This is a genomic window from Kordiimonas aestuarii (genome assembly GCF_025574465.1).
Classification (GTDB): domain Bacteria; phylum Pseudomonadota; class Alphaproteobacteria; order Sphingomonadales; family Kordiimonadaceae; genus Kordiimonas; species Kordiimonas aestuarii.
Map to the genome: position 1 here is coordinate 521,234 of NZ_JAOBPP010000020.1, position 57,671 is coordinate 578,904.

56 protein-coding genes (2 of these 56 running past the window's edge) are annotated in these 57,671 nt (G+C 55.0%); 13 read left to right on the top strand and 43 right to left on the bottom strand.

Annotated features, from left to right (window positions below; translation table 11 throughout):
* From OEU85_RS11855 to OEU85_RS11890, 8 genes are all read right to left on the bottom strand, one after another.
* A protein-coding gene (locus OEU85_RS11855) for a TonB-dependent receptor (protein ID WP_262691689.1) crosses the window boundary here: on the bottom strand, positions 1-1,723 show its 5' portion. It extends 410 nt beyond the left edge of the window; the window shows 1,723 of its 2,133 coding nt (coding positions 1-1,723); its start codon is at positions 1,721-1,723; the stop codon falls past the left edge of the window.
* 153 nt (positions 1,724-1,876) lie between these two features.
* Entirely contained in the window at positions 1,877-2,464 is a 588-nt protein-coding gene (locus OEU85_RS11860) for a gamma carbonic anhydrase family protein (protein ID WP_262691690.1), read from the bottom strand.
* On the bottom strand, positions 2,461-3,588 hold the full coding sequence (gene argC / locus OEU85_RS11865; protein ID WP_262691691.1) for an N-acetyl-gamma-glutamyl-phosphate reductase: 1,128 nt from the start codon (positions 3,586-3,588) through the stop codon (positions 2,461-2,463). Before argC ends, OEU85_RS11860 begins: the two co-directional genes overlap by 4 nt.
* Before the next feature lie 99 nt (positions 3,589-3,687).
* The gene (gene motA, locus OEU85_RS11870; RefSeq protein WP_262691692.1) at positions 3,688-4,557 is read right to left on the bottom strand and encodes a flagellar motor stator protein MotA; all 870 of its coding nucleotides are present in this window, start codon (positions 4,555-4,557) and stop codon (positions 3,688-3,690) included.
* Positions 4,558-4,732: 175 nt separating this feature from the next.
* Positions 4,733-5,347 (bottom strand): redoxin domain-containing protein, encoded by a 615-nt coding sequence (locus tag OEU85_RS11875; protein ID WP_262691693.1) that lies wholly within the window; start codon positions 5,345-5,347, stop codon positions 4,733-4,735.
* Between the two features lies 1 nt (position 5,348).
* Positions 5,349-7,433: a protein-disulfide reductase DsbD family protein gene (locus tag OEU85_RS11880; RefSeq protein ID WP_262691694.1), complete on the bottom strand. Its 2,085-nt coding sequence runs from the start codon at positions 7,431-7,433 to the stop codon at positions 5,349-5,351.
* Between the two features lie 158 nt (positions 7,434-7,591).
* Positions 7,592-8,986 (bottom strand): M28 family peptidase, encoded by a 1,395-nt coding sequence (locus OEU85_RS11885; protein WP_262691695.1) that lies wholly within the window; start codon positions 8,984-8,986, stop codon positions 7,592-7,594.
* 22 nt (positions 8,987-9,008) lie between these two features.
* Entirely contained in the window at positions 9,009-9,356 is a 348-nt protein-coding gene (locus OEU85_RS11890; protein ID WP_262691696.1) for a 5-carboxymethyl-2-hydroxymuconate Delta-isomerase, read from the bottom strand.
* 176 nt (positions 9,357-9,532) lie between these two features.
* Between OEU85_RS11890 and OEU85_RS11895 the strand changes: the two genes are divergently transcribed.
* Positions 9,533-10,102, top strand: coding sequence for a hypothetical protein (locus OEU85_RS11895; protein WP_262691697.1), 570 nt, complete (start codon positions 9,533-9,535; stop codon positions 10,100-10,102).
* Positions 10,103-10,142: 40 nt separating this feature from the next.
* Here the strand turns inward: OEU85_RS11895 and OEU85_RS11900 are convergent, their stop codons facing one another.
* The 3 genes from OEU85_RS11900 to OEU85_RS11910 all read right to left on the bottom strand — a co-directional run bounded on the left by OEU85_RS11900 (position 10,143) and on the right by OEU85_RS11910 (position 11,640).
* Positions 10,143-10,568, bottom strand: coding sequence for a DUF4399 domain-containing protein (locus tag OEU85_RS11900; RefSeq protein ID WP_262691698.1), 426 nt, complete (start codon positions 10,566-10,568; stop codon positions 10,143-10,145).
* Between the two features lie 93 nt (positions 10,569-10,661).
* Positions 10,662-11,024, bottom strand: coding sequence for a cupin domain-containing protein (locus OEU85_RS11905; protein ID WP_262691699.1), 363 nt, complete (start codon positions 11,022-11,024; stop codon positions 10,662-10,664).
* A gap of 82 nt (positions 11,025-11,106) precedes the next feature.
* The gene (locus OEU85_RS11910) at positions 11,107-11,640 is read right to left on the bottom strand and encodes a PAS domain-containing protein (protein WP_262691700.1); all 534 of its coding nucleotides are present in this window, start codon (positions 11,638-11,640) and stop codon (positions 11,107-11,109) included.
* Positions 11,641-11,794: 154 nt separating this feature from the next.
* Here OEU85_RS11910 and def point away from each other — a divergent pair, with 154 nt between their 5' ends.
* Positions 11,795-12,388: a peptide deformylase gene (gene def / locus OEU85_RS11915; RefSeq protein WP_262691701.1), complete on the top strand. Its 594-nt coding sequence runs from the start codon at positions 11,795-11,797 to the stop codon at positions 12,386-12,388.
* Positions 12,389-12,396: 8 nt separating this feature from the next.
* Here def and OEU85_RS11920 read toward each other — a convergent pair whose 3' ends face one another.
* From OEU85_RS11920 to rplM, 4 genes are all read right to left on the bottom strand, one after another.
* On the bottom strand, positions 12,397-12,954 hold the full coding sequence (locus OEU85_RS11920) for an aspartyl/asparaginyl beta-hydroxylase domain-containing protein (RefSeq protein ID WP_262691702.1): 558 nt from the start codon (positions 12,952-12,954) through the stop codon (positions 12,397-12,399).
* A 149-nt stretch (positions 12,955-13,103) separates the two neighbouring features.
* Positions 13,104-13,766: an OmpA family protein gene (locus tag OEU85_RS11925; RefSeq protein ID WP_262691703.1), complete on the bottom strand. Its 663-nt coding sequence runs from the start codon at positions 13,764-13,766 to the stop codon at positions 13,104-13,106.
* Between the two features lie 211 nt (positions 13,767-13,977).
* Complete coding sequence (gene rpsI / locus OEU85_RS11930) at positions 13,978-14,457, bottom strand: 30S ribosomal protein S9 (RefSeq protein ID WP_262691704.1); 480 nt, start codon at positions 14,455-14,457, stop codon at positions 13,978-13,980.
* 5 nt (positions 14,458-14,462) lie between these two features.
* Positions 14,463-14,921: a 50S ribosomal protein L13 gene (gene rplM, locus OEU85_RS11935; RefSeq protein ID WP_262691705.1), complete on the bottom strand. Its 459-nt coding sequence runs from the start codon at positions 14,919-14,921 to the stop codon at positions 14,463-14,465.
* A gap of 291 nt (positions 14,922-15,212) precedes the next feature.
* Between rplM and OEU85_RS11940 the strand changes: the two genes are divergently transcribed.
* Positions 15,213-16,223, top strand: coding sequence for an NADP-dependent oxidoreductase (locus OEU85_RS11940; RefSeq protein ID WP_262691706.1), 1,011 nt, complete (start codon positions 15,213-15,215; stop codon positions 16,221-16,223).
* A complete protein-coding gene (locus OEU85_RS11945) occupies positions 16,223-17,359 on the top strand; it encodes a nitrilase-related carbon-nitrogen hydrolase (protein WP_262691707.1) in 1,137 nt (378 codons plus the stop codon). Before OEU85_RS11940 ends, OEU85_RS11945 begins: the two co-directional genes overlap by 1 nt.
* 2 nt (positions 17,360-17,361) lie before the next feature.
* Here OEU85_RS11945 and cutA read toward each other — a convergent pair whose 3' ends face one another.
* The 11 genes from cutA to aspS all read right to left on the bottom strand — a co-directional run bounded on the left by cutA (position 17,362) and on the right by aspS (position 29,481).
* Positions 17,362-17,694: a divalent-cation tolerance protein CutA gene (cutA, locus tag OEU85_RS11950; protein WP_262691708.1), complete on the bottom strand. Its 333-nt coding sequence runs from the start codon at positions 17,692-17,694 to the stop codon at positions 17,362-17,364.
* Positions 17,691-18,722 carry a COX15/CtaA family protein gene (locus OEU85_RS11955; protein ID WP_262691709.1) on the bottom strand — a complete coding sequence of 344 codons (1,032 nt, stop codon included), beginning with the start codon at positions 18,720-18,722 and terminating at the stop codon, positions 17,691-17,693. Before OEU85_RS11955 ends, cutA begins: the two co-directional genes overlap by 4 nt.
* Before the next feature lie 59 nt (positions 18,723-18,781).
* Positions 18,782-19,534, bottom strand: coding sequence for an ABC transporter permease (locus OEU85_RS11960; RefSeq protein ID WP_262691710.1), 753 nt, complete (start codon positions 19,532-19,534; stop codon positions 18,782-18,784).
* Positions 19,531-20,256 carry an ABC transporter ATP-binding protein gene (locus OEU85_RS11965; protein WP_262691711.1) on the bottom strand — a complete coding sequence of 242 codons (726 nt, stop codon included), beginning with the start codon at positions 20,254-20,256 and terminating at the stop codon, positions 19,531-19,533. The genes OEU85_RS11960 and OEU85_RS11965 overlap by 4 nt, the downstream gene beginning before the upstream one ends.
* A complete protein-coding gene (locus tag OEU85_RS11970) occupies positions 20,256-21,227 on the bottom strand; it encodes an ABC transporter substrate-binding protein (RefSeq protein ID WP_262691712.1) in 972 nt (323 codons plus the stop codon). Before OEU85_RS11970 ends, OEU85_RS11965 begins: the two co-directional genes overlap by 1 nt.
* A 54-nt stretch (positions 21,228-21,281) precedes the next feature.
* Positions 21,282-22,730 (bottom strand): ribosome biogenesis GTPase Der, encoded by a 1,449-nt coding sequence (gene der / locus OEU85_RS11975; protein ID WP_262691713.1) that lies wholly within the window; start codon positions 22,728-22,730, stop codon positions 21,282-21,284.
* Between the two features lie 48 nt (positions 22,731-22,778).
* Positions 22,779-24,125 (bottom strand): PQQ-like beta-propeller repeat protein, encoded by a 1,347-nt coding sequence (locus OEU85_RS11980; protein ID WP_262691714.1) that lies wholly within the window; start codon positions 24,123-24,125, stop codon positions 22,779-22,781.
* On the bottom strand, positions 24,122-24,889 hold the full coding sequence (locus tag OEU85_RS11985) for a tetratricopeptide repeat protein (protein WP_262691715.1): 768 nt from the start codon (positions 24,887-24,889) through the stop codon (positions 24,122-24,124). Before OEU85_RS11985 ends, OEU85_RS11980 begins: the two co-directional genes overlap by 4 nt.
* A gap of 179 nt (positions 24,890-25,068) precedes the next feature.
* Positions 25,069-25,920, bottom strand: a complete 852-nt coding sequence (gene panB / locus OEU85_RS11990) for a 3-methyl-2-oxobutanoate hydroxymethyltransferase (protein ID WP_262691716.1) — start codon at positions 25,918-25,920, stop codon at positions 25,069-25,071.
* A 134-nt stretch (positions 25,921-26,054) separates the two neighbouring features.
* Positions 26,055-27,602 (bottom strand): glutamine-hydrolyzing GMP synthase, encoded by a 1,548-nt coding sequence (guaA, locus tag OEU85_RS11995; protein ID WP_262691717.1) that lies wholly within the window; start codon positions 27,600-27,602, stop codon positions 26,055-26,057.
* 94 nt (positions 27,603-27,696) lie between these two features.
* Entirely contained in the window at positions 27,697-29,481 is a 1,785-nt protein-coding gene (gene aspS, locus OEU85_RS12000) for an aspartate--tRNA ligase (protein ID WP_262691718.1), read from the bottom strand.
* Between the two features lie 175 nt (positions 29,482-29,656).
* Between aspS and rnd the strand changes: the two genes are divergently transcribed.
* Positions 29,657-30,844, top strand: coding sequence for a ribonuclease D (gene rnd, locus OEU85_RS12005; RefSeq protein WP_262691719.1), 1,188 nt, complete (start codon positions 29,657-29,659; stop codon positions 30,842-30,844).
* On the opposite strand, the gene OEU85_RS12010 is transcribed toward rnd, so the two are convergent.
* The 5 genes from OEU85_RS12010 to OEU85_RS12030 are packed head-to-tail and all read right to left on the bottom strand — an operon-like array spanning position 30,841 to position 37,557.
* Positions 30,841-32,361 (bottom strand): Ppx/GppA family phosphatase, encoded by a 1,521-nt coding sequence (locus OEU85_RS12010; RefSeq protein WP_262691720.1) that lies wholly within the window; start codon positions 32,359-32,361, stop codon positions 30,841-30,843. The two genes, rnd and OEU85_RS12010, sit on opposite strands and share 4 nt — an antisense overlap.
* 5 nt (positions 32,362-32,366) lie before the next feature.
* Positions 32,367-34,583, bottom strand: coding sequence for an RNA degradosome polyphosphate kinase (locus OEU85_RS12015; protein ID WP_394805418.1), 2,217 nt, complete (start codon positions 34,581-34,583; stop codon positions 32,367-32,369).
* Positions 34,584-34,637: 54 nt separating this feature from the next.
* Complete coding sequence (locus tag OEU85_RS12020) at positions 34,638-35,306, bottom strand: HdaA/DnaA family protein (RefSeq protein ID WP_262691722.1); 669 nt, start codon at positions 35,304-35,306, stop codon at positions 34,638-34,640.
* Positions 35,299-36,405, bottom strand: a complete 1,107-nt coding sequence (locus OEU85_RS12025) for an AI-2E family transporter (RefSeq protein ID WP_262691723.1) — start codon at positions 36,403-36,405, stop codon at positions 35,299-35,301. Before OEU85_RS12025 ends, OEU85_RS12020 begins: the two co-directional genes overlap by 8 nt.
* Positions 36,406-36,414: 9 nt before the next feature.
* On the bottom strand, positions 36,415-37,557 hold the full coding sequence (locus OEU85_RS12030) for a DUF2066 domain-containing protein (RefSeq protein ID WP_262691724.1): 1,143 nt from the start codon (positions 37,555-37,557) through the stop codon (positions 36,415-36,417).
* A gap of 109 nt (positions 37,558-37,666) precedes the next feature.
* Between OEU85_RS12030 and purM the strand changes: the two genes are divergently transcribed.
* Positions 37,667-38,776, top strand: a complete 1,110-nt coding sequence (gene purM / locus OEU85_RS12035) for a phosphoribosylformylglycinamidine cyclo-ligase (protein WP_394805419.1) — start codon at positions 37,667-37,669, stop codon at positions 38,774-38,776.
* A gap of 4 nt (positions 38,777-38,780) precedes the next feature.
* Entirely contained in the window at positions 38,781-39,434 is a 654-nt protein-coding gene (purN, locus tag OEU85_RS12040; protein WP_262691726.1) for a phosphoribosylglycinamide formyltransferase, read from the top strand.
* A gap of 78 nt (positions 39,435-39,512) precedes the next feature.
* Here the strand turns inward: purN and ndk are convergent, their stop codons facing one another.
* Entirely contained in the window at positions 39,513-39,935 is a 423-nt protein-coding gene (gene ndk, locus OEU85_RS12045; RefSeq protein ID WP_262691727.1) for a nucleoside-diphosphate kinase, read from the bottom strand.
* A 148-nt stretch (positions 39,936-40,083) separates the two neighbouring features.
* Between ndk and OEU85_RS12050 the strand changes: the two genes are divergently transcribed.
* Both OEU85_RS12050 and OEU85_RS12055 read left to right on the top strand, forming a co-directional pair.
* Positions 40,084-41,982: an ABC-F family ATP-binding cassette domain-containing protein gene (locus OEU85_RS12050; RefSeq protein ID WP_262691728.1), complete on the top strand. Its 1,899-nt coding sequence runs from the start codon at positions 40,084-40,086 to the stop codon at positions 41,980-41,982.
* Between the two features lie 58 nt (positions 41,983-42,040).
* Positions 42,041-42,889, top strand: coding sequence for a YkgB family protein (locus tag OEU85_RS12055; protein ID WP_262691729.1), 849 nt, complete (start codon positions 42,041-42,043; stop codon positions 42,887-42,889).
* Here the strand turns inward: OEU85_RS12055 and OEU85_RS12060 are convergent.
* The 4 genes from OEU85_RS12060 to OEU85_RS12075 form a co-directional block, all read right to left on the bottom strand.
* Complete coding sequence (locus OEU85_RS12060; protein ID WP_262691730.1) at positions 42,819-43,646, bottom strand: alpha/beta hydrolase; 828 nt, start codon at positions 43,644-43,646, stop codon at positions 42,819-42,821. The two genes, OEU85_RS12055 and OEU85_RS12060, sit on opposite strands and share 71 nt — an antisense overlap.
* Positions 43,647-43,852: 206 nt before the next feature.
* Positions 43,853-44,314: a GNAT family N-acetyltransferase gene (locus tag OEU85_RS12065; protein WP_262691731.1), complete on the bottom strand. Its 462-nt coding sequence runs from the start codon at positions 44,312-44,314 to the stop codon at positions 43,853-43,855.
* A complete protein-coding gene (locus OEU85_RS12070) occupies positions 44,311-44,760 on the bottom strand; it encodes a DNA polymerase III subunit chi (protein ID WP_262691732.1) in 450 nt (149 codons plus the stop codon). Before OEU85_RS12070 ends, OEU85_RS12065 begins: the two co-directional genes overlap by 4 nt.
* Positions 44,761-44,765: 5 nt before the next feature.
* Positions 44,766-46,232 (bottom strand): leucyl aminopeptidase, encoded by a 1,467-nt coding sequence (locus tag OEU85_RS12075; RefSeq protein ID WP_262691733.1) that lies wholly within the window; start codon positions 46,230-46,232, stop codon positions 44,766-44,768.
* A gap of 251 nt (positions 46,233-46,483) precedes the next feature.
* Between OEU85_RS12075 and OEU85_RS12080 the strand changes: the two genes are divergently transcribed.
* The 4 genes from OEU85_RS12080 (at position 46,484) to rsmA (ending at position 51,971) form a co-directional block, all read left to right on the top strand.
* On the top strand, positions 46,484-48,718 hold the full coding sequence (locus tag OEU85_RS12080; protein ID WP_262691829.1) for an LPS-assembly protein LptD: 2,235 nt from the start codon (positions 46,484-46,486) through the stop codon (positions 48,716-48,718).
* A gap of 86 nt (positions 48,719-48,804) precedes the next feature.
* Positions 48,805-50,091 carry a peptidylprolyl isomerase gene (locus OEU85_RS12085; protein WP_262691734.1) on the top strand — a complete coding sequence of 429 codons (1,287 nt, stop codon included), beginning with the start codon at positions 48,805-48,807 and terminating at the stop codon, positions 50,089-50,091.
* A gap of 9 nt (positions 50,092-50,100) precedes the next feature.
* Positions 50,101-51,120, top strand: a complete 1,020-nt coding sequence (gene pdxA / locus OEU85_RS12090) for a 4-hydroxythreonine-4-phosphate dehydrogenase PdxA (RefSeq protein ID WP_262691735.1) — start codon at positions 50,101-50,103, stop codon at positions 51,118-51,120.
* Positions 51,117-51,971 (top strand): 16S rRNA (adenine(1518)-N(6)/adenine(1519)-N(6))-dimethyltransferase RsmA, encoded by an 855-nt coding sequence (gene rsmA, locus OEU85_RS12095; RefSeq protein WP_262691736.1) that lies wholly within the window; start codon positions 51,117-51,119, stop codon positions 51,969-51,971. The genes pdxA and rsmA overlap by 4 nt, the downstream gene beginning before the upstream one ends.
* Before the next feature lie 7 nt (positions 51,972-51,978).
* Here rsmA and gmk read toward each other — a convergent pair whose 3' ends face one another.
* The 7 genes from gmk to fabD form a co-directional block, all read right to left on the bottom strand.
* On the bottom strand, positions 51,979-52,626 hold the full coding sequence (gene gmk / locus OEU85_RS12100) for a guanylate kinase (protein ID WP_262691737.1): 648 nt from the start codon (positions 52,624-52,626) through the stop codon (positions 51,979-51,981).
* Between the two features lie 20 nt (positions 52,627-52,646).
* The gene (locus OEU85_RS12105) at positions 52,647-53,534 is read right to left on the bottom strand and encodes a YicC/YloC family endoribonuclease (RefSeq protein WP_262691738.1); all 888 of its coding nucleotides are present in this window, start codon (positions 53,532-53,534) and stop codon (positions 52,647-52,649) included.
* An 83-nt stretch (positions 53,535-53,617) separates the two neighbouring features.
* A complete protein-coding gene (gene mltG, locus OEU85_RS12110) occupies positions 53,618-54,604 on the bottom strand; it encodes an endolytic transglycosylase MltG (protein WP_262691739.1) in 987 nt (328 codons plus the stop codon).
* Between the two features lie 63 nt (positions 54,605-54,667).
* Positions 54,668-55,939, bottom strand: a complete 1,272-nt coding sequence (gene fabF / locus OEU85_RS12115; protein ID WP_262691740.1) for a beta-ketoacyl-ACP synthase II — start codon at positions 55,937-55,939, stop codon at positions 54,668-54,670.
* A 112-nt stretch (positions 55,940-56,051) separates the two neighbouring features.
* Complete coding sequence (locus tag OEU85_RS12120) at positions 56,052-56,285, bottom strand: acyl carrier protein (RefSeq protein ID WP_020399099.1); 234 nt, start codon at positions 56,283-56,285, stop codon at positions 56,052-56,054.
* A gap of 239 nt (positions 56,286-56,524) precedes the next feature.
* The gene (gene fabG, locus OEU85_RS12125; protein ID WP_262691741.1) at positions 56,525-57,262 is read right to left on the bottom strand and encodes a 3-oxoacyl-[acyl-carrier-protein] reductase; all 738 of its coding nucleotides are present in this window, start codon (positions 57,260-57,262) and stop codon (positions 56,525-56,527) included.
* A gap of 17 nt (positions 57,263-57,279) precedes the next feature.
* Positions 57,280-57,671: the 3' portion of an ACP S-malonyltransferase gene (fabD, locus tag OEU85_RS12130; RefSeq protein ID WP_262691742.1), read on the bottom strand. The gene runs 547 nt beyond the window's last position; only the last 392 of its 939 coding nucleotides appear in the window; the start codon falls outside the window, past its right edge; it ends in the stop codon at positions 57,280-57,282.

Consider the following 57,671-nt stretch of genomic DNA (forward strand, 5'->3'; position numbering starts at 1 on the left):
CGGTAACGCTGGCTTCCACCATGGCTTCAAAGCCGCGAATACGTGTCTTTTCCCGCTGAACACGAAGGAATCCATCACTGTCGGCGACGTAACGTGCACCCTCGGACGATTTGGACTGGAACACACTTGCCTGTGCCAGGATGCGGCCCATGGTCACGGTCGTACCCAATTCGATATTGTCGGCTTTAACAGGCTGAAGGTCGAAAATGCTGTCAACAGATGAGCCCGGAGTTGACACACCCCGGAGTACCCGGCCGACATCAGGCATCGTGAAGCCTTCGGCGTATGAACTATAGAATGTCAAACCCTCAACGGGTTCAAAGCGGATGCCGGCATTCATTAGCAGGTCATCAAACGAGGGGCTTCCCCCTTCAACCGTCAGTACGGCATAGTCAGTGGATGCGCGGTTGCCTGCCAGGGACTGGAAGTCATCGACCTTGAGCTTGGCGTTTTCATACCGCAGACCACCGGAGAGGGTCACGACATCGCCAAATGGGGCTTCAGCCTGTATGAACGGGGCAATATTCTCAAACTTCGTCTCCGGCACCCAGTTACGGTCCGTGAAGATCAGGCGCTGATAGGTTTTATCCTGCAGATAATCAACGCCTGTGAAGACATTCACGCCAGTGTCAGCCACATTCTGTTTGTCCCATGTCATTCGAGCGCCGAACTTCTCGGAATTATTTTCTGATTGATCAAACAGGGTTCCTACCGGCGCGATGGTCGGGTCCTGAAATGTACCAAAGGTGCCGCCACCGAAGCTGGCGCGGAAATCTTGTGAATACAACTGAAAGGTCAATGTGCCGCCAGCAATAGCCCCATGACGATAATCCAGCGACATGGTTGTCACATCGTTGGTGCCGGGCTCGCCTTGCAGCGCTCCCTCTAGGGCTGTTGCAGGGCGGCCGGTTGCCGGGTCCCCGGCTAGTGTGCCGTAGTCACCGTCACCCGCAAGTTTGAAGTCGTTGATAGTGAACTGGATACGCTGATCATCTGTCGGCTCGAACCCGACCTTGGCGAAAAAGTCGCGCTGCTCGCTGTCACCGAGGTCACCCTGTGTCTGATCGACGCCAATCGTGCGGCCCTGCCCATCGTACATCAGGCCACGCTTGTGATAGCTAACCGATGCGAGATAATCGAGCTTGCCTACCTTCTGCGTGGCATAGACACTGCCGCGATACTCGAAGCCGTCACTTTCAAAGTCGTCTGTGGTCGTGATCCCAGCTTGAACGCCAAGCTTCAGGTCACCACTGGTGTCCGGCTTTTTGGTGACAAAGTTGATAATGCCCCCTGTGGCACCAAGGCCCTGGATAGCGTTGGCACCGTGAATTACCTCAATACGCTCAATGACCGCCATATCAATGGTATAGCCATCGCGAGAACTATCGCGCAGCGGGTTGGACTGGGGTACTCCGTCAATGAGGTAAAGTGGGCTGCGGCCGCGGAAACTCTCGCCGAATCCACTCATTTTTTGACGGCTTGGCGAAAAACCGGGCACCAGATTAGCAAGAATACCGGCGGTGTCCGTTGCCAGTGTCAACTGCTCGTCGAGGTCTTTGGCGCTGATGATGGTCACCATATTCGGGATGGCACTCACAGGCTTTGGCGTGCGGGTAGCTGAAACGAGCACTTCTTCAACAGTTGATGCCTCATTGGCGGCAGCAAGTGACGAAAGACAGACACCTGAAAGCAGTGCCAAGACAGTATGGCGGCGGGATACCATGAGTAACGCTCCTCTGAACCGTTGTGCTGCGGATGGCAGCACCGTAATGATTATTGAAGCGTTAGATACTAAGAATGCGAATGCCTTGCAATAGCGAAACGCACAAGGCAACGGGAATGCGATATTATTGCAACACAGCAACCTGGAGGGTATTCAGGGATATGGCAGGTCTGAGGTAAGGCCGAGGCTATCCAAACGGTGTTGTTCAGCGAGCTTTCTATAGTGTTCGGCCATTGAGCGGTTTTTCTCCAGCTCAGCATCGGTCACATGCCGCATGAACTTTGCCGGGCTCCCGCCCCACAACTCGCCGCTGCGCACTGTTTTGTTCGGCGTAAGCATGGCGCCAGCGGCCAGCATGCCATCCCTCTCGACAACTGTATTATCCATCACAATGGCACCCATGCCAACAAAGGCATTGTCCTCAAGGGTGCAGCCATGCAGCATGGCCATATGTGCGATTAAAACATCATCTCCGACGAGGGTTGGAAAAGTCTTGGTGCTTACATGAATGACCGTGCCGTCCTGGATGTTAGTGCGGCGCCCAATGCGGATAGAGTTTACATCGCCGCGCAAGACACAATTATGCCAAATGCTGGCACCGTTGCCAATTTTGACATCACCAACCACTTGGGCGCCGTGGAAGATAAATGCGTCATCGGCCACAGTTGGCCAAATGCCCTTGAACGGGGTTAGCCGACCGCCGAGGCTCGTCTCTTTATAAAGCGGTTTAGCGTCACTCATGGGAACATTGCGACCTGTTCAAGTCCTGTCTTTTCGTCAAGGCCCAGCATCAGGTTCATATTCTGGATAGCTTGGCCCGAAGAGCCTTTTACGAGGTTATCAATGGCGGCGATAACGATCGCCCTGCCCTCGAGCCTGTCTTCGAAGACATTGATCACGCAGCCATTGGACCCGCGAACCATGCGGGTCGCCGGCATAACCTTCTCGGGCAGGATGGTCACAAAGGGCTCGTTGGCATAGAAACCCTCAAGGTGGGATTTGAGATCTGCCGCAGTCTGCCCGTCGGTCAGCTTCACATAAATTGTCTCCAGTTCGCCTCTGTTCATGGGCACAAGGTGCGGTGTGAAGCTGATGGACACGTTTGTACCGGCTGCCGCTGTCAGTTCCTGTTCTATCTCCGGCATGTGGCGGTGATGGCCAACGCCATAGGGGTGCATCGCTTCCGAAACCTCGACAAAAAGGTTGGGTTCTTTCAGCGAGCGCCCGGCACCAGACACACCGGACTTGGCATCAATGATGATATCCTCCGGCATAATCAGTCCACCTCGAAGCAGTGGAACCAGCGACAAGAGTGCGGCCGTCGGATAACAGCCGGGACACGCGACGAGCGCCGCGCCTTTGACAGCGTCGCGATAGAGTTCCGGCAGTCCATAAACCGCTTTGCCCTGCAACTCTGGCGCCCCATGCTCGCGACCGTACCATTCACCATAGGTTTCGACATTGCGCAGGCGGAAGTCGGCCGACAGGTCAATAACCTTTACCTCACCGCTGAACGAGGACGCGAGATCACCCGCGGTCTCCACAATCATTTCATCCAGCAGGCTATGGCCTGTGGCGTGCAATAACCCCTTGATTACTTCCTGGCTGGTGGCGTGCGGCAGCGCGCAGAAAACAACATCAAGCTCGACGGCGGGCCACTCGACCTCGTCAAGGCCGATCAGGTCGGGCAACTCAAGGTCCATCAGGTGCGGAAACACGTCACCAATCGGCATGCCTGCCTTACGTTCGGCCGTCATCAGGGCGATTTCCACGTTGGGGTGGCGCACAAGAAGCCGCACGAGATCTGCCCCTGTGTATCCACTGGCGCCCAATATACCAACACGGATTTTCTTGCCTTCAAGCATGATATCGACCCTTTATGATTAATTCTCACTGTACATACAAAAGCGCGACCATTTTGAGGCATGGCCGCGCTGACGTCATTGGTTTTTTTCAGAAAACCATCAAATGTCAGGCGGCAGTTCCGCGATGGCTTCCTCAAGCTCGATAAAGGTCGGCATCAGGTGGGAAGGCACGTTGCGTCGGCCAAGTTCAACAGATATCTGTGGCGGGTTTCCCTGCAGGTGCGACACCAGCACAATTTTAATAAGCTGCATGAACTGGCCGTCTTCCACCAATATCTGGTTCAGCCGTCCGGCGATGGGCGCAATCATCAGGTATGAAAGGAAGATACCGAGGAAAGTCCCGACAAGCGCACTACCGACCATGCCGCCAAGGACCTCGACCGGTTCGGCAATTGCCGCCATGGTCTTAATGATCCCCAGCACCGCGGCAACAATGCCGACGGCGGGCAAACCATCAGCCATGGTTTGCAAGGCATGTTGTGGCTCGTGCTCTTCCGCGTGGTGTTTTTCGAGATCCATATTCATCGCGTCTTCCATCTGGTTCGGATCATCGAAGTTCATGGTCATCATGCGGATATAGTCACAGATGAATTCAACCACATGGTGGTCTTCCACAATGCGTGGAAACTGCTGGAATATTTTGGATTCCTCAGGGTTTTCAATGTGCGCCTCAATAGCAACAACCCCCTTGGTTCGAATGGTCTTGGTCAGCAGAAACATCAGGCACAACAGGTCACGGTAGTCATCCGCTTTCCAGTGTGGGCCCTTCATCACCTTGCCGATTCCGCCGAGCGCGCCCTTGATGACGCCGCTTGAGTTTGCACTGACAAACGCACCAATGGAGCCACCAAAGATGATCATCAGCTCAAACGGCAATGCCTTGACAATGATGGTGAATTTGCCGCCCGCCAGCGCGAAGCCGCCAAAAACCATCACAAGGACGACTACAAGACCGATAATTAGGAACATATGGTGCGCCTGCCCCGCGTGTTAATAAATAAAGCCTGATACAAGACACATAATCAAATGCATCTTACAGCGCATTCAGTCTCAATCAATAGCTTTAACACACACTTAATTTTGCCTATCTTCCTGTAAGACAAGAAAAAAGTTCCGTCAGGGTGTTGAGAAAAGCCTGATTTCCTTACTTGTACTTCACTGAGCAACCATAGGGTTTGGTGCTGGTTTCCTTTATTTTTTCACCGGATTGAAGCGCGTCCCAGGCGGCGAGCGCGTAGTTTTTGGCACCTTCCAGTGACGAAGGGCGCGCAGACGGTTTATCATCGATCGCCCCCATATATTGAAGCACGCCCAGTTCATCGATCAGAAACATGTGAGGGGTCGTTTTAGCATTATACAGGCGGCCGATCGTACCCTCGGGGTCAAGAACGACGTGGTCCGCGTAGACACCACGGCTTTCGCTCAGACGATTGGCTTCCTCGGCGTCGACATATCCCTGTTCACCCGGGGCGCTGGAAATGACGGAAACCCAGATCACGCCGTCTTCGGTCAGGGCGCGTTGAGTGCGCTGCATATTGCCACTCTCGTAATGCTTTTGTACGTAGGGGCACTCATGGTTGGTCCACTCAAGCATCACAGGTTTCCCCTTAAGGCTCTGCAGGGCGAGTGTCTTACCCGAGCTTGTCATCCCTTCAAATACGGGCGCTTGTTTGCCGATTACCGGCTCGGCCGTGGCTGCACAGGTTAAGCCAACACCTAAGGAAAGAATGGTAATGGCTTTTAAAATATGATGTTTCATATCATTCACTCCCGTTAATTGCTGTTTGAACAGCACCTTTGGTCAGGATCTCAGGTAAAACTATCGCCTGCGGCTCGCCTGGCGCGAAATAGAGATAAAGCGGCACGCCAACCCGGCCGTAACGTGCAAGTACTTCGGCGATATCCGCGTTCCGGTTTGTCCAGTCGCCCTTCAGGACATGGACACCGGCATCGTTAAACAGGCCGTCGATATCATCCGTGACGAGAACCATACGCTCATTCACCTTGCAGGTGATGCACCAATCTGCAGTGAAGTAGGCAAATACAGGCTTGCCAGCGGCACGCAACTCTGCGACCCGCGCGTCACTGTATGCCTCTTCCTGGGGTGATACATTGCCAACTTCTCCAGTAAGGCCACTCCAGGGTTTCGAGGCAACAAACACAAGGCCGCCCACCAGGAAAAGCATCGCAAATCCGCGCAACCATCTGCCCTGCCCCTGCTTGAAAAGCCAGACGCCAAATATGCTGGCAATCAGACCGGTAAGCAGAAGCAGTGTGGCAACCGCGCCAAGCTGGCGATCAAATATATAGAGGAGCCAGGCTGCCGTCAGAAACATCGGGAAGGCGAGCGCTTCCTTCATTTTTTCCATCCATGGGCCTGGGCGAGGCATAAGCTTTGCGAAGGCCGGGATGAAGGAGAGCGCGAGGAATGGCAGCGCCAAACCAATGGCCAGCAAGGAAAAAACGATAAAAACGGTGAAGAGTGGCTGGGTCAGCGCAAAGCCGATCGCGGGCGCCATCAACGGCGCGGTACATGGTGTGGCCACAAGGGCCGCCAGAATACCCTTGAAGAAAGCTCCTTGTATACCCTCGCGGGCGGCGAGGTTTTGCCCTGCCCCTTCAACGCCAAGGCGTAGCTCAAAAAAGCCAGCGAGTGAAAGCGCGACAAATGTCATAAGCGTCATCATCAACGCGACAAAAAGCGGCTCCTGCAATTGAAAACCCCAGCCAACCGCCGCGCCACCAGCCCTGAGGGCAACCAGCACGCCAACGATGGCCATAAAGCTAAGCCAGATGCCGAAGGTGTAGGCAAGCCCTTCATGCCTGCGGTTTGCCTCGGTTTTATAGTTGGCGGACAGGAATGCAAAAGCCTTGAGCGACAGGATCGGGAACACGCACGGCATAAGGTTTAAGATCAACCCACCAAACAGCGCAAAAAGCCCGGCCTGCCATAACGGCATGCTTGGCACTGTATAGCTAATGGCATCGGATTCACCGGCTTGGGGCGAGGCAACAGACAGGGTTGGGGTCAGGTGATAGCCTGTCCGCCCCGCGTTGGCATCCTCCAGGACCAGCAAACCATCAGCCCTTTCAGGTGCCGGGGCCCCGGCTTCCCTGACCATGCTGATAACAAGCCCCTCATCTGACCAGCGCCATTCTTGCGGCGCAGCATAGGAAAGCAGGCCATCGGCTCCTGCAAAAAACAGGGCGTTTTCAAAACCTTCCACATCGGATGGTGTCATGAATACTGTCAGTTTACTGGCATTGCCTGCGATCTCGAGCCTTGCACTCCAATAGGAAGGTTCAGGCAGCTTGGCACGGGCCGCGGAAAAAAGCCCGGAATTCCCGGGTATTTTTTCGCCGCGCCCCTCCTCCATATCAACGGTGAGTGTGGCGAACTGCGGGACACATTCAACCTCGCAGGTCAACCATTCTGCCTCTAAAACCAAGGGCTTGGCAGAGAAGCCCTCGCTTGTTTCAAGACGGACCAGCAGCACGGACGAGCCGTGATAGCCATAGTTGGCCAAGGGGCCCACGGGTATCAGTTCCGGGGTTGGGTAAAGCGGAGGCGAGACGGCAATTCCGTCCGGCAGCTGCCAGTCCAGGATCGGAGATGCTCCGCTGTCGCCGGGGTTTTGCCAATAGGAATGCCAGCCTTCCCGCGGGACTATCTGAACCGCAAGCCATTGAACGGCATCGGGTTTAGGGCTGCCCCGTTCGCTGTAGACATGCAATGAACTGTGGCTGGCCTGCGCCGTCGCCACTGGCTCCGCCGCGAGAGCAGCGCATGTAAAAGCCGCAAAGGAAAATACGCCAGCTATCAGACGAAACAGGTATTTGGGCACAGAAACCTCACTCGTTATTGGTGAGATACACATATAGCATCCGCAGCACTCACGTCATGTCACATCTGTGTCAAAACTGTGCGGCGGATGCGGATTTTTGTGCGAAACCTGTGCGGAAACTGTGCGAGATCTGTGTGATCTGGCACAACAGGTCCGGCCTACTGTTTGGCTGTATCAAACGCCCCCATTGGTCCCGGGAAAACAACCGGGCTTTCAAGGCCGTCGTTAGCCACCGATGCTACCCCGAAGAAATAGTTGTCAACAACCACATTCTCAAGGGTATGGGTGCGTTTATCAGCCGGGACAAAGTGACTCCAGCGCCACTGGGCATCTGTCGTCAGGCGCCAGTAAATGCGAAAACCCTTGAGATTGGTACGTTCTTTTTCGTCGCCGCGAATATCCCAACTGATTGTCGTTGAGGGTTGTACGGCGCCGGCGAGCTTCACGTCGGCGGGAAATGGCGGGGCTCCTGCCATTGAAGCGAGCGTGACAACATTCAGCGAGGTGAGTTTTGCGGCATAGTCAAAGTCCACCCCCTCAATGACATCACCATAGTTGATACCACCTTCGGTTCGAATGTCCTGATGCTGGCGATTGTAGTTTTCGTTGGTTTCCATGATACGCACGCCGGGCCAGCCAGCTTCGTTAAAGGGACGATGGTGTCCACCACGACTAAAGCGGTCAAGGCGGTAGATCATCATCACATCAAGGTTCGGGATATAGCCGTCGGCCAGACGGTCAACAAGCCGCGCGATGTTGCGGCTGGGACTATCAACCTCGCCACCCGAAAAACGACGAATGCGAGCCTCCTCGGCTGTTTCATTGTCGCGGGTTCCCTCAGAAAATACGCGCGCTGTTGTATTGTTGATGACCCCGTTGATACCTTCGATATTTCCGATCATGTCGTTGTTGAGAACGCCCATGATCCGCCAGCCTTTTTCCTTGGCGTGGTCCGCGAGGATGCGGCCGCCATAAAGCCCCTGCTCCTCGCCCGACAGGCCAGCATAAATGATGGTGCCGGGGAACCTGGTCTGGCAGAGCACACGGGCGGCCTCGATTGTACCGGCCATGCCGGAAGCGTTGTCATTTGCGCCCGGGCTGTCGTCCTTGCCGTTTAAGGGGTCTGAAATGCGGCTATCAATATCGCCAGACATGATCACTACCCGGTTTGGGTCGAGAATGCCGCGCTGGACAGCGATCACATCAACGATCTCCGTCGGCTCCGGCACACGGCGACCGGTTACAGTGTCTGAAACGGTATATACCTCCAGCTTGGCAACGCAACCTTCGGAGATGCGGTTGAATTCTGCCTCGATCCAGCGCCGCGCAGCACCAATGCCCCGGCTTTCAGACTTTGTATCCGACAGCGAATGGCGCGTACCAAAAGAAACCAGCTTGCGAATGTCCGTTTCAATACGGTCAGCCGATACGTCTGACACCATTTTATGCAGGCGCTGTACCTCAACTGGTGGGTCGGTATGATCATCGGCATAAGAAATGCCCGCAAGCGACAGTATGCCCGCCGCTGTAAGAATTGATTTTTTTAGTTTCATCAGTCCCCCCTATTCGATTGTTTCAGGTCTTTGTTGTTACCTTGCTATAAACTGCGCGGTCCATGTCGCGACAATCAACACTCAGTGAACTCGGAGCCAGGTCAAGCGCCGCAATATGCTCGAGCACGGCGGCGGCAAGCTTTTTCTGTGTGTCCTGATCCCGGCCGGAGAGCAAATAGACCGTCACATGGATGGTACTGCCGACGTCGCCACCAACAAGAACATACTGGCACGGGTAGGCGCGTACTTTCACGTCCTGCTCCGTGAACAGGCCGGATGCCATGGCCCCAGCGTGTGCTGCGCTCATCATGTCGGCAACAACAGCACGGGAATAATCGACGTCGCTGTATTCGATAACCAAATGTGGCATGGGGTGGCTCCGGCTGGTCTGCAATGATTTTAAGAAGAGCGCAGCTTAAGGTCCCGGCGATGGCGAAAGAAAGGAAAAAATACAATCCAGCCAAGGATGTATCGATACAATTCGTGCTTGCGCACAATAGCGTTTCCTGTACACTAGCAAGTGTCATCAACATAGGAGTGTTCGAGATGAAAACGCTTTGTGCGGTTGCCCTCGCAGCCATGATCGCCAGCCCGGCAACTGCCAGCCCGGCAGATCAGGCACTATCAAAAATTCCGAGCTTAAGCGAACTGTGCGGGTCCGTACCGTCTGCTCCGGTACGAACACACTCATCAAGCGGTCGCAGCCTCCTGAATGAAAAAGCGAAGGACTATGTTCGCGATACCGAACAATGGTTGGCCTGCAGTGAAGACAGCTATGTCAAAATTCAGGGGATTCTGGCCGACGTGGAAACTGAAGACACGTCAGCCCTTCTTGTCGCACATCTGAATGCCGACTATGAAGCGCATTATGACGAACTGAACAAACAGCTTGAGCGATTTGAGCACCGGGCGAATTTCAATGATGGCCACCTGAGCCAGGCCGGGCTTCTGCGCCACACCCGTGATACCAACAGGTGCTACGGGACCAAGCAGCAGCAAAGCATGTGTTTCCTGCGCAAGCAGGAATGGAAAGGCCGGTTCCAGGCGGCGGTTCTCGATCGTAAGGGTAGTCCGGTCAATGTTACTAAAGTGACACCGCCCTCTTTTGGTGATTGAGCAGCGACCGCTTGCTACCCGGAAATAAACATCACCGCCGTTATTCGACGACGGTGATGGTGATCTTTTGGGAGACCACTGCAGGGTCGTGTGGAATATGGTTCATATCGCCGAGTAATAGTTGAAATGTATGTTTCCCCGGCGTCAGCTCTATGCTGGTTTCTGTTTGACCACCACCAAAATGCACATGTTGCTCATCCATCGGGATATTTTCATCAAGCGGCGGCAAATCGGTGTCGATGATCAAATGGTGATGGCCGGTGTTTTCCTTTTCGGTACCCGCAGGTGCAATGCCCATGCCTTTGAGACCAAAGCGCACCGTTACGGGGTTTTTCACCGACTCGCCATCCATTGGGCTGATAATATAGACTTCAACCTCGGCGGCTGAGGGAGTGCCATCATTCGAGAGAGCCATGCCAAGCGGCACGGTTGCGGCAAGTGCTAGCGATATAAGCATTTTTTTCATCAGGTCTATCCCTCTTTAAACGATAAGGCGCAAACTATTTCATAGTTCACCACTGTTGACCAGCGCAAGGCTACCTGCCGAATGTGGCAAGTATCAGCCTTTGAGCGCGATGACGTAAAGCTTGCGGCAATCGGCCACGGTTTCCCATGTGCCCGTGAAACCCTCGGCGATTGTAAAGCGGGCTCCGGCCTGAAAGCGGCTCGAATTCCCACCTTCGTCAGTGAGGACGACCTCCCCTTCAAGAAGATGGCAAAATTCTTCCTCACTGTCATAGTTCACGCGCCACTTGCCTACGGATGAAGACCAATAACCTGAAAAAAACCGCTCGTCCTTACCTGTGTAGAAGTTCTCCGTGCGCTGCTGCGGATGCCCGTCAATAAGCTTCTCTGCCGCAACAGGGCCCGATTCAATTTCAGGGCTGGCATCAGAAAAATTCAATACACCGTTCGCAGACATGTTGTGCTCCTTGTTTATTGGTCGGGTCGCACGATGCCGCGCCCGGGCTGAACAGACAAGAAAAATGTGATCACATTAACAATCAGTCTTCAGGCGTGATATGTACATGTACGAAAAAGTGGCTGATATTCTGGCCGTCCTCGGCGAGCGGGATCAGGAGTACCGTCACCTGATGGTATGGCAGGCTGTGGTTCAATTTGAAGGATGAGCCAACAACAGCTTCCTCACAGCCAAAGCTATATTGAACCAGCTCAAAAGCGCGCTGGGACGCCATTGAATCGGCAAAATCACGGACGGTGCTGCCCCCGGCTTCGCCGTAAAACCATGATACGGCGGTACCCATCAGGCGGACCTTGATATCCAGTATCTTGTTGGTCATGCTCATTTGTGGTTCAAGAATAAGCACATGTGGCAAGATGTGTTTCATCTCAACCGGGTTGAAATCAGACCTCCGGGGATATTTTTGTTCTGGTGCCTTTTTACCGGCTGCATAGTCAAGCAGCCAGGCCGCATTTTCACTGAGGTTGGTCGCCCCACCTTCACTGATGGCTTCAATGTTGAAACCGGCAAGGGAGTGGCGAATCTTGTCAGAGACATCGCTTCCAAATGAAGACATCTATTTACCCAATCGTATATCGCGTGGTGATCGCTTTTTTTGGTTCTAATGCAACTTTAGCTACGCAGCAACAAAAAGGCTGCTGGTATTTTTTACTCAACCGCGTATTTTGGCGCCGCCCTATCATTGCATCGCAGGAAAGAATGAAACTGTCATGACGTCGCTTGAGCTTATTCTCGCACCAAACCCGATTTTTCGTAAAAAAGCTGTGCCCATTGCGGAAGTCACGGATGAAGTTCGGCAACACGCCGATCAGATGCTTGAGATCATGTACATGAACCGGGGAATCGGTATTGGTGCCAATATGGTGGGGCTATTGAAGCGTATCGTGGTGCTGGACCTGCAGCTTGAAGGAAAGCGCTCCCCGCTTGTCTGTATCAATCCGGAAATAATCTGGCAGTCGGACGTTACTTCAAGCAATGAGGAGGCTTCGCTTAGCTTTCCGGGCATTTCGGCACAGATTACCCGGCCCGATGCCGTGCGTGTGCGCTACCTTGACCTGGATGGCAAGCAACAGGAGCTGGACGCCGACGGCTGGCTGGCCACTGTGCTGCAACATGAGATGGAATATCTCGATGGCCGCACCTATCTCGACAATCTTTCGAAGATGAAACGTGATCTGTTGGTCAAGAAGATGCAGAAGTATATCAAGCAGTCAGGCCATCATGTGCACGGGCCGAACTGTGGCCATGCACACCATCATCACGATCATCATGTTCATGGCCCGGATTGCGACCACGACCACTAGTTGGTTTGTCAGGCGGGGGTCATTTGCGGCTGGGGTGGCACGTAGTCGAAGATCAGATGATAGCGATCTTCGCCGCTGTTGTTGACAACGCCATGGTCAACAAGGTTGTTGAGTTCATAGACCGAACCAACCTCCAGTTTATAGTCCTGATCATCAATTGTAAAAGTTACGTCCTCGTTGGTCCTGAGAGGCACGTGAATACGGTGCCCCACGGCAAATGACGGGGCTGCGTCGTAATGCTGTTCGATTTCACCGCCTGCAACAAGGTTGGCCACCATCGCACGGATAACGGCCCCACCGGGGCTATAGTGTTGCTTGACAATTTTCTCGATGATGGGCATGGCAAATGATGCCAGCACATCCCATCCCGGATACCGTGCAAGCCGGATATCGGGCCAGCCCTCGGCAAAAATCATTACGATCGATTTGGTGTGCCGATGAATGTCATATTTCTTTTGCCGGATATCACACAAATCCCAAAGCTGGGGATCAAGTGTACTGATGCGGTCAATAAGCGCCTGACAATCCACTTTTCCGAGCTCTTTGATTGGTACGCCGATATCCATAACCATAACCCCTGCTTTTGGTCGCAACGGCGGTCATTTTTCACATTTCACCTTCTCAGTCAACGAAAGTGATATATTCGCTAGCATGGCAGGGCGGACCAGTTGGCCCGCCATAAGGCGTAACGTCATGGGTTATCGTCAGCTGTGGCCTATTCGACCACGGGCGATAGCGCAATTTCAACGCGGCGGTTTTGCGCGCGCCCTGTTGCGGTGTCATTGCTGGCAATCGGATATTGCTCGCCATAGCCACGGACGACAAGCCGTACCGGCTCGACCCCCTTTTGAGTGAGCACGCTGGCGACAGCCTGTGCGCGGCCTTGCGACAGTTGCATATTGTAGCTGTCAGACCCGGTGGAATCCGTGTGCCCCATTACGTCGACATAGGTTTTTTCATATTCGTCCAGCACCAGCGATACGGAATGCAAAACCTCCATGAAGTCGGGCTTCACTGTTGTGCTGTCGGTATCGAAAGTGATGTTACCCGGCATATTGAGGATAATATTATCCCCGTCACGAACAACCTGAACGCCTGTACCTTGCAGTTGTTCACGCAGTTTCTTTTCCTGCTGGTCCATATAGAAACCGACACCGCCACCCACCAATGTGCCGATACCGGCGCCAATAAGGGCTGCCTTACGCTTGTTGGAACCCCCGACGATGACCCCACCAACCGCACCGGCTGCCGCGCCTATAGCCGCGCCGATGGCGGTGTTGGAAACCTTCTTTTCTCCCGTGTAGGGGTCGGTCGTGCAGGCCTGCACGATAAATACACTGCCTAACAGCAGGCTGATCGTCTTCATGTTCCTGTGCATCTTGCGCTCCTTAGATCAATATTCCGAAGGATGGTAACCTCATCCCCATAAACATTCGGCCCTGAGGCTCACACTGGCTCATAAAGAAGCGATAAATATGGCGTGGTGCAGCGATCACGAAAAAAGGCCGCCCCGGGGGACGGCCTTTTGCACTCGATACTGAATTTTTGGATACTCGAAACTGATACTCGAAACAAAAACGTGTAGACGCTTAACGCTTGGAGAACTGGAAGCTCCGGCGGGCTTTTGCCTTACCGTATTTCTTACGTTCAACAACGCGGCTGTCGCGTGTCAGGAAGCCAGCAGCCTTGAGGGCGCCGCGCAGTTCCGGCTCAGCGAGCTGAAGCGCTTTGGAGATGCCGTGCTTGACCGCACCAGCCTGGCCTGAAAGACCACCGCCTTTAACGGTTGCGATAACATCATATTGGTTTTCGCGGCCAGCGACCTGAAACGGCTGGTTCACGATCAGACGCAGCGTTGGACGTGCGAAATAAGTTTCCTGATCGCGACCGTTTACGGTCACTTTACCGGAACCGGGCTTTACCCAAACGCGGGCAACAGCGTCTTTACGCTTGCCGGTTGCGTAGGAGCGGCCCTGGTCGTCAACAACCGGCTTGCGCTCTTCCGCAGCTTCCACCACAGCAGCGTCAGCCGCACCGGTGATTTCTTTAAGGTCCTGAAGGTCAGCCATGTTGGTTACCTCTTATTCTTCGGGTTCATTGCGCCAACGTCGAGAACCTCAGGGTTCTGACCCGTGTGCGGGTGTTCGCCACCGGCGTATACACGCAGGTTGCGCATCTGCTGACGGCCAAGCGGACCCTTCGGGATCATACGCTCAACAGCTTTTTCAACAACACGCTCCGGGAAACGGCCGGTGAGGATCTCGCCAGCAGTTGCCGACTTGATACCACCAGGGTGACCGGTGTGACGATAGTAAACCTTGTCGGCCATTTTCTTGCCGGTCAGCTTTACTTTTTCAGCGTTGATGACAATCACGTTGTCGCCGCAGTCCATGTGCGGTGTGTACGTGGTTTTGTGCTTCCCACGGAGAATGACAGCAATAGCTTGTGCCAGACGGCCGAGAACTACGTCCTCAGCATCGACAACGAGCCATTTCTTCTCGATCTCCGAAGGTTTTGCGGAATATGTTTTCATCGCAATATTTGCCTCGGTTACCGGAAAATCCGGTGTTGAACTCAAACGCGCGAGGCCAGAACACGGGCCCGCATCGCATTGGCCGGGAATATAGGCATAATCTGAGAACTGTCAAACTGTTTTTAGCGGGTTTAATTCAAAAAAAAGCAATAAAATCATGACATTAAAAAAGCGGTATATAAATACCCCATTAATTGAGTGCAATTTACCCTGCTTCCTTGTCCCCAACGCCACCAGCGCCATATCATGAGAGAACAAAAAATCTAAGAAAACCCGGAGGGGATCAATATCATGAGTAATAAACAAATCCTGCTGAACAGCCGCCCCGACGGCTGGGTGAGCCCGGATAACTTCAAGCTCGCTGACGCCGCGATGCCCGAACCGGCAAAGGGTGAAATGCTGCTTGAAACCGCTTATATGTCGGTTGATCCCTATATGCGCGGTCGCATGAATGACGTGAAAAGTTATGTCCCTCCCTTTCAGATTGACGAACCGCTTCAGGCAGGCGTTGTGGCCAAGGTCATTGAATCCAATGAGGGCAAATTCCCGGTGGGCAGCTATGTGGTTGGCATGGGCCTTTGGGCCAATTACATGACGACAAACGGTGACGGCTTCCAGCCGGTGGACCCGAACCTTGCCCCCCTCTCCTATTACCTTGGCATCCTCGGCATGCCTGGCATGACAGCGTATGTGGGCCTTAAAGGTGTCGCTGAGCTTCAGGAGGGCGAGCAACTTTTTGTCTCCGCCGCGTCCGGTGCCGTCGGTCAGGTTGTTGGCCAGATCGGCAAGAACATGGGCTGTCATGTGGCCGGTAGCGCAGGCACAGATGACAAGGTGGCCTACCTGAAGGATGAACTGGGCTTCGATGCTGCATTCAACTATAAAACCGAAGATGTGTATAAAGCCGTCCGCGCCGCCAACCCCAAGGGCATCGATGTTTATTTTGAAAACGTTGGCGGGCCGGTGCTTGAGGCCGTTATCAACAGCCTCAACTTCAATGCCCGCGTGGCCCTGTGTGGCATGATCTCCATGTATAACGCCAAACTGAGCGAACTGCCGCCCGGCCCGCGCAACATGGCGGTGCTGGTTGGCCGTAGTGTCCGCATGCAGGGCTTTATTGTTTCCAACTACCCGGACCTTTGCAAGGAGTGGATCGGCGTTGGCGCGGGCTGGCTCAAAGAAGGCAAGCTCAAGTACCGCGAGAGCGTTGCCGAAGGTATCGAGAATGCGCCGCAGGCTTTCATTGATGTGCTCAAGGGCAACAACTTTGGCAAACAGGTTGTCAAACTCTCTGACGCCTGATGCTGAGGCATAGAAAAAAGCTGATTGCTCTGGTGGTGACTGCGGTCGCCGCCCTTTACCTTTTCTGGCCCGGCCTCAGCCCGGATTTGACCACTCCCCCCGCCCTTCACCTCCATCATAGCGCAAGTTACGGAACCAATAGCGGCGCAGGCAACGTGGTCGGCATCGAACCCTACATGGAGCCACTTGATTATGCGAACGCGGGACGCTTTGAAGCCAAGCTGGACGGCTACCTGCTTGAAGCGAAAGCCATGGGGTGGATTGGCGAAAAGACCATTGTTTTATTGCCGGAACATATCGGCACCTGGCTTATGGCCGTTGACCAGAAAAGCCGGGTATATAACGCCGGCAGCACAAGCAGCGCCATGTTGCCAATTATCACCCACAACCTTGGTCAGCTCCTGAAAAACCTGTATATTTTTGATGAGGATGATGCCGTGACGGCAGCGCTTGTTCGCACGCGCACCCGCGCTTCGGCCGACGCACAGCTCGCTGTTTATTCGTCCCTTGCCCGCAAGTATGGTGTTACATTGGTTGCAGGTTCAAGTGCGATGATGACGCCCGGTGTCTATGCCGACAGCTTAAGCTACGGCCATGGCCCCATCTTCAATGCAGGCTTCGTGTTTGCACCGGATGGGAGCGCGCAAGAGGACGCTGTCCGCAAGGTACACCCCATCCCGTCAGAGGCAGGCTTTACCACGTCGGCACAGCCGGGTTTTTTGCCCGTCTTCCACGAAGCGGGGCGTACTATCGGCGTGCTTATCTGTGCAGACAGCTGGTTTGACGACACGGCAAACTATCTTGCCGAACAAGGCGCTGACATGATGCTTGTGCCGGGCTTTCTTGCAGGCACCACATGGGATGCCCCGTGGCGGGGATATCTGGGTGACGCACCTGACTCATCGGCGTGGCGCACCGACGTGGGGAATATCAGTGAAGGTGAAGCCTGGGTGAAATACGCCCTGCCCGCCAAAGCAAAGGCCTATGGTATCCGCTTTGGAATGACTGTATTTTTGAAGGGGATACTGTGGGGGGAGGTCGGTTCCGGCCGTGCGCTCATTATTGAAGGCGGCACACTACATGTAGGTGAAGGCGACGATGATACCGCCGCCCTCTATAACCTCTGGCTTGAATAGGGTTATTCGTCGTCTGTCTGTCGCCTGACCCACTCAAGGTATGCCGGGTTTGCCGCGACGATCGGGGCAACCGTGATACACGGCACCTCATAGCTGTGCATTTCCTTGATACGTTCAATGGCCGCATCAACCTTGCGCGCCACCGTTTTCATGAAAACGGTGATTTCGTTATCCAACTGGATAATACCATCCCATTCATAAATGGAACGTGTTCCGGATTGCACGTTCGCACAGGCCACAAGCCGCTCTTTCACCAGCGCAGTGGCTAGGTGTACGGCTACATCTTCGCTTTCGGCCATCAGATATATGGTAACAAATTCGGTCTCTTTATTCACTCGGCTGTCCTCCCTCGCTGCATATGCATGAGATATATTATTGCTGCCAGTACCAGAACACCGCCACCCTGGTGGGCTGTTCCCCAACTGACAGGCACTTCTTTCAGAAGCATCGTTATACCTAGAAACATTTGTACGACAACCGCTGCCGTCAAGGCATAAACGCCTTTTTTGAGTCTGTAGCTCTGTCCGCGCGCGCACCAAAGCAAGCTGAACGTCAACGCTGTCAACAGATAGGCGCCGATACGGTGGTCAAACTGCGTGGTGATCGCGTTATCGAAAAAATTGCGCCATGTTGGTTCCATGGCAAGAAGGCCTTCAGGCACAAAAGTATCACCCATCAACGGCCACGTGTTGAAGATATGCCCGGCCTTGAGCCCGGCAACCAGTGCCCCCATCACTATCTGCAGCACCAGAACCAATGCAGCGATGTGGCTCAGACGTTTAATCTTTTTTGTTGACCGCTCGGGGGCTGGGTTCAACAAGGACAGGGCAGTCCAGAAGAGCGCGGCGAAGATAAGCAGGGCCAGCGACAGATGTGCTGTCAGGCGGTAGTGGCTTACCGCAGGCTCATCCACAAGGCCTGACTTGACCATATACCAGCCAAGCACACCCTGAAGCCCGCCCAGGATGAAAAGCATAACCAACCGCGGTTTATACCCATGGGGAACACGGCCCCGCGCCCAGAACCAGACCATTGGCACAAAGAAAAACAGGCCAATCAGGCGGCCAAGCAACCTGTGAGCCCATTCCCAGTAAAAAATGCCCTTAAAGTCCTCAAGGCTCATATGATAGTTTTTGAGCTTATACTCAGGGCTGGTCTGGTACTTGGCGAATTCGGCCTGCCATTCCTGCTGTCCGATCGGGGGCAGCACACCGGTGACCGGGCGCCAGTCGACAATCGACAGACCACTTTCAGTCAGCCGGGTTGCGCCGCCGACGACAACCATGGTGAACACAAGGGCAGCCATAAACAGCAGCCACATGGCGACCGCGCGGCGGTCTTTATCTCTGGTTTGGAACATCATGCGCGCTTGCTACTCCGTTCCCAGTGATTGGGCAAGTGACATTGTGCCGCGTATAGCCCTCATGCCCGGTAGCGCAATAACCAACGCTCGAGCGCGACGAAGCTGTAGAATATGGCTACGCCCATCAGGCTGAGCAGAATAAGCCCCGCGAACATTTTCTCGGTCTGTAACCTGTTGCTGGCCTCCAGTATCCGCCACGCCAGTCCGGTGGCGCCGCCTGAACCCGCCACAAACTCCGCGACGACAGCGCCGATAAGGGCGAAGCCGCCGCTGACCTTGAGGCTGGCCAGCAGGTAAGGCATCGCCGTTGGCCACAGGAGCCGCCAGAACCGCTGCCAACGTGTCGCACCATACAAGGTGAACAGATCACCCAAGTGCGGGTCAACAGCACGCAAACCTGCGGACATATTGGCCAAGATTGGAAAAAAGGCGGCAAGCCAGGCGATGATGACCAGCGCGCGTTCTACATGATCGATACCAACCCAAATCAGCACGAGAGGGGCGATTGAAACAATGGGGGTTACCTGCAAGATGACGGCGAAGGGGTAGATGGTCATTTCAACCGTACGGCTGAGACTGAAAGCCAGTGCCAGTCCCACCCCGCTCAGAACTGCGGCGACAAGCGCGATCAGGGTTACCCTGAGCGTCTGCCCCGCAGAAGACATAAGTGTACACAAATTGTCCAGTAAAGCCGTGAACACAGATGCAGGTGACGGCAGAATGAATTTTGGTATCGTGCCGAAAGCGACCCATACGTGCCAGACAAAGATCAAAGCCAACAGCGCCAGGAGCGGGAGCAATATACGTTTCATTGCCGCGTCTCCAGCAGTTTGGACACGTTGGCCACAGCGCTGGTGAAAGCCTTTGAACTGCGCTGCTCGAATGACGGTTTATCACGATCAAGTTTTGGATTAAATTCTCCGGATATCTTACCGTTTTTCATGACTAAAATCCGGTCAGAAAGATAGGCGGCTTCATATACGCTGTGGGTTACAAAAAGAGCTGCCCAGCCTTGCTTCCGCCGTAACTTGAGCAGCATCTCATTCATCTGAAACCGGAGGATTTCGTCAAGGGCAGCAAAGGGTTCATCAAGAAGCAACAGTTCGGGCCCCGCCATCAGGGCACGGGCAATTGAAACACGCATCTTTTGTCCGCCCGACAGCTTGTGTGGATAACGGTGGTCGTAGCCCTCAAGGCCGACGGAGGCCAGCTTGGCAAGCGCGGCCTCTGTTCGATCTCCTGCTTTGCCTTTGAGACTAAGTGGGAGAAGCACGTTTTCAAGTACAGTCGCCCAAGGCATCAGCGCTGCATCCTGAAACACGAACGACAGCCGTTTGTCGCCCACTGGCCAATTGATGGACCCCCTATCTGGTTGCAAGAGCCCGGCAACGAGCCTGAGTACCGTGGATTTTCCGCAACCGCTGGGGCCCAGCAGCGAGACAATTTCACCTGCGGCTACCTCAAAGGATACCCCGTTGGTAACCGCTCCCTCGCCTTCTGGATAACAAAAATGGAGGTCCGTTGCGGTGAGCATTATTTTCCCGTCCCGGTTTCTGCCTTTAAAAACTCGAGCGTGTAGGCGTCCGTGGCATCAAGGCCCGTTTCAACGATGCCAAGCGCAGACATTTCCTGATAGAAGCTGGCCCAGCGTTTCTCGGTCATCTGGCCCACGTTTGGCTGGCTGCCCAACATTTCATTGTCACGCATTTTACCGATGGCAAACGCAATCAGTTGGGGCGTCATTTCCTGATTATCTTTTAAAATCAAGGCATTGCCGGGCGTTGGGTCACCCCAGACATAATCCTGCCACCCCTCGATAGAGGCTTCAACAAAAGCCCGCACAGCCGCGCGGTTTGCCTGCAGGTAATCGTTGCGCACCATGACCATGCCTGCATATCCGGGATAGCCCGCATCAGCAAACAGGAACACTTTTGGTGTGACACCTGCTTCAGCCGCGGTGTATGGCTCGGAGGACAGGTAGCCCTCCTGCGCGGTGCTTTCATTCACGAGCCAGGGAGCCAGCGAATAGGTGTATTTCCTGATCTGGCTATCCTCGAAGCCAAATTTGGCTGCAAGCCAGGGCCAGAAGGTTGCCACGGCGCTGTCTGAAATAAAGACTGGCATACCCTTGAGGTCGGAAATACCGCCCGCACTAATATGTGGATGGACCATCAGCACCTGAGGGTCCTTCTGGAAAGACGCCATTACAACCTTCACGTCCGCGCCGGCCGCTATCAGGTTAAGCGGCTGGAAATTGTTGGACGCCATGGCGATATCAAGCGCGCCAGCCGCCATCAGGCGTGGATTGTCGGTCTGTGGCCCGCCGGGGCGGATGCTAACCTCAAGCCCGCGCTTTTTATAGAACCCCTTGGCTAGCGCCTGGTAAAAACCGCCATGTTCGGCCTGGGCTTTCCAGTCCGTTGCAAAGACGATCGCAACATCTTCGGCGCGCACCTGCATGCCGAAGATAAAGACAAAAAGAAAAATGCCAATTAGCCGCCTCATGAAGAATGATCATAATGCGCTTTCTGGCCGCGTCAAAAGAAAGTGGTATTTGTCTTAGCGCTTTTTCTTGCGTCTGCTTTCATAGGGGTTTTTGCCCTTTTTAAGAAGCATACGTATCGGCGCACCTGGCAGGTTAAAATCCCGGCGTAATTCATTTTCCAGATACCGCTTGTAGCTGTCCGGGAGGTCATCCGGACGGTTGCAAAACAGCAGGAAAGTTGGTGGCCGGGTCTTGATTTGCGCACCATAACGTATTTTGATTCGCCGTCCCGCCACCGATGGCGCCGGGTGCTTCTCAAGTGTGTCGGTCAGCCACTGGTTAAACGCCGCCGTGGGGATGCGCGCATTCCATATTTCATAGGCTTCGGCAACCGCGGGCATCATCTTGTGGATGCCTGCGCCGGTGAGCGCGGAGAAATTGATGATTTTCACGCCCTTAAGCTGCGGCAGGCTGCGTGTAAGCGCGTCCTTAAGCTGGCGCTGCACTTCAAGCCGGTCGTCGACCGCATCCCACTTGTTGAGTGCGATGATAAGGGCCCTGCCCTCGTCGACAACGCGTTCGGCAATTTTGAGGTCCTGCTTTTCAATGCCGATTTCAGCATCAAGCAACAAGACCACGACTTCGGCAAACTGTACAGCGCGCAGGGTATCGGCGACGGAGAGCTTCTCAAGCTTCTCCGTGACCCGGGCACGACGGCGCAAGCCTGCTGTATCGAACAGCTTCACCGGCAGCCCTTCCCATTCCCAGTCTACCGCGATGGAATCGCGGGTAAGCCCGGCTTCCGGCCCGGTAATCAACCGATCTTCCTCAACAAGTGCGTTGATTAGCGTAGATTTGCCGGCATTGGGGCGCCCAACAATAGCCAGGCGTAGCGGGCGGATCTCTTGCTCCGCATCCTCAGGATCGACAAATTCATAGGCCATGTCCCCTTCGGTCGGGCCTGTGTCGACACCTTTGGGGCGTTCGCTGAATTCGTCATCCTCACCCTCATAGGGGTCGATGCCCTGCTCCTTGAGTGATGCTACGATAGCCGCATACAGCTCACCCAGGCCTTCGCCATGCTCGGCAGACAGGCCAATCGGCTCGCCAAGGCCAAGTGCATACGCCTCGTAGATGTTGTCGATGACCGCATTGCCTTCACATTTATTCGCTGCAAGGATAACCGGCTTGTTGCCACGTCTGAGCCACAAGGCAAAATGTTCATCCATTGACGTTACGCCGGCACGAGCGTCATACAACATAAGGGCGATATCGGCTTCCTGCAACGCGACCTCGGTTTGTCGGCGCATCCGGTCCGGCAGAGAGCCTGCCTCCCCTTCCTCGAGCCCAGCGGTGTCGATAATGTCAAATTCGAGGTCGGCAATGCGCCCTTCGCCACGTCTGCGGTCCCGTGTGACACCCGGGGTGTCATCCACAATCGCAATCTTTTTGCCAACCAGACGGTTGAACAGGGTTGATTTCCCAACGTTGGGGCGACCAACAATGGCAACGGTAAAGCCCATGACTTTTTCTTTCGGCTAGGCCCCATGGGGCCAATCGGGTGCCGGCGCCTAGCGGTAGGCGACCAGCTCACCCTCGTCTGTCAGCACAACAAAGGTGCCGTTTACCACAATCGGTGCCGTCGAGCTACCGGCTGGCAGCTTTACCGCACTAAGAACAGCACCGGTATAGGGAGAAATGCTGACGGCATACCCGTGAGAGCTCGTGACAAGCAGGCGGTCCCCGGCAAGCACCGGCCCGTTCCACTTGATCAGATCGCGGCGTTTTTCCTGGTTTTCGAAACGCTGTAGCTGGGCAACCCAGCGCACACGTCCGTCACCAAGTGCGACGGCAACAAGCTGGCTGTCGATGGTGGTGACAAAGGCAAAGTCCCCCGCAACCCAAGGCATATTCACACCAGCAATGTCCGCCTCCCATGAACGTTCACCGCTCCGCATGTCGATCGCCACCATGCTGCCCGCATGGCTAACCGCATAGACTTTGCCGCGGTCGATAACCGGTTCACCGTCAATATCGGAAAGTGTCGCAAGCGGTGTCAGCCGACGTGAGCTTGAAAGCGCGTCCTGCCACAGAATACGGCCGTTGGCGCCACGAAGGGCAATCAGTTCCCCGGAGGAAAGCGCCGCTATGAGCGCGGTGCCGTCGTAGGCAGGGCTTGCGGCGCCCAGCATGCCAGCGGTTTCCGCAATGCCAACCTGTTCCCAGATAACCGAGCCATCCGCTGTATTCAAAGCCAGCATCTGGTTGTCATGTGTAATCGCAAAAACGCGGTTGCCAGCGGCCGTTGGGGCGCCGCGGAATGGAATTTCACCTTTATGTGTCCACAACACGCGGCCACTGGTTGCATCCAGGGCAACCACGGAGCCATAACCTGACGTGACATAAAGTTTGCCGTCCGCATAGGCTGCGCCGCCGCCAAAGCCGACATCGCTGCGTTCACCGGATATATCCTTGAGTTCGTTCTTCCAGAGCTGACGACCATCTGATAGCGCAACAGCGGTAATCCCGCCCTCGACATCTACGGCAAAAACACGGCCATCTGCCGCCACTGGGCCTGCAACCATGCGCTCATATTTGTCGTTACCTCGACCTATTTTGCGCCGCCAAGCCTGGGCGAGTGTGTCACCAAGCTCAAGATGTTGTACCCGGTGCGAAGCGTTGCCGCCGACCTGTGCCCAATTTCCGTTGGTATATGGCGCGGGCAAAACAACCGGCAGACTGGAGATCGCGCTGTCTGCATCCAGCGTCTGGGTCGCGCTCAGGATCGCAATACGCTCGCGTCCTTCGTCGTCGTACTTACCGCGTGGCTTTTTGCTGCCACCACTACAGGCAGCGACAGCAAATGCTGTCACGGCCAGCAGACCAAAACGCAGCAGTTTATGCGTGGAAGATGTCACTGCGCCTCTCCTTCTTCGTTGGTATCGGGCGCTGTTTCAGCCTCAGGGGTATCGCCTGCTGGTTCATCAACCGCGGGCGCGGATGTTTCAGTTGCCGACATCTGCTTGGCTTCGATGAAACTGCGGAACTGGCTGGCGCGTGTTTTCACCGTCTGTGGTGATTGTGCGTCATCTGCCAATAAAGTGAATTTGGAAAGCGCCTCATCCAGCATGCCCTGACGAAGATCGATAAGTGCCAGTTGCTCCTGCGCGCTGAAGTACCAGGCATTGCCCTTGAGCGCGATCGCAGCAAGGCGTCCGCGCGCTGCGTCAAGATCATTCATCTTGCCTGCCATAAGCATACCGGCCTGAAGTTGGGCAAAGTCGCGCAGCGCTGTGTCTGCCTTGCTGTTGGCGGCCAGGCCGTCATAGGCATCGAGAGCCCGCTGCATATCGCCAGCGTCAATCGCGGCGGCGGCAAGCCTGAGCTGCGCCAGAGCACCGTACCCATCGCTCAGTGTCGGGGTCACATCTTCCCAAAGCTTCAGCGCGGAGGAACTATCCGCCGCGGCGGCTTCAACGGTTGCCTCAAACGCGGACGAGTTTTTCTGCTCGACCGATTTGACATAAGCGTCATAGCCTTCGGTGCCTGCCACAATGGCAACGATGCCCACAGCAATACCAATCAGGTATTTGCCGTAAGATTTCCAAAGATTGATCATGCGCTCGCGGCGCACTTCGTCATCGACTTCCTGCGTGAGAAGATCGGAATTCAGGTCCGACACACTATACTCCCCAGACAACCCGCCTCTCTTATCAGATGGAGGCGGCGTCTATTAAACCGTTAATATTGGGCAAACGCCTCGTGAATTGGCCGCTACAATAGCCAAAGCCTTGCCGAGACGCAAACCTAGAAAACACTATTTACCAGAGCAGCGGATTGTGGTCATTTTTCGGCGCTGTTTCAGGAGTTTGAGCCGCGCATTTTATAAGTGTGTTCTTCACTGGGAAATGCCCGGGTTCGAACTTCGCGCGAGTAAGCACCTATGGCGTCTTCGATACTGGCCCCCAGTTCCGCAAACCGTTTGACAAATTTGGGATTAATAGCGAACAGGCCCAGCATATCTTCGGTCACCAGTATCTGACCGTCGCAGGCGTTTGAAGCACCTATGCCAATCACCGGAATCGAAAGCTCTTCCGTCACCTTCCGCGCCAGCGGTTCGGCAACCCCCTCAAGCACAACCGCAAACGCACCTGCCGCTTCGACGGCCTTTGCATCGTCAATGATCGGCTGCCACTCGTCTACACTGCGGCCACGAGCACCATAGCCTCCGTTTGTGTTCACAGATTGTGGCATAAGCCCCACGTGGCCCAGCACCGGTATGCCCCGGTGCGACAGGAACCTTACAGTTTCCGCCATCTCCACGCCGCCCTCAAGCTTGACGGCCCCCGCGCCTGTCTCTGAAAGGATACGAGCTGCGTTGCGGAACGCCAGTTCCCTGGATTCCTCATAGGAACCAAATGGCATATCGATCACCACCAGGGCCTGCTTGGCGCCGCGGCAGACGGCACGGCCATGCCGGATCATGGTTTCAACATCCACACCAAGGGTCGATTCAAGGCCATATAGCACCATGCCAACGCTGTCTCCGACAAGCAGTAGATCACAGTGCTTATCAAGCCGCGCCGCCATCGGCGTAATATAGGCCGTAAGGCACACAATGGGGGTGCCGCCCTTCATCTGCGCAATATTCTTGGCGGTTTGCTGGCGCTTGGGGCGCGCATCCACAGATACGTCTTTGGGTTCAGTCGACATGGCGGCCTCTCCTTACTGCAATAGGTGCATCACCGATGGTGCTGAACATATAGTGTGCAGCACGATAAAAAGCAAAGATATAGCTGGCAGGATGAAAGGCGTCCGCCGGAGGTGAATCCGGCGGTTAGCAACCCTTATTCCCACTCAATCGTTCCGGGAGGTTTTGACGTGATGTCATAGACGACCCTGTTGATGCCGCGCACTTCGTTGATAATGCGCGTGGCCGTGCGGCCAAGGAAGTCATGTGGGAATGGGTAATAATCTGCCGTCATGCCGTCGGTGGACGTCACGGCCCTCAGTGCGCAAACATGGTCATAGGTTCTGGCGTCACCCATAACGCCAACGGTTTTCACCGGCAGAAGCACGGCAAAAGCCTGCCAGATGGTGTCATATAGCCCTGCGTTGCGGATCTCTTCAAGATAGATGGCGTCCGCCTTCCTGAGGATATCCGCCTTCTCACGGGTAATCTCACCGGGGATACGGATGGCAAGGCCAGGCCCCGGGAACGGGTGACGGCCGACAAAGTCGTCATGCAGGCCCAGTTCACGACCCAGCTCGCGCACTTCGTCCTTGAACAGCTCGCGAAGCGGCTCCACGAGGTCCATGTTCATGCGCTCAGGCAGGCCGCCCACATTATGGTGTGACTTGATGGTCACCGACGGTCCGCCAATGAAGGAAACACTTTCGATTACATCCGGGTACAACGTGCCCTGCGCAAGGAAATCTGCGCCGCCTACAGCGCGTGCTTCTTCTTCAAACACGTCGATGAACAGCTTACCGATGGTCTTGCGTTTTGTCTCGGGGTCGCTGATACCGGCGAGCGCGCCAAGGAACAGGTCAGACGCATCGCGGTGCACAAGGTTAATGTTATAGTGCTCGCGGAACAGGTTCACCACCTGATCGCTTTCGCCCTGACGCATCAGGCCATGATCGACATATACACAGGTCAACTGGTCACCGATAGCTTCATGGATGAGCACGGCGACCACGGAACTGTCCACACCACCGGATAGACCGCAAATGATCTTGCCGTCGCCGACTTGTTCGCGGATTTCCTTGATCTTGGTGTCACGGAAGCTGGCCATGGTCCAGTCACCGGGGCAACCGCAGATGTTTTTAACAAAATTCTGGATCAGTTGTGCGCCGTGAGGGGTGTGCATTACCTCTGGGTGGAACTGAACGCCATAGAAACGTTTTTCATCGTTGGCAACAACCGCAAATGGGGCGCCCTCACTGGTTGCGACAACTTTGAAGCCGCCTGGCAGGCGGTCCACATGGTCACCGTGGCTCATCCAGACCTGCTCGCGGTCGCCGACGGACCAAACGCCTTCAAACAGGGCGCAAGATTGTTTCACGTCAACAAAGGCGCGCCCAAACTCCTGATGGTCGGACGCTGTGACGCTGCCGCCAAGCTGCGAAACCATGGTTTGCTGACCGTAGCAGATACCCAGAATGGGAATGCCCATGGTGTAAATACGGTCAGGCGCGCGCGGCGTGTCTTCGTGTGTCACGCTGGCCGGGCCACCACCAAGGATGATACCCGCCGGGTTAAAGCTGCCCAAAACTTCCGTGGCTTTGTTGAAGGGAACAATCTCACAGTAAACGCCAGCTTCGCGTACACGCCGCGCGATAAGCTGAGTTACCTGCGAACCGAAATCAAGGATAAGGATTTTGTCTTTCATCAACCGGTCTCACTATTGGTGCGGGCAGGTGAGCAAGGCCCGCGCCCTGCCCTTAAATGGCAAGATGGGGCCGCGCGGGCCCCATCTCTGTACCTTATTCGGTTTCTTTTTTCACCGGCTCGACGCAGCGAATGTGCAGCTCCCTGAGCTGTTTCGCGCTGACGGTCGATGGCGCACCCATCATCAGGTCTTCCGCCTTCTGGTTCATCGGGAACAGGATGACTTCGCGAATGTTTGGCTCGTCAGCCAGCAGCATGACCATGCGGTCAACGCCCGGAGCCAGGCCACCATGCGGCGGCGCGCCATATTTGAACGCGTTCAGCATACCGCCAAACTCGGCTTCAACGGTGGCTTCATCGTAACCCGCGATACCAAACGCCTTGATCATCACATCCGGACGGTGGTTCCTGATCGCACCTGACGACAACTCAATGCCGTTACAGACGATGTCATACTGGTACGCCAACACATCCAGCGGGTCTTGTGTTTCCAGGGCTTCCATGCCGCCTTGCGGCATGGAGAACGGGTTGTGCGAGAAGTCGATACGCTTTTCGTCTTCGTTATACTCGAACATCGGGTAGTCGACGATCCAGCAGAATTTGAACTCGTCATCGGCAATCAACTCGAGGTCTTCGCCTACTTTTGTACGCGCTACACCGGCCAGTTTTGCGGCACCAGCTTCCTTGTCACAGGCGAAGAAAACGCCGTCGTTAGCGCCAAGGCCAAGCTGCTCGAGAAGCTGCTGGGTGCGCTCTTCACCAAGGTTTTTGGCGATCGGACCGCCGGGAACACCTTCCTTGATGTTGATGTAACCAAGACCGGCAAAACCTTCGCGCTTCGCCCAGTCGTTCATACCGTCAAAGAATTTGCGTGATTTGAGGCCCGCCTGTGGTGCCGGAATGGCGCGCACGACAGAGCCGTTTTCAACCATGCTGGCAAAAATGCCAAAACCGGAGCCACGGAAAATTTCCGTTACGTCCTGAATTTCAATCGGGTTCCTCAAGTCAGGCTTGTCGTTGCCGTATTTCAGCATGGAGTCCCTGAACGCGATGCGTGGGAACGGTGCTTCGGTAACCTTCTTGTCGGAGAATTCCTTGAACACCTCAACCAATACAGGCTCAATCGCGTTGAAGACGTCATCCTGTGTGACAAAGCTCATCTCGATATCGAGTTGATAGAACTCACCCGGGCTACGGTCGGCGCGGGCGTCTTCGTCACGGAAACACGGTGCGATCTGGAAATAACGGTCAAAGCCGGAGACCATGATCAGCTGTTTGAACTGTTGCGGAGCTTGTGGCAGCGCATAAAACTTGCCGGGATGCTGGCGCGCTGGCACGAGAAAGTCACGCGCGCCTTCGGGGCTTGATGCCGTAAGGATCGGTGTTTGGAATTCGGTAAAGTTCTGCTCAACCATGCGGCGACGCAGGCTGTTGATGACGCCCGACCGCAGCAGGATGTTTTTGTGCAGGCGCTCGCGGCGCAGATCAAGGAAACGGTATTTCAGCCGCACATCCTCGGGATATTCTGTGTCGCCAAAGACAGGCATCGGCAGGTCACCAGCGCAGGACAATAGTTCCATCTCGTCGACATAGATTTCAACGTCGCCCGTGGGCAGGTCTTTGTTGACTGTGTCTTCCGTGCGGGCTTTCACGCGGCCGTCGATGCGGATTACGCTTTCCGCGCGAACAGCTTCCGCAGCCGCGAAGCTCGCGCTATCGGTGTCGAACACGAGCTGAGTGATGCCATAATTGTCCCGAAGGTCAATAAACAGCAGACCACCATGGTCCCGTTTGCGGTGAACCCAGCCGGAAAGGCGGACAGTCTCGCCAACATGGCTGTGGCGAAGCTCGTTACAGGTGTGCGAACGATAAGCGTGCATGATGTCCTACGATCTTTTTTAGTCTTTATCCGTGTACAAAATTTGTACAAATTTGGCCCGGAAAAGCGCATGAATGATGTCGAATGTCAAGACCACGATCACAGGATTGTAGAGAAAGGGTGACGGCTGCGCCATCCTTGTGTATTAGATGCCGCAAACAACAACGGATATTTCGATGCAGCCGATTACGGACACAAATGAACTCAGGGCCCTTTGCGAACGTCTGGCCCAAGCCGACTTCGTAACAGTTGATACCGAGTTTCTCCGCGATAACACCTATTATCCCAAGCTTTGTCTTGTGCAGGTAGCCGACGATGAAGGCCCGCATGCTATTGATCCGCTTGCGGATGGCCTTGATCTCGCACCGCTGATGGACCTTCTGGACAACCAGAAAGTACTCAAGGTAATGCATGCCTGCCGGCAGGATATGGAGATATTCTTCCAAATGATGGGCAAGCTGCCCTCCCCTGTTTTCGATACGCAGGTTGCCGCCATGGTGTGTGGCTTCGGCGATTCGGTCGGTTATGAGACATTGGTGACGAAAATTGCCAAGGCGCAGCTGGATAAGTCTGCACGTTATACCGACTGGTCCAAGCGGCCACTGTCTGACACCCAACTGCATTATGCGTTGGGTGACGTGACCTACCTGCGTACAATCTATCGCCGTCTCGCAGGCGAACTCAAAGCAACCGGTCGTGAACGCTGGGTCGATGAAGAAATGGCGACTCTGCGGGACCCCAACATCTATGAGATTGCGCCTGAGGACGCCTGGCAACGCCTGAAGGTCCGCACCAACAAACCCCGTTTCCTCGGCCTCTTGCAGGAGCTGGCGGCTTGGCGTGAACGGCAGGCAAAAGAACGTGACCTGCCGCGCAACCGCGTCGCAAAAGATGAAACATTGTTCGAGATTGCCGCACATCCCCCAAAGGATGAAACCGCGCTAGATCGCATTCGTGGCATCCCCAAAGGCTTCAGCCGTTCCAAAGCCGGCAAAAGCCTGATGAGCGCCCTTGAAGCGGGCATGAATATCCCGGATGGCGAACTACCGCATATTGAACGCGCAAAACCCCGGCCGGCCACACCGCCGATGGCGGACTTGCTTAAAGTATTGCTGAAGATCAAGTGTCAGGACGCCAAGGTTGCGGCGCGCATGGTTGCCAACGCACAGGACCTAGAAAACTGGGCTGCGGAACCGGACACAACAGATATCAAGGCTATGCACGGCTGGCGCTATGAGATTTTTGGCGCGGACGCTGTGAAACTTATGAACGGTGATCTGGGCCTGACCGCACGTAACGGCGATATTGACGTGGTTGAACTGGTTGCCGAAGAAGAGCCGGAAGACGACGAAGAAGGCGCCTAGGAGGACGGCACCCTCAGGTCTTTTGGAAATTCAATCACGGGCCTGCGACCCATCAGTTGCGACAGCTGTGTCAGGCGCTTCAATACCACCTCATTGGTGATGTCTTTATAGGCCCGTGGTACGCCAAGCAGCAGCTTGCTCTTGCTGACCCTGAGGCGTGATACCGTGAGCGCCGTCACCGCCCCGCCCGACAGGCGCTGTGCAAGCCTAAGGGCCGCGCCCATCATGCGTGCTTCAAGAAGTTCACTGATATTGAGAAGCGGCAGAATATGTGCGACATGTGGCGCATCAATTGCCGCGCCATAAGCCTGATTAAGCGCCACGGCAAGATACGCCCTGTCCCGGTGGGTAAGGCCAACAAAATGCCCGTGCAGCACCGTTTCAACCGCTTTTTCTGCTCTGAAATCCGGATGTCCCCGCCAAGCAATATCTCCTAACAGGCATATGGCATGGTGTAGCTTGTCCCGGTGCGCGGGGTCCTCAATCTTGCGCTGGAACAGCGGCCGGGTCCATTCGTAGATGGTTTCCGAATGCTCGGGAAAACGGCAGCGCTCAGCAGCCAGAACATGACAGGTAAAAATGAAGGGGTCCATTTGCCGGGTGTCTGTCTCGAGCTTGTCAAACAGAAACCCTTCGCGCAGACCATAGGTGGAGACGACAGCATTTCTGGCCCGAATTACCGCAAGTACTTCAGCCATGATGATGGCGGCCACCGGCAACACCTCGCGGCGTGCTTCCGTTAGCGAGCCTCCAAAAGGGATGTCTTGCGGACGAAGGCGGCTAAGACGGCGGCAATAATCCGTGAACTCCCGCCGGCTCGAGCGGTAGCCATGCAATATGGGTAACGGGTTTGATTTCTCGCGCATCATAAGCTTGGCAATATTCCGCCAAGCGCCGCCCACCATGTAAAGATTCTGGCCGGAACAGTCCTTGAGCCAGTCGATTTTAGCAAACTCCTGGCGCAGAAAACGTCGGATATCGCGGCGGTTGACACCAAACCTACTCATGAGGCGTAGCGGACCTATTGGCAGGCTGACGGTGTGAAGCACTTCACCCTCGCGCATTTGCGCCAACTCAAGCGACCCGCCGCCAAGGTCACCCATCAAGCCTGTGGCGTTGGGTTCCCCCGACAGTACACCGGATGCAGACAAGCGCCCTTCTTCTTCGCCTTCAATAATGGTGATATCAAGCCCGCATTCACGCTTGACCAGCCGCACGAACGCCGCGCCATTCTTGGCATCGCGCACCGCCGCTGTCGCGATCGCATGGATATTTTTCACATCCATCTGGTCGCACAGCGCCTTGAAACGTTTGAGGGTCGAGATAGCGAGCTTGATCTGCGCCTTGCCCATGCGGCCCGTCGACCCGACCTCTGACCCCAGGCCACACATCATCTTTTCGTTAAAGATGATGTCAGGCACACGACGCAGGCCGGAAAACACCACAAGACGCACAGAGTTGGAACCAATATCGATTACCGCCAGATACTGGTCTACGTGCGCAACGGCTTCAAACATACAGATTAATCCTTAACGTCATAGGCGATGACCGGCTCGATCTTGCGGTCTCCCCCCAGCGCCTTACCACGGCCCGATAGCGAACTGTTGGTCATGAAATAGTGGTGCGCAATAAATTCTTTCTCGCCATCTTTTAGCACAATGCGATCAAAGGAACCGTCTGAATTCATCGTCCAGCATTGCGCGTTATCCTTGAGGTTTGCTGCCATCACCTGCCCCATGATCTGGTCATGCACGGTCGGGTTTTCGATCGGCACCAGCGTTTCGACCCGGCGGTCGAAGTTCCGGGGCATCCAGTCGGCCGAAGAGATAAACACCTTGGCCTGCCTGGACGGCAGCCCGTGGCCGTTGCCGAAACAACAGATGCGCGCATGTTCCAGGAATCGCCCAACAATGGAGCGTACGCGAATATTCTCGCTTAGGCCTTTGATGCCGGGCCTCAGCGTACATATCCCCCGTATAATCAATTCGATCTTCACCCCGTTGCATGACGCTTCATAAAGCTTGTCGATGATCTTGGCATCCAGCAGTGAATTCAGTTTCACCCATATGGCGCCCGGGCGCCCCTCGCGGGCAAAGTCTATCTCCTTGTTAATCAGCTTTATAAGCTGATCACGCAGCGCAAAGGGGGACACAATCAATTTCTCAAGCCCCGCTGGCTCCACATACCCTGTGAGATAATTGAACATACGGTTCGCGTCCCGCGCAATGGCGGGATCGGCGGTGAAGAAAGACAGGTCGGTATATATTCGCGCGGTTACGGGATGATAGTTACCCGTACCAAAGTGGCAATAGCTTTTGAGCTTGCCGTTTTCGCGCCGGACAACCATTGACACCTTGGCGTGCGTTTTCAGGTCAATGAAGCCAAAAACCACATGGACGCCGGCCCGTTCAAGGTCTCGCGCCCATTTGATGTTTTGTTCTTCGTCAAAACGTGCCTTGAGCTCAACCACAGCGGTGACCGATTTACCAGCCTCCGCCGCCTCTATCAGCGCGCGGATGATCTGCGACTGCGAACCTGCGCGGTAAAGCGTTTGTTTGATAGCCACGACATTGTCGTCATGGGCTGCCTGCCTGAGGAAATGGTGCACCACCTCGAACGATTCGTAAGGGTGATGAACTACAAAATCCTTGGCCGCGATCGCTTCAAATATGTCGCCGCCGAAGTCTCGCACACGCTCCGGATACCGCGGGTTATACGGGATGAATTTGAGATCGGGAAAATCATCGACAATCAGTTCGCTGGTATCGTTTACACCCACAATACCGTCAACCAGAACTACGGTTTCCGTATCTGCATCCAGCTTTGCAATCACAAGATTACGGAGCTTTTCCGGCATTTCGGAATCAATCTTGAGGCGGATCACACGGCCGCGGCGTCGACGTTTGAGAGCGCTTTCAAATACGCGCACCAGATCTTCGGCTTCCTCCTCAATCTCGATATCACTGTCGCGCACAACCCTGAATACACCGCTACCCTCACAACGGTAGCCGGGGAACAGTTGATCAAGGAACAATGTCAGCATGCGCTCAAGTGGTATAAAGCGTACATCGCCGCCGTGCCCGGGCAACCGGATAAAGCGCTGCACATGGCGCGGCACCGGCAACAGCGCCACCATCGGCTTGTTGTCCGTGTTCCGCACCATGGAAAGTGCCATGGTAAGGCCCAAATTCGGAATAAACGGGAATGGGTGCGCCGGATCAACAGCGATTGGCGTCAGGACCGGCAACACGCTTTCAAGGAAATAATTCTCGATCCACTCGTGGTCGCTCTCTTCAAGGCTGCCCTCGTCCAGCACAATAACGCCGTTTTCCCGCATTTCTTTTTTAAGATGTGCCCAGACATGTTGCTGTTTTGCCATCAGGGTTTCGGCGAGGTCATTGACTTGCTGCAATTGTTGAAAGGGTGTCAACCCGTCGTCGGAACACACTTCAATTTTCAGGTCACTCTGTCCTCTCAGGCCAGCGACACGTACCATATAAAATTCATCAAGGTTGTTGCCCGAGATTGAGAGAAAGCGCAACCGCTCAAGAAGCGGATGACGCATGTTCTCCGCCTCTTCCAATACACGCATGTTGAACTGTAGCCAGCTTAATTCCCGGTTCAAAAAACGTTCGGCCTTGGGCACTTCGGCCAGATGCCTGACAATATCATCACGACTCGGCAGGTTGCCGCCCTCGCCGTTTTCATCAATTGTCTTTTTCTGGTCGCCATCGGCCATCATTTTGCTCCTGCATTGCTATGAATGCGTTGCCATACCTGAACTTTGTTACAATTATTGCCGTGCCCCGGTTTCAAGGCAAGTTTTGGCGAGCGCCCGCGTAATTTTTCGTTTTTCCGCAAGGGCGCTACGGTCCAGTTCCTCGACAAGCGCCTTGGCTGCATCAAATGACCGCTCGATCCGTGGCAAGACGTAACTTATCACTGAAAGGTCCACTTGTAACTGCCTGTCTGAAAAGAGCTTTACCAGCAAAATCATCAACAAATGATCGTCAGGTTCCTCGATTTCGGCAACATGCACCGTTGCCAGACGAGACCGCAAATCCGGCAGGTCAACATTCCAGCGATTTGGTGGCGTTTTGGCCGTCAATAACAAGCTGGTACCCGCTTCTTTTGTCCAGTTAAATAGATGGAAAAGCGCAGCCTCGTTCAGGTCGGCCTCATCAGCGCCTTCAACGAGCACTGGCCTGGTATCCGGCAATGAATCAAGTTCTCGGCTTATATCAACCCGCACAGCCCCTGCTCGCTTGGCCCATGCGGTTGAAAGGTGGCTTTTTCCTGATGCTTTGGGCCCGACCAACGCAACAGCGTGATGCGGCCAGTCCGGCCAGCCGTCAAGCGTAGCAAACGCGGCCTCGTTGGAACTGGAAACAACAAAGTCTTCCCACTCGAAACTGGGTTTATGAGGCAGATCAAGCGGTATTTGGGAAACTTCTTCAGCCATCGCGGTTGTTACTCTCGCCTACAGGGGCAGCCGGCTCAACGGCAACAGCGGACGGTTTTGGCTGCAGGTTATAGTGATCAAGATAATGGTCGATATAAAACCGTACCAGTATGGCGATCGCCGCCGCAGCTGGCACCGCCACAAGTACACCCACAAAACCAGCGATCTCACCACCAGCAAATACCGCAAACAAAACCCAGACCGGATGCAGTCCAACCCGTCCGCCGATAAGCTTCGGCGTCAGGAAACCGCCTTCAATGGTTTGCACCACAAAAAACACCCCGGCCACCATGGCGATGTGCATAGGGTCGAAGCCCCATTGGCCGATGGCCATCGCAACGGCAACCCCCGCAGCAAACAGGGCGCCAACAAAGGGTACGAAGGACATCACGCCAGCCAGAACGCCCAGAACAAGCGCGAAGTCGAGGCCAACAATTGCCCAGCCCACACCGTAGAGCACACCCATGGCGGCGCACACCAGTATCTGCCCGCGTACAAAGCCAGCCAGTACGGTATCAATCTTTTGTGCCTGCTCGCGCACGACCGGTCCGGTTTTTTTCGGCAACCAACTGTCAATTTTTGCGATGATACGGTCCCAGTCCCTTAACAGATAAAAAGCCACCACGGGCGATATAAGAACCAGCGAAAGAACATTGAAGATTGCGATGCCGCCCTTGATGGCGCCGGTTGCCGCCTCGCGTACCTTGACCAGGATTTCGTCCGAGAAGGTGGAGATAAGGCCGTCCACATCCTGTGGCACATCCAGCCCGAAGCGGGTAGACAACGACAGCATCAGCTCATTGAACTTGGGCTTCAGCGCGGCCAGAGCTTCCGGCAAAGTATGGGATGCCGCAACAATCTGCGACTGCAACACGGGCCAGAACGCCACGATGATGGATAAGATCAACAGGAAAAAGACCGTGATGACAATAGCCGCAGCGGCACTCCGCGACACTTTCCGTGCTTCCAGCCTGTCCGCCAGAGGATCAAGGAAATAAGCAATAGCAAGCCCCGCGATGAACGGGAGCAAGATGCCGCGGGTCAGATAGAAAAAAACGGCGGCCACCGCAATGCCGCCTATCCAGAACCACTTATTCATATACGCCCCCTATTCCCCCTGATCGCCCTCAATCTTGGGCGCCAGTATCCGGTCTTCACCATAATAGCCAAGTATCAGCCCCGCGTAGCGAAGTGAAAGGATAAGTTGCTCCTCACGCCCCGTATAGGCAAAAGATATCTTGCTGAACGGCAAGCCTACCTGCAACGTGCGGACATCGCGCACAAGTGTTACATCCGCAAGCCGTGCTTGCACATTTGTCAGGATATCAAGCGACGTACTTGGCACAAGAACATCTATCTTGCCTCCAACGGCCGTATCAACCAGAAGCTGGCTACGCCACGCGGTATCGATGGCTTCAAGGACTGCCTCATACATCGCGGCAATCGCCTCTGCCTCGTTTTCCCTGCCGATAATCTCGCCATCGCCTGTCATGCCATTGTCAGTTGACAGATAGCAATATTCAAGAATAGGCCCACCGGGTGAATGGTGCCAGCGAGAGGCAATCAACAGGGCATCCTGCACGCCATATAATTTTGCAACCTCGCGCGCCTGAGGTGCCGAAAGAGCCTGTACCTCGCGAAAGGTAATGGCGGCACGCTCCCTGATCTCGCCTCGCGCGAAAACATACTGACGGATTCGGTTGACCCAATCCACCTGGCTGTGTGCCGTTTTGATGGCCGGATCGCCTTCCCAGAGTATCTCTGACAGCCCCCGCTGATGGCCGTGCAACACAAGGATGCCCTGTCCGGTGCTCAGCACATGCGGCACATTGTGTTTCGCCAGAAACTGGCTCACGAGGCCGGGTTCAAAACGCACATTGAGCGTTGCCAGATATCTGCGCGAGGATGATTGCTCCTCCACAACCTCAAGTGCCGTAACCAGTCCCTGCACCTGGGAGCGGGACAACTCAGGCAACCTGTTGCGCCCGTCTTCCTGCACCAACTTGCCCAGCAGTTTCTGGTAGGCCAGCATTTCGGCCTTTTCCAGCGCCGTCTCCCGAGCCTCGCTGGCGCGCGAGGCGGTTTCGTCCACCCTGATGTCCCGGATGGTAAACAACAGGTCGGTCGAATCCTCAACAGCGCGGGCAGAGGCACCCGATGAGGTGAAAAGCAGGCTTAACCCGGCAAAAAAGACAAATGCCAGGCTGAAAATTGTGCTATTTCTGAAATAGTTATGCATAAACTCTTTCATAACCGGCGTGACGTCCCTATAACGCCCCCTTATAGCAATTGAGCGGGCAATTGCCAGCGCTCATAGGCTGACAAGCAAATTTGCCTTATTTGCGGCAGAACAGGTCTCGATCGTGGCACAAGATACTCAATCCTATACTTATAAACAGGCAGGCGTCGATATTGACGCAGGCGAAGCACTTGTCGAAAACATCAAGCCATTGGCTGCGTCAACACGTCGCTCGGGCGCTGACGCTTCTCTCGGTGGCTTTGGCGGGCTATTTGACCTGCGCGCAGCTGGGTTTCACGACCCTATCCTCGTTGCGGCCAATGATGGTGTTGGCACCAAACTGAAGGTGGCTATCGACGCAGGCAAGCACGACACCGTCGGCATCGACCTCGTTGCCATGTGCGTCAACGACCTTGTGGTGCAAGGTGCCGAACCCCTACTTTTTCTGGACTATATGGCAACAGGCCACCTCGACGTGGCGCAGATGACCGATGTAGTGGCCGGGATCGCCGAAGGGTGCCGCCAGGCAGGCTGTGCGCTTATTGGCGGCGAAACCGCAGAAATGCCAGGAATGTATCAGGACAAGGACTATGACCTTGCCGGTTTTGCTGTCGGCGCTGCGGAACGCGGCACCATGATCGATGGCTCGACCGTTGCTGCAGGTGATGTGCTTCTTGGCCTTGCATCAAACGGCACACATTCGAACGGCTATTCGCTGATCCGTCGCATCGTTGGCGACAAGGGCTTCGATTATGCTGACAGCGCCCCGTTTGATGACAGCCAAACTTTGGGCGAAGCGCTATTGGCGCCTACAAAAATTTATGTGAAAAGCTGCCTTGCTGCCACACGCAAGGGCTACGTGAAGGCTCTGTCACACATCACCGGCGGCGGTTTCCTTGAGAATGTGCCACGGGTGATGCCCAAGGACACGCAGGCTGAAATCGATAGCGGCGCCTGGACCTTGCCACCGGTATTTGGCTGGCTGCAGCAGCAAGGGAATATTCAGACCGCGGAGATGTCACGCACGTTCAACTGTGGCATCGGCATGGTGGTCGTTGTCGCCGAGGAAGATGCGGAAGCGGCAAAGGCCCTGTTCGAAGCCGAAGGCGAAACCGTTTATACTGTTGGCCGTATCACCGGGGGCGAAGGCTCGCCCAAATGCCGTGTAATTGGCAAAGCCGGAACATGGGGCGCTGACGCGGATTGGTCCGCCATCACGGCAGAAGGGTAAGCTTGTGCGAAAGTTGCGCCTTGGAGTGATGATTTCCGGTAGCGGTACAAACTTGCAGGCGCTGATTAATGCTTGCGAGAAAGGCGACTATCCGGCCACCATTGAAGTGGTGATCTCAAACCGTCCTGACGCCAAAGGCCTGGACCGCGCGCGCGGCGCCGGGATCAAGGCAGTGTGTGTTGATCACAAGGGCTATGAGGAACGTTCCCAGTTTGAAGATGCCATCCATGAATGCCTGAGCGACCATAAGGTGCAGCTTGTCTGCCTCGCCGGGTTCATGCGCCTTCTGGGCTCTGAATTTGTCGGGCGCTGGAAAGACCGCATGATCAACATTCATCCGTCTCTCCTGCCCTCCTATAAAGGCCTGCACACCCATGCGCGTGCGCTGGAGGACGGTGTGAAATTCGCTGGGTGTACAATCCATTATGTGCGACCTGAGATGGACAATGGCCCAATCATCATGCAGGCCGCCATTCCGATCGCGCCAGATGAGACCGAAGACAGCCTGATCGCCAAGACCCTGGAATATGAGCACCGCATGTATCCCGCCGCCGTGAGGCTGATCGCTGAAGGCAAGGTGCGGGTTTCTGGCAACAAGGTTGCGGTCAAGGAAGATGTGGCACTACCGAATGCCGGGCTTATTAACCCAGCCCCCTGAACCAAAAAGATTTACCGAAAAGCAAAAGGCCGGGAACGTTCCCGGCCTTTCTGATTCATTGGTAGCGAGAGTGACTGATTAGCCAACAATCTCGTTGCCGGAGAAGAACTGCGCGATTTCGATCGTTGCGTTCTCTTCGCTGTCGGAACCATGAACGGAGTTTTCGCCGATCGAGAGGGCGAATTCTTTACGGATGGTGCCTTCAGCGGCTTCAGACGGGTTGGTGGCACCCATCACTTCCCGGTTTTTCAGAACAGCGTTTTCGCCTTCGAGAACCTGAACAACAACAGGAGCCGAGGTCATGAACTCAACGAGCTCGCCGAAGAACGGACGCTCGGAGTGAACAGCGTAGAAAGTTTCAGCTTGCGCTTGCGTCATTTGAATGCGCTTTTGCGCAACGATGCGCAGGCCAGCGGCTTCAAGTTTCGCGTTTACGGCACCGGTGAGGTTGCGGTTGGTGGCGTCTGGTTTAATGATCGAAAAAGTGCGTTGCACAGCCATGTGACTATCCCTTTTATAATGGGGTTAAACAGATTCGCGCGCCTTATAGCTGCAATTGCCTGCAAAGCCAAGCATTGCATGCGCCTTTGTTACCTCAGGTCTTCAAGCGCCATTGCCACCGGGCCCGCCCTGTGATACTTCGCGCGCCATGTTGCACATAAACGACATCACCTACCGTATTGCCGACCGCGTTCTTTTTGACGCCGCGACTGTACACGTGCCTGCGGGCCACAAGGTTGGTTTTGTTGGTAAAAATGGTGCGGGCAAGTCCACGCTCCTTAAAATGATTCTGGGGGAAACAGGGCCGGAATCGGGGGACATCAGTATTCGCCCCAGGGCACGGATCGGCCATGTGGGCCAAGAGGCACCCGGCGGACCACAAAGCCTTCTTGAAACAGTTCTGCTGTCCAACAAGGAACTCACGGTCCTTGAAGAAGAAGCCAAAACCGCGACGGACCCCTTGCGCGTCGCCGAAATTCATAATCGGCTCGCCGACATTGGCGCGCACACCGCAGAAGCGCGCGCCGCGACAATCCTTTCTGGCCTGGGTTTTGATACTGAAGCGCAAGCCCGGCCCTGCTCCAGCTACTCAGGCGGTTGGCGCATGCGCGTCGCACTGGCATGCGTGCTGTTCAACGAACCAGACCTGCTCCTGCTGGATGAGCCTACCAACTATCTCGACCTTGAAGGCGTGATCTGGCTTGAGAATTTCCTGCGCAGTTATCCGTATACTGTACTGATTGTGAGCCACGACCGTGACCTGCTGAACAAAGCCGTCACCCACATTGTACACCTGGAGCAAGCCAAGCTGAACCTTTACACCGGCGGATATGACCGGTTTGAGGAATTGCGTCGTGAGCTGATGGAACGCCAGATGGCACTCAAAACCAAGCAGGAAGCCGAACGGCGGCATATTCAGGCGTTTGTTGACCGCTTTAAGGCCAAAGCAAGCAAAGCCAAGCAGGCACAAAGTCGTGTCAAGGCGCTTGAGCGCATGAAGCCGATCGCTACGATGCTTGATGAGCACACAGTGCCATTCAAATTCCCCAAGCCTGATCCGCTGTCTTCTCCTCTTATCGCGCTTGAGGAAGCCAGCGTGGGCTATGAAGTGGGCCATCCTGTTCTCAAGAAACTCGACCTTCGCATCGATATGGATGACCGTATCGCGCTTTTGGGGGCCAATGGTAACGGCAAGTCCACTTTCGCAAAACTTTTGGCCGACAAACTGAAACCCATGGACGGCAAGATGCGCAAATCGCGCGTCCTGAAGGTGGGATATTTTGCGCAGCATCAGCTTGATGAGCTCGTCGCCAAGGCATCGCCATTTGACCATCTGCAGAAGATGATGCCTGATGCCATTGAAGCCAAAGTGCGCGCGCGCCTTGGCTCATTTGGTTTCGGCGCGGACAAGGCAGACCGGCCGGTCGAATCGCTTTCAGGTGGCGAGAAGGCACGGCTAATGTTTGCTATCGCCACCTTTGAAGCCCCACAACTGATTATCCTTGATGAACCGACGAACCATCTGGATGTAGACAGCCGCGAGGCGCTCATACATGCGATCAACGAATATGACGGCGCCGTGCTGTTGATCAGCCATGACCGGCATCTGGTCGAAGCCTGTGTCGATCGTCTGTGGATCGTTGAAAAAGGCGATGTGAAGCGTTTTGAAGGTGACCTTGAAGATTATAAGCAGCACCTGCTTAAGGAGCGCTCCGGCGAGCGGTCAGAAAAGCGCGGGCCACGCCAGGAAAACCAGAAAAAGGCAGCACGTCAGAACGCAGCAGAACTGCGGCGTCAACTTGCGCCCTACAAACGCGCGGCGGAACGGGCGGAAGCAGTCCTTGAAAAACTGATGGCCGAGAAAGACAAGGTCGATACCCGTCTCGCCGATCCACGTCTTTATGAGCCCGGCCAAGAAAACAAAGTCGCCAGGCTTTCCAAAATGGCTGGCGACCTGACGGTCCAGATTACCGAAGCCGAGGAAGCGTGGATGCTGGCCGAGGAAGCCTATACCGAAGCTCAAGAGGCCGTGAACGCCGCGTCATAAACTTGACGAAGCAGGTCCACATGCGGCCTACTCCCGGAAAATATCAAAGGGGGCTTCCTTGTTTGCCATTACCGAACGCGTGCGCCCGGGCCGCACCTTCACCGACGTTTTTGTCACGCTTTCACTTGCTGTGCTGCTGATCTGGTTTGGCCTGATGAATATATCAGGTGCCAGCACAGGCACCGTCGAACGTTGGATATCCGGGCATATTTTGCTGAAGGGACTTCTGCCCAACAAACACTATATCATGTGGGGGCTTGGTGGGCTGCAGGCGCTTGCCGGGCTTCTTATCGCGTTACATTCCGTGCCGGACCATCTAAAACGGCTCGCCTATTGGTTTGTTGCTATTTACAGCCTTGGCGCGCTCAGCCTGATGTTCACCAATCCCGTATGGATTGAAAGCCTGGGCGGCTTTCCTGCTATTGGCTCCGGGCAAGGCATTATCAAACATGTCACACTGCTTGGCCTCGCCATGTGGCGCCTCGGGTACAGGTACTCTGAAACAGTTATGCTGCTGGGGCTCATCCTTGTGCTTGGCTGGATCGGCTGCATGAAATTCACCGCCCCCGAAGCCAATGGAGTTGAACCGCTTCTCAAGTCCAGCCCGGTGTTCAATTGGTGGCTGACCAACTATTTCGATAAACAAGGCGCGTCCAATGTGATTGGGGTGATTGAACTTGTAACGCTTCTCTTGCTGACGGGTTACTGGTGGAACCGGAAGCTCTTTACCTTTGGATGCCTGCTAAGCGCCGCCACATTTGTTGTTACGCTCAGCTTCCTCGTCACCTTTGGTCTCGCGTGGAACAGCGACATGGGCGGCTTCCCCTATCTCAGCTCTAGCGGGCTGTTTCTCCTGAAAGACCTGCCACTGCTCGCTGCGACATTTGTGCTCGCACGGCGGTCCTGAGCGACCAGCGCGAAATGATATCCGCCTGAACTTCAGGACGCAGCGCCACATTATAGTGATCTGCACCCTCTACGGGCACAAACAGGTCGTCAGCCCCCAGCACATCCTGTAGCCCTGCTCCGGATGCATAAGGAACAACTTCGTCTGCGGTGCCATGGTAAATTACCACATGGCCAGCCGCATTCTTGAGCTTCTCGTCGCTGCGGAGCGGATAGTTGGTCAGAAATTCAGGCAGGAACGGATAGCGGCGGGTTGCCATGTCGACAATAGACCGCATCGGAGCAAATAACATCACGTTCGACACCGCCTTTGCGGCAGCCACGTGGCTAGCGAATGTTGTGCCGAAAGAATATCCCACCACACGAATATTCTGGGTACCATATCGTTGCGCGCCCCAGTCGAACCATTTTTCCGCATCGTCCAGCAGCTTTTCTTCTGACAGTGGGCCGCGGCTTTTGCCAAAACCACGATAGTCCATTGACAAAACATCATAGCCTAGCCCGAGAAACAGCTTGGCCAAACGCTCGGAATCACCGACGTTGCCAGCGTTGCCTTTATAGTAGATCACAAGGTTACGAGGACGCGGGCCCGCAGTATTGATAAGTTCGCTTTTGAATAACACGCCATGCAAGTGCCCATCGTCATTTTCGATGGTCACATTATCGTAGGCACCGTGAAATTTATATTCGTAATTGTCAGGAACCGGCGCAAAATGGAACATCAGATGCTCCTGAAAGCTGTATGCAAATGCTGCCACAGCGACATAACCGCCAATGATTAAACCTGTACACCACTTCAAGGACTTGTACATTTTACCGCCGCCTTACAAAGGACCACTAATGTTTTCTCAAATCCTCCCCATTGAGGCAGCTTAACCCGTCAGGTGTAAAAAAACGGTAACGATGGGCTCCGGATGCCATAATGAAATGATTAAAATCGCTTTATGGCGGATGGCAGGCGGGATTACGGCGCCTTGCGGCTGTACAGGTCCGGCACCGAGATTTCCATGATGGCGTCTGGGTTTGCCAAGGGCTTGAAGCCAACCTGAGCATATAGCTTGTGCATATCACTTGTTGCCAACATTATGCGTCTGAGGCCCTGTATGTCCCTGTGCGCCATTATCACATCAATCAACCAGCGGCCCAGCTTGTTGCCCCGGCACGATTCGCTGACATAAACATCAGCCAGATACGCAAAGGTAGCGCGATCCGTAATCATGCGGGCGCAGCCCATCTGACCGTGTTTGTTGTGGAATAATCCAAAACCCAGCGAATTTTCGAAGGCCCGTGTCATGACCTCACGCGGAATACCCTTGGCCCAATAGCTGTTGCTTAACCAACCGTGCATCCGCACATGATCAAAAACCGAAACGTCAGTGGTGATATAATATGGCAGATCACGGTGTGGTACAGAGCCGGCACTCATGCCTTTTGCTCCCAGCCACCCATCTCGCGCTGCTGCCAATAGGACATATCGACATCATAGTCTTTGAAGACTTTCCAGTCTTCGCGGGCGGCACCGACGATGCCCTCGTCGCGCCCGTCAAACATATAAAGGCAGCGGTCATAGTTTTTAACGTCCGGACTTTTGACCGCATCGACGAGAACAAGGACCGTGGCAGCGTTGGGATTGTGGTCGCCCGTGGTCAGGAAAATGGTCTGGTCCTCAGGGCTTTCGCAGCCCTCGATATCATGTGGCAGGAAGCTTGCAGCATCGTAATCCCACAAGACCTTGTTGAGGGTTTCCATCATGCCACGCTCCGGCAGCTTGACAACGGCACGGAGTCCGGCCTCCACCACACGCTCCATCAACTTGGGAAGCGCTTCCTCAAGTGTCTGGCGCTGCAGGTGGTAAAACCGGATCTCCGCCACGGAACCTAGCCTTCGTAGTTTTCAGCGACAAAACGATCGAGCAGGCGAACGCCATAGCCTGTGCCGCCTTTTTCGGAAAGCGGCAGGTCTTTATCGGACCAAACAGTGCCCGCGATATCGATATGGCACCACGGCACGTCATTAGTGAACCTGCGCAGAAACTGTGCGGCCGTGATCGACCCCGCAGGTCGACCACCAATGTTCTTCATGTCAGCAACCTGGCAGTCGATCATCTTGTCATAATTCTTGTGCAGAGGTAGGCGCCAAACCTTGTCACCCGTCTCCAGGCCAGCTTTGCTAAGCTGAGCAGCGATCTCTTCATTGTCTGTAAAGATGCCCGCGTGCTCGTGGCCCAGCGTAATGATGATAGCACCCGTCAGCGTGGCAAGATCAATCATCATCTTTGGCTTAAAGCGATCTTGTGTGTACCAAAGTGCATCCGCAAGCACGAGACGACCTTCTGCATCCGTGTTGAGAATCTCAATCGTCTGGCCGGACATCGAGGTTACCACGTCACCCGGACGCTGGGCATTGCCGTCAGGCATGTTTTCTACAAGGCCGACAACTGCCACCACGTTGACTTTGGCTTTGCGACCGGCAAGCGCCTTCATCAGCCCGACAACGGTACCGGCTCCGCCCATATCCCATTTCATTTGTTCCATGCCTTCGCCAGGCTTGAGTGAAATGCCACCCGTGTCGAAGGTCACCCCCTTGCCGACGAAGCTGATCGGTGCATCCCCTTTGCCGCCACCGTTCCAGGTCATGATGGCAAGCTTGCTTTCGCGAACCGAGCCTTGCCCCACGCCCAAAAGCGCGCCCATGCCGAGCTTGCTCATCTCCGCTTCACCCAGCACTTCGACGTCGACGCCCAGTTCCTTCAACTCGCCAATGCGGTCAGCAAAACTTTCCGGGTACAGGATATTCGCCGGTTCGGAGATCAGGTCACGTGTGAAGAAAACACCATCAATAACGGCTTTCCGTGCTTCAAAGGTCTTTGACGCGTCTGATGCGCTGCTCGCAATGCTGACCTTTTTCAGCGTCGGCTTTTTGCTTTCGGGCTCTTTGGTGCGATATTTGTCAAAGCGGTAGGAGCGCATGAGCGCGCCCTCAGCGATCGACACAACATCGGTGCCATTCGCATCCGCGATGATGGATACCTCGCTGCTGCCGGAGCCAAGAAGCGAAGCCGTGATAGCGGCGCCCGTTTCTAGCCAGTCCTGTGCGGAAAGCTTATCCGATTCACCGACGCCCACCAGCAACACGCGTTCTGTTGCTAACCCGCTTGGTGCCAGTACCTCAAGCGTCTGGCCGCTGCTTCCATTGAAACGCGACGCGCTGATTGCTTTTGAAATGGCGCCACCGGTCTGGCTATCGGCCTCAGCCGCGAGCCCGGTAAGCGGCTTGTCTTTTTCCACGAGAAACGCAACGGCGCCCGATTTGGGCAGTTCAAGTGCAGCAAACGCGATTTGCATGGGAACCCCTTTTGTTTTTGATTTTCGCCAGTTCCCGGAAGGCCCTTTGAGGGCGCGGGACCGGCCTCCCTCAACCTAATGCCTCTTCTCGGGCTTATGTGCAAGTGGTGCTCGTGAAATCGCCACATTTTTACCGGAATAAGCGCCTGAGGTTTATGACGAGTTTTGTGGGAATGGACGATCATCATTGCGCCGTTCACGTACAGCCGCTATCAAAGCACAAAATCAATGGTGGGACCGCGTCGGTGCTTATGAGGAAAACTGTTTCAGGAAAGTCGCTTATCCTGGCGGGCCTGCTGGCCTCGACGGTCATATTTGCGCCGCCGATCAACGCGCAGGAAGCTGACGAAGCGTCGGCAAATGTTGAACTATCGGCCGACAGCCTGACATACAACCCGGATACCGGAGAGGTCCGCGCCATCGGGAGGGTATATTTCCAGCGCGATGGGTATGTGCTTGAGGCCGGAGAAGTCGTCTACAATGAACGCACCGGCACCGCCGAGGCTTTTGGCGCGGTGGAACTGACCACGCCGACCGGCGAGCGTATCCTTGCACCAAAAGTTATCCTGTCCGATGCGCTGCGCGATGCGTTTGTGGAGGACATCCGCCTCCTGATGACTGACGGCGCTCAAGTTGCGGCGGCCGAAGCGACACGGGATGGTGAGGCAGGCACAACCACACTTGATCATGCTGTCTACAGCCCGTGCAAGGTTTGCGCAGATGGCAGCGGCAAGGAACCTTTGTGGCAGATCAAGGCTGTCCGCGTTGTCCACGACCGCGAAAAAAAACGCCTTTATTATAAAAATGCGTCGCTTGAGGTATTTGGTGTGCCCATTTTGTGGACACCCTATTTTTCTCACCCGGACCCCACAGTTGACAGGGCAAGCGGCCTGCTGCCACTGGATATCCAAACCGGGAAGAACCTGGGTGTTGTCATCGGCGTACCCTACTATCATGTCTTCAATGACAGCCAAGACGCGACACTAAAGCCGATTTTCACCACCAAGGAAGGGTTGGTGCTTGCCGGTGAATATCGACACCATCTTGGTTTTGGCCGCTATGAGATGGACGGCAGCGTCACCTATACCGACGGTCGTGACGACAATGGCGATCTGACGGGTGAAAAAGAGTTTCGTGGCCACTTCAGTTCAGACGGTTATTTCAGTCACTCCAAGCGTTGGCGTTCAACTTATCAGGTGAACTGGGCATCGGATGACACTTACCTCCGCCGATATGATCTGTCGGACGCCGATACGCTGGTGAGTGAGTATAACCTCGAAGGGTTTTATGATCGCTCCTATATTTCCGTGCGGACAGTTGGCTTTCAAGGCCTGCGGGTTGAAGACGTCAGTGGCTTGACGGGTCATGCTTTGCCCTTGATCGACGCTGAATATATTCCAAATTTTCAGCCGCTAGGCGGTAGCGTCAGCATCAAAGGGAACGCACTTGCCCTACGCCGTACTGATGGGCTCGATACCCAGCGTGTCTCGCTATCGGCAAGTTGGCAGCGGCGCTTGATCACGCCAAAAGGCTTCGTGGTGGACCTTGAGGCATACGCGCGCTCGGAAGCGTATAACCTGAGCGACACTGATCGCCCTGATGATCCTATTTTTTCAGGGACATTTGGCGCGGGTGATGGCAGTGAGTGGCGTAACCTTGTGCGCGCAACCGCAACAGTCACATGGCCATTGGTAAAATTCACCGACAGCGGCAGTCACACCGTGGAACCCATTGTCGAAGTAACCGTGTCTCCCCGCCGCGGAACGCCGGACGATATTGTCAACGAGGACAGTCGGGCATTTGAACTCAATGACCTGAATTTGTTCTCGGCTGACCGGGCCTCTGGTTACGACCTGTGGGAAGAAGGCAGCCGCGTCACTTATGGCATGCAGTGGCGTTATGATGGGCCGTCATGGTCCACCGATGTCATGCTGGGGCAATCCTGGCGCATCACCGGCACCGACACGGTGTTTGCAGACGGAGCGGGACTTGAGGGGGATCTTTCCAACCTTGTTGGCCGTACGCGCGTTACTTATAAAAATTGGCTCGATTTTGAACACCGCTACCGAGTGGATGAAGAGACGCTGGCGGTCAGACGTAACGAACTGATGGTCGCTATGCGGGGTCGTGTGGTCGGTATGCAGGCCGGATATCTGAAGCTTGATCGCGACATGAATATTGTCACGCGTGAAGACCGCGAAGAAGTCAGGGCCAGCGCGTATTACAATATCGACGAGAATTGGCGAGTTGATGGTGGTTTCACGCACCGGCTGAGTGGCGCATCTGTGCGAACCCTTGATAACTCGTCCGGTGGCACGTTATTGGTGAAGGAAGACGCGGGCGGCGTGAAATACGACGTCGGTGTCTCATATAGCAACGAATGTATCGAACTGGGCCTGCGCTGGCGCGAAACCTATACCCGCGACCGTGACGTAGAACCCGGCACCTCGATTATGTTCCGGCTAAAATTGAAGAATTTGGGCTAGTACGGCGCCTAGAAAGCGTCTAAAAGGCTAACCATAATGAGCGCGAAAGCGATCGATTGAAAATATTTGAGATGTAAAGTTTGGGCATGGCGAGACTAATCGAGAAAACAAAACTTCTGGTACGGAACGGCCTTCTGGGCGCCGGTGTTGCGGCGCTGATTGCGGGGGCGGCCCAAGGCCAGCAAGCCATCAACAGCATTGAAGTGCTGGTTAATGATGAGCCAATCTCCAGTTTCGACATTAACCAGCGTCTGCGTCTGGTTATTGCCGTTGCGGGCGGTGTGGAAAGCGAACAGGAGTTTCTCAAGGTCCGTGAGCAGGTCATTCGTTCCATGGTCGATGAGCGACTGCAATTGCAAGAAGCAAAAACTGTTGACCTGACAATCCCGGATTCAGATCTGGAGCAATTTTTTGCCCGTCGTGCGCAGGGCTTGAACCAAACGCCGGAACAGCTTGAAGCGGCGCTTCGCGGCATCGGGTCGAGCAAGCAGACCATGGTTAACCAGATGGAAGCAGAAATCGCCTGGTCCCAACTGGTCCAGGGGCGTCTTGGTTCATTTGTGAGCGTGTCGGATGAGGAAGTCGAAGCCTATATCAAGCGCATCTATGACAACCGCGGCAAATTTGAATACCGCCTCGCTGAGATTGTATTGATTGTAGACAGCCCCGAGCAGGAGGCCAGTGTTCGCGCCAACGCGGAAGAGCTGGTCGAACGGATCAAGCAGGGCGCTTCTTTCCCTGATCTCGCCCAGCAACTTTCCGCGTCCTCTACGGCCGCTGTCGGAGGAGACCTTGGCTGGATCACCGCCGAAGACATGGATCCAACCTATGCCGATGCAATAAAGGCACTCGCTGTGGGTGATGTATCTGCGCCCATCCGTACACCTGGCGGTTATGTGATCCTGGCGCAACGGGACCGGCGCCGTATCCTGACCGCCGATCCACTCGACACTCAGTTGACGCTGCGTCAGGTTCATCTGACCGCAGAACAAATGCAGGACGCCGATGCTGTTGCCAAATTCCGCGCAACGGTAGGAAACTTGCACAATCAGGAAACCAGCTGTGGCGAAGTGGCACAATATGCTGAAGATGCTGGTGCAGAGGGACGCACGGAAATAGGCAACCTGCGCCTGCGGGACCTTCAGCCGGAGATCCGCAACGTTGTGCAGGATGCCAAGGTCGGCAAAGCCAGCGACGTCATGACGATGGACGACGGCATGCGGGTGCTTTTCGTGTGCAGCCGAACAGAACCGACGGTGCAGGAACCAAACTTCGACGCGATTTACGACCAGATGGAGCAACAGCGCCTTTCAATGATGGGCCGCCGCTATCTACGTGACCTGCGCCGGGATGCCATCGTCGACTATCGTTAGGCGCCGGACATGAGCCGGGCAACTTCCAGTGATATCGGCCCCGCACCACTTGCCGTCACCATGGGAGAGCCCGCCGGTGTCGGGCCGGAACTGATAGCCCGCCTATGGCGAGATCGCAAGGTTCTCAGGCTTCCACCATTTGTATATGTCGGTTCACCCGACGCACTGTTTGCGGTGGATGCTGACTTGCCGACCGTCCTCTTGGATTCTGTTCACTCAGCCACGGACCAATTCAATGATTCCCTGCCGATCGTTGCAGTAGAGAATGCAGAACAGATCACGCCCGGCACACCTACACCTGCCAACGGAGCTTGTGTGGTCGCGTCAATTGACAAGGCCGTTGACCTTGCCCTCAGCGGTGATGTCAGCGGAATAGTCACTGCGCCCATTCATAAGGCCGGGCTGTATCAGGCCGGTTTCAACGCGCCAGGCCACACGGAATACCTCGCTAGGTTATGCGGCCTCAACGACAGTGATTCTGTCATGATGCTGGCGACTGATATGCTCAGGGTTATCCCCGTCACTATTCACGTGGCACTGAAGGATGTCGCGAAAAACCTTACGGCGGACGCCATTATCCATGCAGGCATGGTTGCCGCGCATGACTTGCGTACACGTTTTGGCGTGGTTAAGCCGCGTATAGCACTTGCAGGCCTCAACCCCCATGCAGGTGAAGGCGGTACCATGGGCCTCGAAGAAGCCACACATCTCATGCCTGCTGTTTGGGCGCTACGTGACGCTGGCATTGAGATTACTGATCCGCAACCCGCTGACACATTGTTTCATGCCGATGCCCGCGCCAAATATGACGTGGCTCTCTGCATGTATCATGATCAGGCTCTCATCCCGATAAAAACGCTGGATTTCTGGAGCGGTGTGAACGTAACACTGGGCTTGCCGATCATCCGCACCTCTCCTGATCATGGTACAGCGCTTCCCCTTGCCGGCACAGGCACCGCACGCACCGATAGCATGCTTGCAGCCATTCGCATGGCAACAAGAATGGCGCATAGCGAGGCACAGGCATGAGCGATACCTTGCCCCCGCTTCGTGAGGTAATCCGGGAATTTGACCTTCGTGCCAAAAAGTCTTTTGGCCAAAATTTTCTACTTGATCTTAATCTCACGCGTAAGATTGCGCGCGTTGCCGGGGACCTCAGCGATAGTATTGTCTATGAAGTTGGCCCGGGGCCCGGTGGCCTGACACGCGGCCTGCTTGCCGAAGGCGCCAAGCGCGTCGTCGCGGTGGAAATGGATGCACGTTGCTTGCCTGCCCTTGCACAGGTCTCTCTGGCATATGATGCGCGACTGAGCGTATTCCAGGGCGACGCTCTAGAAGTCAACGAAACCGAATTGCTGGCCCCTCAGGGTGGGGAAAAACTTCGCATCGTCTCTAACCTGCCCTACAACGTTGGTACATTGCTGCTGATCAAATGGCTCACGCTTGAGGATTGGAAACCATGGTTTTCAAGCCTGACCCTGATGTTTCAGCGCGAAGTGGCCGAACGTATTGTCGCAAAACCGGGCAGCAAGGCCTACGGCCGCCTGTCGGTGTTGGCCCAGTGGCGAGGCAAGGTCAAAATCGCTGTCAATGTCCCCGCTGCTGCCTTCACTCCGCCGCCAAAGGTTGCAAGCGCGGTTATTCACTATGAACCCTGTGCACCAATGGATGCTGCGGTGAAGCAGAAGGATCTGGAACTGGTTGTTGAGCGGGCGTTTGGCCAGCGCCGCAAGATGCTGCGTGCCAGCCTTAAAAGCCTGCCTGTGAATGCCCTTGACCTACTGGCGGAAGCGGGTATCAGGGAAACCAGTCGCGCTGAAGATTTGAGTGTGGAAGAATTTGTCCGCCTTGCCCGTGTGTATGGGAAAACACGGTCCTAGGCCCTACCTATTGTCGTTCCGCTTGCAGGTTGCGCACAAACTCTGACAAGCCGGGCCGGCGTTCCCTGTGCAAGCGCTCAGCGCGGATAATATTTCTCAAGGACTCGAACGTCTCGTCCAGATCATCATTGACCAGAACATAGTCATACTCAGCCCAATGGCTTATCTCGGCCTCAGCCTGTGCCATACGTTTTCTTATTGTTTCTTCCGTATCTTGCCCGCGTTTCTTTAAGCGATCTTCAAGTGCTTTCACCGATGGGGGCAGGATGAATATGCGGACAAGGTCAATGGCCCGTGTGCTGGAATCAAGTTGTTGGGCACCCTGCCAGTCGATATCAAAAATGACATCACGGCCTTGGCCCAGTGCATCCATTACAGGCCCACGGGGTGTACCGTAACGGTTCTCGAAGACAACAGCGTGTTCCAAAAGCTCATCGCCTTCAATCATCTCCTTAAAACGTTCGTGGCTGACGAAAAAATAGTCCTTTCCGTGCTCCTCGCCCGGGCGGGCCTCCCGTGTGGTCGCTGAAACCGACATAACGATTTCATCGTCCTCCGCCAACAGGCGTCTTGTCAGTGTGGTTTTGCCCGCACCAGACGGAGACGAGATAACGAGCATAAGCCCGCGGCGAGAATAAACGGATTTCACAGTCATGTGGGCCGGCCTGTTAGCTGTTATTCAATATTTTGAACTTGTTCACGGAATTGATCGATCAGTGCCTTAAGGTCTAGGCCGATCTTCGTCAATGCCGAATCGCCAGATTTCGAACATAAAGTGTTCGCTTCACGGTTAAATTCCTGACAAAGGAAATCCAGCCTTCTCCCCACCGGCTTGTCACTAGCCAGAAGTTTTCTTGCCTCTGCAACATGACTATCAAGCCGATCCAGTTCTTCCTGCACGTCGGCCTTCACCGCGATAATGGCCACTTCCTGTGCCAGGCGTTCGTCCGACACCGGCTTGTCAGCGTTTTGCAGGCGTGTGAGCTGAGACAGGAAACGGGACTGCATCGCCTGAACCCGGTCACCCGCAGCATCCCGCGCGGCGTTCGACAGCTCTTCAATGGCATCCAGTTGCGACTTGAGCACATCGGCCATGCGTGCGCCCTCCCCATCCCGCGCTCTTTTGAGATCGGCGAGGAGAGCACCGAGAGACGCTTCAAGCGCAGCCTCAAGACTGTCGCGCTCTTCATCGCCCATTTCCCGCACAGCGATATCCGCCACGCCCTTTATCGAGAGCAAACCGTCGATGCTGGCCTGCGCAATGCCGCCATGCCCACCATATTTGGCTGCCACCTCGATCAGGGCTTTCAACCGCTCTTCGTTGATCTCAAAAACAGCCTCATCGCCGTCCCGGGTCACAGAAACATTGATGAATACGGAGCCACGCGCGAGCGCAGCTGTTACTATCTTTTTGATCTGGAGATCAAAACCATCAAGGAAGGCCGGCAGTTTACACCGTACCTCAAGCCCTTTGTTGTTGACGCTTTTTATTTCCCAGTTCCACCGAAACCCGGCACCTTCCCCTGCACCGCGGGCAAAACCGGTCATGCTGCTGAGCGGCATAGACACTCCCTCCAAAAACCTTCGAGCCAGCACTATAGGGGAGATAAACCGGAAACGGCACCCACTATTCCTGACCAAATGGTCTAAGGGCGGGATTTTCGCTCAAACTGACGCCAACGTGCCACATTGCGGTTATGATCTTCCAGGCTGGTGGCAAACGCATGGCCACCGGTGCCGTCTGCGACAAAATATAGGTAGGGAACGTCTGCAGGATTAAGAACCGCTGCAATAGACTGCCGCCCGGGGTTGGCAATGGGGGTGGGAGGCAGACCAGCAACGCGATAGGTGTTATAAGGTGTTGTCGCGTTTAGATCCGCACGACTGATAGGGCGGCCAAGCGCTATGCCTCCCGTGATGCCGTAGATCACCGTTGGGTCGGACTGGAGGCGCATACCTTTCCTGAGCCGGTTCACGAAGACGGCGGCGACCATAGCTCTTTCTTCGGCAACGGCTGTCTCTTTCTCAACGATCGATGCCAAGGTAAGCGCCTCATCAATTGTATCAAATGGCAGTCCCGGCGCACGATTGTCCCACAGTTTAGCAATCAGTTCGGCTTGCTTGCCGGTCATGCGCTTGAGGATACTGGTCGCCTGGTCGCCACGTTCGTAGAAATATGTATCTGGTAAAAGCGTTCCCTCGCCCGGTGCGACAAGCCCCTTGGTGTCCAGCCCAAAACTCTGTCGCAACAGTACCTCAACCTCTTTTGAACTCAGGCCTTCGGGAATCGCAACACGACGAAAGTAACGCTCTCCTTGCCTGATCTTGTCAAAAACATCCCTCAAGGACATGCTGGGCCCAAGCTCGTATTCACCCGCTTGAAGACTTCGTTCCATCCCCAGCAGTTGAGCGGCAAGCATGAAGTGCCACCGTGTACTGACAAGCCCTTTTTCCTGCGCAAGGTAACTGGTACGCAAAAGCCCCGAACCGCGTTCAATATAGAAATATTGCGTGTCGTTTGTTGGCAGTTCGCGGCTGAGAATATGCCGCATGATGCCTGCACCCGTGCCGCCAACAATCACGACAGCAGCAAGCACAACAACGGCCATAAATAAAAACCGGCTTCGGATCATGACGTTAGCCTAACAGCCACTGCGTCAACACCAAAGCCGGTCTTTTTATTTCTATCGCGATTATCAGTCGCCGTTGTATTCCCGCACCACCAGTGACGCATTTGTGCCGCCAAAGCCAAACGAATTTGACAGAGCCGCCTGTACCTTGCGTTCCTGAGCAACGAGCGGCACAAGGTCTATCCCCTCGCAGCCCTCAGCCCGTTCATGCAAATTCAACGTTGGTGGGATAACGCCTGTCTCAATTGACTTAATGCAGAAAATCGCTTCAACCGCGCCTGCTGCACCCAGAAGGTGGCCAATGGAAGACTTCGTCGATGACATTGCAACCTTGTCGGCCGCACTTCCCAGCAAGCGTTTGACCGCGCCAAACTCAATCGGATCACCAACGGGGGTGGAGGTGCCGTGAGCGTTGATATAATCAAGATCACTCGCATCGATGCCCGCACGCTTCAACGCGGCCTGCATGGAACGGAAACCACCATTGCCGTCAGGCGCTGGTGCGGTGACATGATACCCGTCACCTGACATACCGTAACCGGTCACTTCGGCATAAATTTTTGCGCCGCGCTTTTTGGCATGTTCAAGCTCTTCAAGCACAACGACGCCGGCACCTTCCCCCATGACAAAGCCGTCATGGCCCTTGTCCCATGGGCGGGAAGCGGCCTCAGGTGTGTCATTATACCGGGTTGAAAGTGCTTTTGCCTGGCTAAAGCCCGCCATGCCAATCCCGCAGATAGATGCCTCTGCACCGCCAGCCAGCATTACGTCCGCATCATCAAGTGCAATAAGCCGGGCGGCATCACCGATGGCGTGTGCACCAGTCGAGCAAGCCGTCACCGGTGCGTGATTGGGACCCTTGTAACCATATTTGATCGAAACATTACCGGATACCAGATTGATGATCGACCCCGCGATAAAGTGCGGGCTGATCCGGCGGTGACCCCGTTCGTGCAGCAGTACGGCCGAGTCTGCAATCCATTTCAAGCCGCCAATCCCCGCACCAATCATAACGCCAGTGCGCAGGCATTCTTCTTCACCGGGATCTTCCCATCCCGCGTCGCGCGCAGCTTGGATACCTGCGGCCATACCAAACAAAATAAAATTATCAACTCGACGCTGGTCTTTAGGCGCCATCCAGTCATCCGGGTTGAATGACCCATTGGAGCCATCTCCCAACGGCACCTCACACGCGATTTTACAAGGATACTCACTTGCATCAAACAAGGTGATTTGACCCGCGCCGGATTGACCTTCAATCAGGCGGCTCCAGGTATCGTTCACGCCGTTGGCGAGTGGCGATACCATGCCCAGTCCCGTCACAACTACTCGTCTCATCTGTCGATCCTTAATTCTCAAAAATCAGCCCAAAATTGACAGAAAATGAAAAAAGGGCAACAGCCCACCTCAACCGGCCCGGCTGTTGCCCCCACTGAATAGCAGATCCAGCTTAGGAATTCGCGCTAATAAAGTCGATCGCGTCTTTAACGGTCTGAATTTTTTCAGCCGCATCGTCCGGGATCTCAATACCGAATTCTTCTTCAAACGCCATAACCAGCTCAACCGTATCCAGGCTATCAGCGCCCAGATCGTCAATGAAGCTAGCGTTTTCGGTTACTTTGTCTTCGTCAACACCAAGGTGCTCGACTACGATCTTCTTCACCTTGTCGGCGATATCGCTCATTGCTTTTTTCCTCGTTTTCTACACCGAAATGTAAGGGGACAGTCCCTTGTTGTGAACCCCCTCGCGTGCGGAAATCCTAGCAATCTTGAGCCAGATCGCCCGCATCGAGGGCGCTAGTAACACAGTTTCCCCTCTTTGAGAAGACTCTGTTATGTTTTTATGGCAGGTGCCTTGGCCCCTACCTCTATCAAGTTCCCCCCCCTGCTGCCAATCAAAAAATAGGCTGGAGGCGCAACCTTTTAGATCATTGCCAGACCACCATTGACATGGAGAGTTTGGCCCGTCACGTATTTGGCCTCATTTGATGCCAGATACAAGACAGCAGATGCAATATCCTCCGGGGAGCCCAGCTCACCTGACGGAATACCGTTTGTAATCGCCGCCTTCTGCTCATCCGTAAGGACTTCTGTCATTGGCGTTGCGATAAAGCCGGGGGCTACGCAGTTAACCGTGATGCCACGGCTTGCCAACTCGGCAGCCAGCGCCTTCGACATGCCAATCATCCCTGCCTTTGAGGCGCAATAGTTCGCCTGGCCGGGATTGCCGGTTACACCAACGACGGATGTGATGTTTACCACCCGTCCCCAGCGAGCTTTCATCATACCTCGCATTAAGCCTTTAATAAGGCGGAAGGCCGACTCAAGATTGACCTGCATCACGCTGTCCCACTCGTCTTCCTTCATCCGCATGGCCAGGTTGTCTTTCGTGATACCGGCGTTATTCACGAGAATATCAACGCTGCCAAGCACTTCCCCGGCATCTTTGACCAACTGGTCTACGCTGGTACGGTCTGAAAGGTTGGCTGCAATCACATGTACCCTGCCCCCCAGCTCAGCGGCCAGCTCCTGAAGCTTTTCTGCACGCGTGCCAGATATGGCAACCTCTGCGCCCGCGGCATGCAATGCCTTTGCGATTGAAGCGCCAATACCGCCTGTGGCACCTGTCACAAGCGCTTTTTTGCCTGATAGATCAAACATCCATAATTTCCTTATACTTAAAGCGAAGCTGTGAACGCTTCAATGTCGGCCGGGTCTTGCAGGTTTACTGTCGCAAGGTCGCGATCGATACGACGTACGAGGCCGGTCAGCACTTTACCCGCCCCAACTTCAACAACCTCATGCACCCCAAGGGAGGAGAAAGCGGACACACTCTCACGCCAACGCACGGAGGCAGTCACTTGTTCAATAAGAAGCGTGCGAATGCCTTCTGGCTCACTGATGGGTGCCGCGATCACATTGGCAATGACAGGCACTACCGGACGTTCAATTATCACTTCAGAAAGCGCTTCTTTCATTTCGTCCGCCGCAGGCTTCATTAGCGGGCAATGAAAGGGAGCGGATACAGGAAGAAGCAAACCGCGCTTGGCGCCGTTTTCCTTTGCCAGCT

Coding starts and splice junctions, on each gene's coding strand:
- OEU85_RS11860 (WP_262691690.1), bottom strand. CDS start 2,464: ATGAGTGACGCTAAACCGCTTTATAAAGAGACGAGCCTCGGCGGTCGG.
- argC (WP_262691691.1), bottom strand. CDS start 3,588: ATGCTTGAAGGCAAGAAAATCCGTGTTGGTATATTGGGCGCCAGTGGA.
- motA (WP_262691692.1), bottom strand. CDS start 4,557: ATGTTCCTAATTATCGGTCTTGTAGTCGTCCTTGTGATGGTTTTTGGC.
- OEU85_RS11875 (WP_262691693.1), bottom strand. CDS start 5,347: ATGAAACATCATATTTTAAAAGCCATTACCATTCTTTCCTTAGGTGTT.
- OEU85_RS11885 (WP_262691695.1), bottom strand. CDS start 8,986: ATGAAACTAAAAAAATCAATTCTTACAGCGGCGGGCATACTGTCGCTT.
- OEU85_RS11890 (WP_262691696.1), bottom strand. CDS start 9,356: ATGCCACATTTGGTTATCGAATACAGCGACGTCGATTATTCCCGTGCT.
- OEU85_RS11895 (WP_262691697.1), top strand. CDS start 9,533: ATGAAAACGCTTTGTGCGGTTGCCCTCGCAGCCATGATCGCCAGCCCG.
- OEU85_RS11900 (WP_262691698.1), bottom strand. CDS start 10,568: ATGAAAAAAATGCTTATATCGCTAGCACTTGCCGCAACCGTGCCGCTT.
- OEU85_RS11905 (WP_262691699.1), bottom strand. CDS start 11,024: ATGTCTGCGAACGGTGTATTGAATTTTTCTGATGCCAGCCCTGAAATT.
- OEU85_RS11910 (WP_262691700.1), bottom strand. CDS start 11,640: ATGTCTTCATTTGGAAGCGATGTCTCTGACAAGATTCGCCACTCCCTT.
- def (WP_262691701.1), top strand. CDS start 11,795: ATGACGTCGCTTGAGCTTATTCTCGCACCAAACCCGATTTTTCGTAAA.
- OEU85_RS11920 (WP_262691702.1), bottom strand. CDS start 12,954: ATGGATATCGGCGTACCAATCAAAGAGCTCGGAAAAGTGGATTGTCAG.
- OEU85_RS11925 (WP_262691703.1), bottom strand. CDS start 13,766: ATGCACAGGAACATGAAGACGATCAGCCTGCTGTTAGGCAGTGTATTT.
- rpsI (WP_262691704.1), bottom strand. CDS start 14,457: ATGGCTGACCTTCAGGACCTTAAAGAAATCACCGGTGCGGCTGACGCT.
- rplM (WP_262691705.1), bottom strand. CDS start 14,921: ATGAAAACATATTCCGCAAAACCTTCGGAGATCGAGAAGAAATGGCTC.
- OEU85_RS11940 (WP_262691706.1), top strand. CDS start 15,213: ATGAGTAATAAACAAATCCTGCTGAACAGCCGCCCCGACGGCTGGGTG.
- OEU85_RS11945 (WP_262691707.1), top strand. CDS start 16,223: ATGCTGAGGCATAGAAAAAAGCTGATTGCTCTGGTGGTGACTGCGGTC.
- OEU85_RS11955 (WP_262691709.1), bottom strand. CDS start 18,722: ATGATGTTCCAAACCAGAGATAAAGACCGCCGCGCGGTCGCCATGTGG.
- OEU85_RS11960 (WP_262691710.1), bottom strand. CDS start 19,534: ATGAAACGTATATTGCTCCCGCTCCTGGCGCTGTTGGCTTTGATCTTT.
- OEU85_RS11965 (WP_262691711.1), bottom strand. CDS start 20,256: ATGCTCACCGCAACGGACCTCCATTTTTGTTATCCAGAAGGCGAGGGA.
- OEU85_RS11970 (WP_262691712.1), bottom strand. CDS start 21,227: ATGAGGCGGCTAATTGGCATTTTTCTTTTTGTCTTTATCTTCGGCATG.
- der (WP_262691713.1), bottom strand. CDS start 22,730: ATGGGCTTTACCGTTGCCATTGTTGGTCGCCCCAACGTTGGGAAATCA.
- panB (WP_262691716.1), bottom strand. CDS start 25,920: ATGTCGACTGAACCCAAAGACGTATCTGTGGATGCGCGCCCCAAGCGC.
- guaA (WP_262691717.1), bottom strand. CDS start 27,602: ATGAAAGACAAAATCCTTATCCTTGATTTCGGTTCGCAGGTAACTCAG.
- aspS (WP_262691718.1), bottom strand. CDS start 29,481: ATGCACGCTTATCGTTCGCACACCTGTAACGAGCTTCGCCACAGCCAT.
- rnd (WP_262691719.1), top strand. CDS start 29,657: ATGCAGCCGATTACGGACACAAATGAACTCAGGGCCCTTTGCGAACGT.
- OEU85_RS12010 (WP_262691720.1), bottom strand. CDS start 32,361: ATGTTTGAAGCCGTTGCGCACGTAGACCAGTATCTGGCGGTAATCGAT.
- OEU85_RS12015 (WP_394805418.1), bottom strand. CDS start 34,583: ATGGCCGATGGCGACCAGAAAAAGACAATTGATGAAAACGGCGAGGGC.
- OEU85_RS12020 (WP_262691722.1), bottom strand. CDS start 35,306: ATGGCTGAAGAAGTTTCCCAAATACCGCTTGATCTGCCTCATAAACCC.
- OEU85_RS12025 (WP_262691723.1), bottom strand. CDS start 36,405: ATGAATAAGTGGTTCTGGATAGGCGGCATTGCGGTGGCCGCCGTTTTT.
- OEU85_RS12030 (WP_262691724.1), bottom strand. CDS start 37,557: ATGAAAGAGTTTATGCATAACTATTTCAGAAATAGCACAATTTTCAGC.
- ndk (WP_262691727.1), bottom strand. CDS start 39,935: ATGGCTGTGCAACGCACTTTTTCGATCATTAAACCAGACGCCACCAAC.
- OEU85_RS12050 (WP_262691728.1), top strand. CDS start 40,084: ATGTTGCACATAAACGACATCACCTACCGTATTGCCGACCGCGTTCTT.
- OEU85_RS12065 (WP_262691731.1), bottom strand. CDS start 44,314: ATGAGTGCCGGCTCTGTACCACACCGTGATCTGCCATATTATATCACC.
- OEU85_RS12075 (WP_262691733.1), bottom strand. CDS start 46,232: ATGCAAATCGCGTTTGCTGCACTTGAACTGCCCAAATCGGGCGCCGTT.
- OEU85_RS12080 (WP_262691829.1), top strand. CDS start 46,484: ATGAGGAAAACTGTTTCAGGAAAGTCGCTTATCCTGGCGGGCCTGCTG.
- OEU85_RS12085 (WP_262691734.1), top strand. CDS start 48,805: ATGGCGAGACTAATCGAGAAAACAAAACTTCTGGTACGGAACGGCCTT.
- pdxA (WP_262691735.1), top strand. CDS start 50,101: ATGAGCCGGGCAACTTCCAGTGATATCGGCCCCGCACCACTTGCCGTC.
- rsmA (WP_262691736.1), top strand. CDS start 51,117: ATGAGCGATACCTTGCCCCCGCTTCGTGAGGTAATCCGGGAATTTGAC.
- gmk (WP_262691737.1), bottom strand. CDS start 52,626: ATGACTGTGAAATCCGTTTATTCTCGCCGCGGGCTTATGCTCGTTATC.
- OEU85_RS12105 (WP_262691738.1), bottom strand. CDS start 53,534: ATGCCGCTCAGCAGCATGACCGGTTTTGCCCGCGGTGCAGGGGAAGGT.
- mltG (WP_262691739.1), bottom strand. CDS start 54,604: ATGATCCGAAGCCGGTTTTTATTTATGGCCGTTGTTGTGCTTGCTGCT.
- fabF (WP_262691740.1), bottom strand. CDS start 55,939: ATGAGACGAGTAGTTGTGACGGGACTGGGCATGGTATCGCCACTCGCC.
- OEU85_RS12120 (WP_020399099.1), bottom strand. CDS start 56,285: ATGAGCGATATCGCCGACAAGGTGAAGAAGATCGTAGTCGAGCACCTT.
- fabG (WP_262691741.1), bottom strand. CDS start 57,262: ATGTTTGATCTATCAGGCAAAAAAGCGCTTGTGACAGGTGCCACAGGC.